At 65.4% G+C, this 57,671-nt stretch carries 43 protein-coding genes (2 of these 43 cut by a window edge); 20 read left to right on the top strand and 23 right to left on the bottom strand.

From position 1 onward, the window contains the following. The 4 genes from secD to queA all read right to left on the bottom strand — a co-directional run. Positions 1-1,825 carry the 5' portion of a protein translocase subunit SecD gene (gene secD, locus AB3X98_RS11760; RefSeq protein ID WP_069268462.1) on the bottom strand. 239 nt of this gene lie to the left of the window's left edge, so 1,825 of the gene's 2,064 nt are visible here — the first part of the coding sequence; its start codon is at positions 1,823-1,825; its stop codon lies off the left edge, out of view. Between the two features lie 167 nt (positions 1,826-1,992). Beyond that, a complete protein-coding gene (gene yajC / locus AB3X98_RS11755; protein ID WP_042262488.1) occupies positions 1,993-2,322 on the bottom strand; it encodes a preprotein translocase subunit YajC in 330 nt (109 codons plus the stop codon). 231 nt (positions 2,323-2,553) lie between these two features. Next, entirely contained in the window at positions 2,554-3,753 is a 1,200-nt protein-coding gene (gene tgt / locus AB3X98_RS11750) for a tRNA guanosine(34) transglycosylase Tgt (RefSeq protein ID WP_321930635.1), read from the bottom strand. A gap of 197 nt (positions 3,754-3,950) precedes the next feature. Beyond that, positions 3,951-5,024, bottom strand: a complete 1,074-nt coding sequence (gene queA / locus AB3X98_RS11745; protein WP_368605663.1) for a tRNA preQ1(34) S-adenosylmethionine ribosyltransferase-isomerase QueA — start codon at positions 5,022-5,024, stop codon at positions 3,951-3,953. Between the two features lie 237 nt (positions 5,025-5,261). Here queA and recG point away from each other — a divergent pair, with 237 nt between their 5' ends. From recG to ubiA, 6 genes are all read left to right on the top strand, one after another. Further along, positions 5,262-7,553, top strand: a complete 2,292-nt coding sequence (recG, locus tag AB3X98_RS11740; protein WP_368610249.1) for an ATP-dependent DNA helicase RecG — start codon at positions 5,262-5,264, stop codon at positions 7,551-7,553. Between the two features lie 175 nt (positions 7,554-7,728). After that, positions 7,729-8,688 carry a hydrogen peroxide-inducible genes activator gene (locus AB3X98_RS11735; protein WP_069268466.1) on the top strand — a complete coding sequence of 320 codons (960 nt, stop codon included), beginning with the start codon at positions 7,729-7,731 and terminating at the stop codon, positions 8,686-8,688. Positions 8,689-9,074: 386 nt separating this feature from the next. Further along, positions 9,075-10,514 (top strand): catalase, encoded by a 1,440-nt coding sequence (locus AB3X98_RS11730; RefSeq protein WP_368606758.1) that lies wholly within the window; start codon positions 9,075-9,077, stop codon positions 10,512-10,514. Positions 10,515-10,602: 88 nt separating this feature from the next. Then, positions 10,603-10,779 carry a hypothetical protein gene (locus AB3X98_RS11725; protein ID WP_368606757.1) on the top strand — a complete coding sequence of 59 codons (177 nt, stop codon included), beginning with the start codon at positions 10,603-10,605 and terminating at the stop codon, positions 10,777-10,779. Positions 10,780-10,947: 168 nt separating this feature from the next. Next, positions 10,948-11,436 carry a Dps family protein gene (locus AB3X98_RS11720; RefSeq protein ID WP_042262475.1) on the top strand — a complete coding sequence of 163 codons (489 nt, stop codon included), beginning with the start codon at positions 10,948-10,950 and terminating at the stop codon, positions 11,434-11,436. A 158-nt stretch (positions 11,437-11,594) separates the two neighbouring features. After that, on the top strand, positions 11,595-12,458 hold the full coding sequence (ubiA, locus tag AB3X98_RS11715) for a 4-hydroxybenzoate octaprenyltransferase (protein WP_069267836.1): 864 nt from the start codon (positions 11,595-11,597) through the stop codon (positions 12,456-12,458). A gap of 72 nt (positions 12,459-12,530) precedes the next feature. Here the strand turns inward: ubiA and proC are convergent, their stop codons facing one another. The 6 genes from proC to AB3X98_RS11685 form a co-directional block, all read right to left on the bottom strand. Beyond that, positions 12,531-13,346, bottom strand: a complete 816-nt coding sequence (gene proC / locus AB3X98_RS11710) for a pyrroline-5-carboxylate reductase (RefSeq protein WP_368606756.1) — start codon at positions 13,344-13,346, stop codon at positions 12,531-12,533. Positions 13,347-13,368: 22 nt separating this feature from the next. Next, on the bottom strand, positions 13,369-14,067 hold the full coding sequence (locus AB3X98_RS11705) for a YggS family pyridoxal phosphate-dependent enzyme (protein ID WP_368606755.1): 699 nt from the start codon (positions 14,065-14,067) through the stop codon (positions 13,369-13,371). A gap of 177 nt (positions 14,068-14,244) precedes the next feature. Next, a complete protein-coding gene (gene glcF, locus AB3X98_RS11700; RefSeq protein ID WP_069267817.1) occupies positions 14,245-15,474 on the bottom strand; it encodes a glycolate oxidase subunit GlcF in 1,230 nt (409 codons plus the stop codon). A gap of 18 nt (positions 15,475-15,492) precedes the next feature. Then, positions 15,493-16,581 (bottom strand): glycolate oxidase subunit GlcE, encoded by a 1,089-nt coding sequence (glcE, locus tag AB3X98_RS11695; protein ID WP_069267816.1) that lies wholly within the window; start codon positions 16,579-16,581, stop codon positions 15,493-15,495. 141 nt (positions 16,582-16,722) lie between these two features. Continuing rightward, positions 16,723-18,228, bottom strand: coding sequence for an FAD-linked oxidase C-terminal domain-containing protein (locus AB3X98_RS11690; RefSeq protein WP_069267815.1), 1,506 nt, complete (start codon positions 18,226-18,228; stop codon positions 16,723-16,725). 48 nt (positions 18,229-18,276) lie between these two features. Then, a complete protein-coding gene (locus tag AB3X98_RS11685) occupies positions 18,277-19,692 on the bottom strand; it encodes an FAD-binding oxidoreductase (protein WP_368606754.1) in 1,416 nt (471 codons plus the stop codon). Positions 19,693-19,886: 194 nt separating this feature from the next. On the opposite strand from AB3X98_RS11685, the gene AB3X98_RS11680 reads away from it, so the two are divergent. Together AB3X98_RS11680 and hmpA are read left to right on the top strand one after the other, a co-directional pair. Beyond that, positions 19,887-20,462 (top strand): cob(I)yrinic acid a,c-diamide adenosyltransferase, encoded by a 576-nt coding sequence (locus AB3X98_RS11680; protein WP_368606753.1) that lies wholly within the window; start codon positions 19,887-19,889, stop codon positions 20,460-20,462. A 261-nt stretch (positions 20,463-20,723) separates the two neighbouring features. Next, positions 20,724-21,926: an NO-inducible flavohemoprotein gene (gene hmpA / locus AB3X98_RS11675; RefSeq protein WP_069267812.1), complete on the top strand. Its 1,203-nt coding sequence runs from the start codon at positions 20,724-20,726 to the stop codon at positions 21,924-21,926. A gap of 119 nt (positions 21,927-22,045) precedes the next feature. Here the strand turns inward: hmpA and AB3X98_RS11670 are convergent, their stop codons facing one another. The 3 genes from AB3X98_RS11670 to AB3X98_RS11660 all read right to left on the bottom strand — a co-directional run bounded on the left by AB3X98_RS11670 (position 22,046) and on the right by AB3X98_RS11660 (position 25,940). Then, positions 22,046-23,050 (bottom strand): GlxA family transcriptional regulator, encoded by a 1,005-nt coding sequence (locus tag AB3X98_RS11670; protein WP_069267811.1) that lies wholly within the window; start codon positions 23,048-23,050, stop codon positions 22,046-22,048. Between the two features lie 321 nt (positions 23,051-23,371). Further along, positions 23,372-23,824 (bottom strand): GDP-mannose mannosyl hydrolase, encoded by a 453-nt coding sequence (locus AB3X98_RS11665; protein ID WP_342947678.1) that lies wholly within the window; start codon positions 23,822-23,824, stop codon positions 23,372-23,374. A gap of 190 nt (positions 23,825-24,014) precedes the next feature. Then, a complete protein-coding gene (locus AB3X98_RS11660; protein ID WP_368610248.1) occupies positions 24,015-25,940 on the bottom strand; it encodes a hypothetical protein in 1,926 nt (641 codons plus the stop codon). Between the two features lie 661 nt (positions 25,941-26,601). On the opposite strand from AB3X98_RS11660, the gene AB3X98_RS11655 reads away from it, so the two are divergent. The 7 genes from AB3X98_RS11655 to AB3X98_RS11625 all read left to right on the top strand — a co-directional run bounded on the left by AB3X98_RS11655 (position 26,602) and on the right by AB3X98_RS11625 (position 36,687). Beyond that, a complete protein-coding gene (locus AB3X98_RS11655) occupies positions 26,602-27,606 on the top strand; it encodes a GlxA family transcriptional regulator (protein ID WP_028202002.1) in 1,005 nt (334 codons plus the stop codon). Positions 27,607-27,695: 89 nt separating this feature from the next. Then, positions 27,696-29,231, top strand: coding sequence for a mannose-1-phosphate guanylyltransferase/mannose-6-phosphate isomerase (locus tag AB3X98_RS11650; protein ID WP_368606751.1), 1,536 nt, complete (start codon positions 27,696-27,698; stop codon positions 29,229-29,231). 43 nt (positions 29,232-29,274) lie between these two features. Continuing rightward, positions 29,275-30,666, top strand: coding sequence for an undecaprenyl-phosphate glucose phosphotransferase (locus AB3X98_RS11645; RefSeq protein WP_069267807.1), 1,392 nt, complete (start codon positions 29,275-29,277; stop codon positions 30,664-30,666). A 62-nt stretch (positions 30,667-30,728) separates the two neighbouring features. After that, positions 30,729-32,960 carry a polysaccharide biosynthesis tyrosine autokinase gene (locus AB3X98_RS11640; protein WP_069267806.1) on the top strand — a complete coding sequence of 744 codons (2,232 nt, stop codon included), beginning with the start codon at positions 30,729-30,731 and terminating at the stop codon, positions 32,958-32,960. Between the two features lie 98 nt (positions 32,961-33,058). Next, a complete protein-coding gene (gene gmd, locus AB3X98_RS11635) occupies positions 33,059-34,177 on the top strand; it encodes a GDP-mannose 4,6-dehydratase (RefSeq protein ID WP_342947976.1) in 1,119 nt (372 codons plus the stop codon). A gap of 4 nt (positions 34,178-34,181) precedes the next feature. Beyond that, positions 34,182-35,141, top strand: a complete 960-nt coding sequence (locus AB3X98_RS11630) for a GDP-L-fucose synthase (protein WP_342947682.1) — start codon at positions 34,182-34,184, stop codon at positions 35,139-35,141. A gap of 178 nt (positions 35,142-35,319) precedes the next feature. Continuing rightward, the gene (locus AB3X98_RS11625) at positions 35,320-36,687 is read left to right on the top strand and encodes a glycosyltransferase WbuB (protein WP_368606750.1); all 1,368 of its coding nucleotides are present in this window, start codon (positions 35,320-35,322) and stop codon (positions 36,685-36,687) included. Positions 36,688-36,749: 62 nt separating this feature from the next. Here the strand turns inward: AB3X98_RS11625 and AB3X98_RS11620 are convergent, their stop codons facing one another. Further along, the gene (locus AB3X98_RS11620; protein ID WP_368606749.1) at positions 36,750-37,406 is read right to left on the bottom strand and encodes a hypothetical protein; all 657 of its coding nucleotides are present in this window, start codon (positions 37,404-37,406) and stop codon (positions 36,750-36,752) included. A gap of 225 nt (positions 37,407-37,631) precedes the next feature. On the opposite strand from AB3X98_RS11620, the gene AB3X98_RS11615 reads away from it, so the two are divergent. Next, positions 37,632-38,333, top strand: a complete 702-nt coding sequence (locus tag AB3X98_RS11615) for a putative colanic acid biosynthesis acetyltransferase (protein WP_342947685.1) — start codon at positions 37,632-37,634, stop codon at positions 38,331-38,333. 96 nt (positions 38,334-38,429) lie between these two features. On the opposite strand, the gene AB3X98_RS11610 is transcribed toward AB3X98_RS11615, so the two are convergent. Further along, positions 38,430-39,572: a polysaccharide biosynthesis/export family protein gene (locus AB3X98_RS11610; RefSeq protein ID WP_256094969.1), complete on the bottom strand. Its 1,143-nt coding sequence runs from the start codon at positions 39,570-39,572 to the stop codon at positions 38,430-38,432. Between AB3X98_RS11610 and AB3X98_RS11605 the strand changes: the two genes are divergently transcribed. Next, a complete protein-coding gene (locus tag AB3X98_RS11605; protein ID WP_342947686.1) occupies positions 39,562-39,861 on the top strand; it encodes a hypothetical protein in 300 nt (99 codons plus the stop codon). The two genes, AB3X98_RS11610 and AB3X98_RS11605, sit on opposite strands and share 11 nt — an antisense overlap. Here the strand turns inward: AB3X98_RS11605 and AB3X98_RS11600 are convergent. After that, positions 39,858-41,087, bottom strand: a complete 1,230-nt coding sequence (locus AB3X98_RS11600) for a glycosyltransferase (RefSeq protein ID WP_368606748.1) — start codon at positions 41,085-41,087, stop codon at positions 39,858-39,860. The genes AB3X98_RS11605 and AB3X98_RS11600 overlap by 4 nt on opposite strands. Continuing rightward, positions 41,084-42,481, bottom strand: a complete 1,398-nt coding sequence (locus AB3X98_RS11595) for a hypothetical protein (RefSeq protein WP_368606747.1) — start codon at positions 42,479-42,481, stop codon at positions 41,084-41,086. Before AB3X98_RS11595 ends, AB3X98_RS11600 begins: the two co-directional genes overlap by 4 nt. A gap of 313 nt (positions 42,482-42,794) precedes the next feature. Between AB3X98_RS11595 and AB3X98_RS11590 the strand changes: the two genes are divergently transcribed. Next, positions 42,795-43,958, top strand: a complete 1,164-nt coding sequence (locus AB3X98_RS11590; protein ID WP_069267800.1) for an acyltransferase — start codon at positions 42,795-42,797, stop codon at positions 43,956-43,958. A gap of 63 nt (positions 43,959-44,021) precedes the next feature. On the opposite strand, the gene AB3X98_RS11585 is transcribed toward AB3X98_RS11590, so the two are convergent. Further along, complete coding sequence (locus AB3X98_RS11585; protein WP_368606746.1) at positions 44,022-45,326, bottom strand: glycosyltransferase; 1,305 nt, start codon at positions 45,324-45,326, stop codon at positions 44,022-44,024. A 355-nt stretch (positions 45,327-45,681) separates the two neighbouring features. Between AB3X98_RS11585 and AB3X98_RS11580 the strand changes: the two genes are divergently transcribed. After that, positions 45,682-46,929, top strand: a complete 1,248-nt coding sequence (locus AB3X98_RS11580) for an oligosaccharide flippase family protein (RefSeq protein WP_368606745.1) — start codon at positions 45,682-45,684, stop codon at positions 46,927-46,929. Positions 46,930-46,958: 29 nt separating this feature from the next. On the opposite strand, the gene AB3X98_RS11575 is transcribed toward AB3X98_RS11580, so the two are convergent. Next, entirely contained in the window at positions 46,959-48,155 is a 1,197-nt protein-coding gene (locus AB3X98_RS11575) for a glycosyltransferase (protein WP_368606744.1), read from the bottom strand. A gap of 401 nt (positions 48,156-48,556) precedes the next feature. Between AB3X98_RS11575 and AB3X98_RS11570 the strand changes: the two genes are divergently transcribed. Continuing rightward, positions 48,557-49,492, top strand: coding sequence for a glycosyltransferase family 2 protein (locus AB3X98_RS11570; RefSeq protein ID WP_368606743.1), 936 nt, complete (start codon positions 48,557-48,559; stop codon positions 49,490-49,492). Positions 49,493-49,548: 56 nt separating this feature from the next. On the opposite strand, the gene aroG is transcribed toward AB3X98_RS11570, so the two are convergent. The 4 genes from aroG to AB3X98_RS11550 form a co-directional block, all read right to left on the bottom strand. Then, positions 49,549-50,622 carry a 3-deoxy-7-phosphoheptulonate synthase AroG gene (gene aroG, locus AB3X98_RS11565; RefSeq protein ID WP_368606742.1) on the bottom strand — a complete coding sequence of 358 codons (1,074 nt, stop codon included), beginning with the start codon at positions 50,620-50,622 and terminating at the stop codon, positions 49,549-49,551. Positions 50,623-51,047: 425 nt separating this feature from the next. Continuing rightward, positions 51,048-52,514: a metalloprotease TldD gene (gene tldD, locus AB3X98_RS11560; RefSeq protein WP_069267797.1), complete on the bottom strand. Its 1,467-nt coding sequence runs from the start codon at positions 52,512-52,514 to the stop codon at positions 51,048-51,050. A gap of 149 nt (positions 52,515-52,663) precedes the next feature. Beyond that, the gene (locus tag AB3X98_RS11555; protein ID WP_368607015.1) at positions 52,664-53,491 is read right to left on the bottom strand and encodes a carbon-nitrogen hydrolase family protein; all 828 of its coding nucleotides are present in this window, start codon (positions 53,489-53,491) and stop codon (positions 52,664-52,666) included. 87 nt (positions 53,492-53,578) lie between these two features. Next, on the bottom strand, positions 53,579-57,671 hold the 3' portion of the coding sequence (locus tag AB3X98_RS11550) for a YhdP family protein (protein ID WP_368607014.1). 386 nt of this gene lie beyond the right edge of the window; the window shows 4,093 of its 4,479 coding nt (coding positions 387-4,479); its start codon lies beyond the right edge, outside the window; the stop codon is at positions 53,579-53,581.

Here is a 57,671-nt window from a genome sequence, read left to right as displayed (position 1 = left end):
TGAGCTTCTTCTTGCCGCCGTACCAGAGGTTCACGAGACCGCGCGAGAAGAACACGGCCGAGAACATCGACGTGAGAATGCCGATACAGTGCACGATCGCGAAGCCCCGCACCGGGCCCGAACCGAACGCGAGCAGCGCGAGACCGGCGATGAGCGTGGTCACGTTCGAGTCGAGAATCGTCGCCCAGGCGTGTGCGTAGCCGTTCTGGATGGCCAGTTGCGGCGGCGCGCCGTTGCGCAGTTCTTCGCGCACGCGCTCGTTGATCAGCACGTTCGCGTCGATCGCCATACCGAGCGCCAGCGCAATAGCCGCGATACCCGGCAGCGTGAGCGTGGCCTGCAGCATGGACAGCACGGCGACGAGCAGCAGCAGGTTCACCGACAGGCCGATCATCGAGATCGCGCCGAACAGCATGTAGTACGCGATCATGAACACGGCGATGGCGGCGAAGCCGTAGATCACCGAGTCGAAGCCCTTGCGGATGTTGTCCGCACCAAGGCTCGGGCCAACCGTGCGTTCCTCGATGATGTCCATCGGCGCGGCAAGCGAACCTGCGCGCAGCAGCAGTGCGAGGTCGGCGGCGGCCTGCGGCGTGGGCTGGCCCGTGATCTGGAAGCGGTCGCCCAGTTCGGACTGGATGGTCGCCACCGTCAGCACTTCGCCCTTGCCCTTTTCGAACAGCACCATCGCCATCGGCTTGCCGATGTTGTCGCGCGAGACGGCGCGCACCGCGCGGCCGCCCGCCGAATCGAGGCGGATGTTGACCGACGGACGCTGATGCTCGTCAAAGCCCGCCGAGGCGTCGATGATGCGGTCGCCGGTGAAGATCACCTGCTTGCGCAGGAGCACCGGCGCGGCATTGCCTTGCGTGAAGAGCTCGTCGCCCGGCGGCACCGGCGCGTTCACGTCCGGATGCAGGCCCATCGGGTCGGCGAGGCGCGCTTCGAGCGTCGCCGTGCGTCCGATGATGTCCTTCGCCTTGGCGGTGTCCTGCACGCCCGGCAGCTCGACCACGATACGGTCGTCGCCTTGCTGCTGGATCACGGGCTCGGCCACGCCGAGTTCGTTCACGCGGTTGTGCAGCGTCTGGATGTTCTGCTTGAGCGCGGCTTGCTGAACCGCCGTCTTCACGGCCGGCGTGAACGTGCCGACGAGCTGTACGCCGCCTTCGGGGTTGTTCTGCGAGGACCACTGCAGTTCGGTGATGCCGCCCGAGCCCGCGAGAACCTTGCGCGCCTGCTCGGCCGTATCGGCGTCGGCGAAATTGACGACCACCGACTGGTTGACGCGGTTCACGCCGCCGTCGCGGATGTTCTTGTCGCGCAGGAGCGTTCGCACGTCCGAAGCGTCGGAGTCGAGCTTCTTGTTGAGCGCGCCGTTCATGTCGACCTGGAGCAGGAAGTGCACACCGCCGCGCAGGTCGAGGCCGAGGTACATCGGCAGCGCGCGCAGCGACGTGAGCCAGCGCGGCGAGGCGCTCTGCAGGTTCAGGGCGACGATGTACTGCGGGTCGTTCAGGTCGGCGTTCAGCGCCTTGTTCAGCGCGTCTTTCAGGCGCAGCTGCGTGTCCGTGTCGGCGACGCGCACGCGGATGTTCGCGTTCATCGACGAGTTGTCGAACGTCACGTCGGTCGCGCGGATATTGTTCGCGGCGACCGCGGCTTCGACCTGGGCGAGCGTGCCCGAGTCGAGCTTGACGGTGGCTTTACCGCTCGACACCTGGACCGCGGGCGCTTCGCCGAAGAAATTGGGCAATGTGTACACGAAGCCGATGACGAGCGCCACCAGCATCACGACATATTTCCAGAGGGGATAACGGTTCATTGGTTGACCCAACGGGGGAGGGGAATGGCCTTAAGCGCTGCGTGCGCGTCCGGCGTTGCCTTCGGGGCGTACCTGCATTGACGTTTGCCGGTCAGTGGCTGCGAGGGCGGGTCGGATGCGCGAGGCCGTTCTTTCGGAGGCAACGGCCTCGGGGAAACCGTGAAGCTTTACAGCGACTTGATCGTGCCCTTCGGCAGGATGGTCGAGACCGACGACTTCTGCACGGTGATTTCCGTGCCATCGGCGATTTCGACGCCGACGTAGGCTTCGCTGACCTTGGTCACCTTGCCGACGATGCCGCCGCTCGTGATCACTTCGTCGCCCTTGGCCATGGCCGCGAGCATGTTGCGATGTTCCTTCTGACGCTTCATCTGCGGACGGATCATGATGAAGTACAGCACGGCGAACATCAGAATGAGCGGCAGGAAGCTCATGAGGCTCGATTCGGCACCACCTGCTGCACTGCCTTGCGCGAAGGCATTGGAAATGAACGACACGTTGGTCTCTCCGTTTTTTACGATCAAAAAGCGAGCCGGTTATTCTACCACCGGCATTCATCGCGACGATGACGCAAAATTGGCTTTGCGATCAAGTGCTTATCGCGGATCCCGCCCCGACGCGACATGCATGCGCGTGAAAACCGGGGCGGCGCGAGCGGACCGCATGCCTTGTCCGCACCATTATCGCGAAAGGTTATTGTAATATTGCGGGCGGCAGGTAACACCGTCTCAGTCCACGCCGCGTGCGCGCTGCTCGGCGAAGCGCTGGCGGAACGCCGCGAACGTCTTCGTCTCGATCGCCGCGCGCATCTCGCTCATCAGCTCCAGGTAGTAGTGCAGATTGTGGATCGTGTTGAGCTGCGCGCCGAGGATCTCGCCCACACGGTGCAGGTGGTGCAGGTAGCCGCGCGTGAAGTTGCGGCAGGTATAGCAGCCGCATTGTTCGTCGAGCGGGCGCAGCGAGTTGCGGTGCACGGCGTTGCGGATCTTGATGTCGCCAAAGCGCGTGAAGATCCAGCCGTTGCGCGCGTTGCGCGTGGGCATCACGCAGTCGAACATGTCGACGCCCGAGGCCACGCCCGCCACCAGGTCCTCCGGGGTGCCGACGCCCATCAGATAGTGCGGCTTGTCGGCAGGCAGCTTCGGCGCGATGTGTTCGAGCACGCGCATCATGTCTTCCTTCGGTTCGCCCACCGAAAGACCGCCGATCGCGTAGCCGTGGAACGGCATCTGCGAGAGGCCGGCGAGCGATTCGTCGCGCAGGTCCTCGAACATGCCGCCCTGCACGATGCCGAAGAGTGCATTCGGATTGCCGAGACGGTTGAACTCGTCGATCGAGCGCTGCGCCCAGCGCATCGACATGCGCATCGAATCCGCGGCTTCCTTGTGCGTCGTGGGCACGCCGTTGGTCGCGTAGGGCGTGCACTCGTCGAACTGCATGACGATGTCGGAGTTCAGCACCTTCTGGATCTGCATCGACACTTCGGGCGAGAGGAACAGCTTGTCGCCGTTCACGGGCGAGGCGAAGCGCACGCCGTCTTCCGAGATCTTGCGCAGGTCGCCGAGTGAGAACACCTGGAAGCCGCCCGAATCCGTGAGGATCGGCCGGTTCCAGCCCATGAAGCGATGCAGGCCGCCGTGCGCCTCGATCGTTTCCAGGCCCGGGCGCAGCCAGAGGTGGAAGGTGTTGCCGAGGATGATCTGCGCCTTCATCTCTTCGAGCTCGCGCGGCTGCGTGGCCTTCACCGTGCCGTAGGTGCCCACGGGCATGAAGATCGGCGTTTCGACCACGCCGTGATTGAGCGTGACGCGGCCACGGCGGGCGAGGCCGTCAGTGCCGAGCAATTCGAATTTGAGGCCGTTCTGCGGGCGTTCGCCCAGATACGTGCCGTGTTCGGCGCGTGCGTTGCTTTGATGACCGTCGGTCATGCGGTTGACTCCTGTGCCACCGAAAAATGCTTTGCATGGGACCGGAGTATGCGCTAAAGCGCCAACTCCGGATCGCGTGCTTTGCATGGGACCGGAGTAAGCGCTAAAGCGCCAACTCCGGATCGCAAGTCCGGCGCAGATAGTGAAAGGCCGCCGCGCGTTGGTTGTGTCGCGCGGAGGCTTGGGAAGCGTAAGTGTTACTTGTTGAGCGCGTCGTCGGTTCGGGTCAGCAGCATGGCGTCACCGTAACTGAAGAAGCGATAGCGTTCCGCAATCGCGTGACGGTACGCAGCGCGTATCGTCTCGATGCCCGCGAACGCCGAGACGAGCATCAGCAGCGTGGACTTCGGCAGGTGGAAGTTCGTCACGAGCCGGTCTACCACGCGGAATTTGTAGCCAGGCGTGATGAAGATATCGGTTTCCGCCTGCGTTGCCGCGAGTGCGCGGTTCTCGTTCGCGGCGGCGCGCGCGGCGGCTTCGAGCGCGCGCATCGAGGTCGTGCCCACCGCAATCACGCGGCCGCCGCGCGCACGCGTGGCCGCGATCTTGTCGACGAGCGATTGCGGCAGCTCATACCACTCGCTATGCATCTTGTGCTCGGCGATGTTCTCCACGCGCACCGGCTGGAACGTGCCCGCGCCCACGTGCAACGTGAGCGTGGCGCGCTCCACGCCTTGCGCGTCGAGTTGCGCGAGCAGGGCGTCGTCGAAGTGCAGGCCCGCCGTGGGCGCGGCCACCGCGCCCGGATTCTGCGCGAACACCGTTTGATAGCGCGTTTCGTCGCTCGCGTCGGCGTCGTGCGTGATGTAGGGCGGCAGCGGCAGACGCCCGTGCTGCTCGATCAGCGTGAGGCCGTCGTCCGGAAAGTGCAGCGTATAGAACTGATCGACGCGCTCGCCCACCGTCACGTCGAACGCATCGGCGAGGCGCAGCACCGTGCCGGGGCCCGGGCTCTTGCTCGCGCGGATCTGCGCGAGCGCCGTGCGCGCGCCGGTCAGGCGCTCCACGAGCACCTCGATCTTGCCGCCGCTCGCCTTCTGGCCGAAGAAACGCGCCTTCAGCACCTTGGTATCGTTGAAGACGAGCAGGTCGCCCGGCGCGATGCGCGCGGGCAGGTCGGAAAAGCGGCGGTCGGTCAGACGCGCAGGTTGGCCTGGCAACTGCGTCGTGTTATCGACCTCGAGCAGACGGCTCGCGCTGCGCTCGGGCAGGGCGGTCTGCGCGATCAGTTCCTCGGGGAGGTCGAAATCGAAATCGGAAAGCTTGAACATGCGGCCTGAAGTAACGGAAATGCGCCGGAGGCCCGGCGCGCGGCGGCTTCGCGGAGCCGAACCGTCAAGCGGTTGTGCCCCAAAAAGCGGCTGCAATGGCCGTTCGTGCGTGACGAAAGGCTATGATTGCGGGACGTGCGCGATAGCGATGCGCGCGGCGTGCCCGATGGCAGAGGCCGTCGCGCTGCACGCGCCGCGCCATACCGGAAAGCCGATATTGTACTTGCGAAGCTGCCCATGCCCCCATCCGTTAGCCGATTGATGTCCGAAGCCGATACCGCGAGCGAGGCGCCCGACGACGCGCGCAAGCCCGAGGACGGCGAGCGCAAGCGGCAAGCGGACGCGACGCAAGGGGCCGCAGCGCCCGCGCGCAAACGCGCCGCGAAGAAGTCCGCGGACAAGGCCGTGGAAGAAGCCGTAGAAAAAGCCGCGGCCAAAGACAAGCCCAAGCTCACCAAAACCGCCGACCGGCTCGCCAAACTCGGTCTGCGCAGCGACATCGATCTCGTGTTGCATCTGCCGATGCGCTACGAGGACGAAACCACGCTCACGCCCATCGGCGAACTGCTGCCGGGCGGCATCGCGCAAACCGAAGGCGTGGTGTTCGACAACGAGATCGCCTACCGGCCGCGCCGCCAGCTCGTCGTGAAGCTCGAGGATCACAACGGCGACCAGCTTCATTTGCGCTTCCTGAACTTCTACGGCTCGCAGGTCACGCAGATGGCGATCGGCAAGCGCCTGCGCGTGCGCGGCGACGTGCGCGGCGGCTTCTTCGGCATGGAGATGGTGCATCCGGCGGTGAAGGTCGTGGAGGGCGACGCGCCGCTGCCGCAGGCGCTTACGCCCGTGTATCCGTCCACGGCGGGCGTGAGCCAGGCGTATCTGCGCAAGGCGATCGACAACGCGCTTTCGCGTGCGCATCTGCCAGAACTGCTACCGGATGCGGTGGCGCAAGAGTTCATGGAGCCGCTGAATCTGCCGCCCTTGATGGACGCCGTGAAGACGTTGCACCACCCGCCCGTGAACGCCGACGAGCACGAGCTGATCGACGGCACGCATCCCGCGTGGACGCGCATCAAGTTCGAGGAGCTGCTCGCGCAGCAACTGTCGCTCAAGCGCGCGCACGAAGAGCGCCGCACGCGCGCCGCGCCCGCGATGGCGCGTCACGTCGCGGGGCGCAAGAGCGACGAGACACTGCTCGCGCGGCTGCGCGGCGCGTTGCCGTTCACGCTCACCGGCGCGCAGGAGCGCGTGGTGGCGGAAATCGCGCACGATCTCGAACAGCCGCACCCCATGCAGCGTCTGCTGCAAGGCGACGTGGGCAGCGGCAAGACCGTGGTCGCGGCGCTCGCGGCGGCGCAGGCCATCGACGCCGGCTACCAGGCCGCGCTCATGGCGCCCACCGAAATCCTCGCGGAACAGCACGCGCGCAAGCTGCGCGGCTGGCTCGAGCCGCTCGGCGTGCGGGTGGCGTGGCTCGCGGGCAGCCTCAAGGCCAAGGAAAAGCGCGCGGCGCTCGAAGCCGCGGCGCTCGGCACGGCGCAGCTCGTGATCGGCACGCACGCGATCATTCAGGAGGCCGTGGAATTCGCGCGTCTCGGCCTCGTGATCGTCGACGAACAGCATCGCTTCGGCGTCGAGCAGCGGCTCGCGCTGCGTGCCAAGGCGCAGAACGCGAAAGCGCCGGGCGAGACGCATCGCGAGTTCCAGCCGCATCAGCTGATGATGTCGGCTACGCCGATCCCGCGCACGCTCGCCATGACCTACTACGCGGATCTCGACGTCTCCACCATCGACGAGCTGCCGCCCGGCCGCACGCCGATCCTCACGAAGCTCATTTCCGACGCGCGCCGCGAGGAAGTGATCGCGCGCGTGCGCGCAGCGGCGCTCACGGGTCGTCAGGTGTACTGGGTATGTCCACTGATCGAGGAAAGCGAGACGCTGCAGCTGCAAACGGCCGTCGAGACTTACGAAACGCTGGTAGCCGCGCTGCCGGAGCTCACCGTCGGGCTCGTGCACGGCCGCCTCGCTTCCACGGACAAGGCCGCCGTCATGGATGCGTTCTCACGCAACGAGGTGCAGCTGCTCGTGGCGACGACGGTCATCGAAGTCGGCGTGGACGTGCCCAATGCGTCGCTGATGGTGATCGAGCACGCCGAGCGTTTCGGCCTCGCGCAATTGCACCAGTTGCGCGGGCGCGTGGGGCGGGGCAGCGCCGCTTCGGTGTGCGTGCTGCTCTATACCGGGCCGTTGTCGCTCACGGGCCGCGCGCGCCTGCAAACCATGCGCGAGACCACCGACGGCTTCGAGATCGCGCGCAAGGACCTCGAAATCCGCGGCCCCGGCGAATTTCTCGGCGCGCGTCAATCTGGCGCGGCGATGCTGCGCTTCGCGAACCTCGAGACCGACGCATGGCTCATCGAGCCTGCGCGCGGCGCGGCCGATCGGCTGCTGCACGAGTTTCCGCTCGTCGTCACGCAGCATCTGAATCGCTGGCTCGGCGCCCGCGAGCAGTATCTGAAAGCGTGAAAAGTCCAACTGCGAGCCCAAACTGCGAGTCCATTGCGCGGAACCTGCGCGCGCCTACGCCGTCTGACCCTTTTGTCATGATCACGCCCCGCATAGGGGTGTTGATTATTGGCGAATCACCGCCATAGGTGTATAACTACAAACTATTGATTCACCTTTTTTGATTGGTCCCCGAATGACGCTCACTGAATTGAAATACATTGTCGCGGTAGCTCGAGAGCGCCACTTCGGACGGGCCGCGGAAGCCTGCTTCGTGAGCCAGCCGACCCTTTCGGTCGCCATCAAGAAACTCGAAGACGAACTGAACGTGCAGATCTTCGAGCGCGGCACGAGCGAGGTGAGCGTCACGCCCATCGGCGAGCAGATCGTCACGCAAGCCCAGCGCGTGCTAGAACAGACGCTCGCGATCAAGGAAATCGCCAAGCAGGGCAAGGACCCGCTCGTGGGGCCGCTGCGCCTTGGCGTGATCTATACGATCGGGCCCTACCTGCTGCCCACGCTCGTCAAGCAGATGATCAAGCGTGTGCCGCAAATGCCGCTGATGCTGCAGGAGAACTACACGCTCAAGCTCATCGAGCTGCTCAAGCAGGGCGAAATCGACGTGGCGATCATGGCGCTGCCGTTCCCCGAAACCGGCCTCACGCTGCGCCCGCTCTACGACGAACCGTTCGTCGTGGCGTTGCCGTCGGGCCACGCGTGGGAACAGCGCCCGAAGATCGACCCGGACGACCTCAAGCAGGAAACCATGCTGCTGCTCGGCAGCGGTCATTGCTTCCGCGACCACGTGCTGGGCGTGTGCCCCGAACTGATGCGCTTCTCGCAGAACGCCGACGGCATCCAGAAGACGTTCGAAGGCTCGTCTCTGGAGACCATACGTCATATGGTCGCGAGCGGCGTGGGCATTACCGTGCTGCCGCGCATGTCGGTGACCGAGGTGAAGCCGCACGCGGGCGGCGTGGATTCCGGGCTGCTGTCCTACGTGCCGTTCGACGAACCCGTGCCGGACCGCCGCGTGGTGCTCGCGTGGCGCAAGAGCTTCACGCGCATGCCGGCGATCGAGGCGATCGTCGACGCCATTCACGCCTGCGAGCTGCCCGGCGTGAAGAAGATCGAGGCGCCTGCCGAGGCTGCCTGACGTATCTCGCGCCGTGCGCTTTCGGGCTGTGCGGCGGTTTTCCTTTCGAGCGCGGCATCCGCCCGCGCCACCATCCCCAGCCTTACGTTCCTTGCGACCCTAATAATCAATGCCTATTTGATAGATTGAATAAATCAAATTACAGATATCGATAGTCGTTGATAGAGTTTCCTCTAACCGATCTCAACCGGAAACCCCTGGAGGAAGCGATGCAAACCACCACCCCGAACACCCCCAGCACCTCGGCACGCGCCCATTCTGGCCTTCGCACCGTGTGGTTCTCGCTGCTCGTCGATCGCGCGCTGTCCGCCTGACGGCCTCGCGCCATCCCGAAGCACATTTCACCGAATTCCAGAACACACACGCAAGCAAGGAAGGAATCCAGCATGACCGACCGTACTCTCACCTCGGCAGCCGGCGCACCCGTCGTCGACAACCAGAACTCGCTCACCGCCGGTCCGCGCGGCCCGGTGATGCTCCAGGACGTGTGGCTTCTCGAAAAGCTCGCGCACTTCGACCGCGAAGTGATTCCCGAGCGCCGCGTGCACGCGAAGGGCTCGGGCGCGTTCGGCACGCTCAAGGTCACGCACGATATTTCGCGCTACACGAAGGCGAAAGTGTTCGGCGAAGTCGGCAAGGAAACGCCGCTCTTCATCCGCTTTTCGACCGTGGCGGGCGAGCGCGGCGCGGCCGACGCCGAGCGCGACGTGCGCGGCTTCTCGATCAAGTTCTACACGGAAGAGGGCAACTGGGACATCGTCGGCAACAACACGCCGGTGTTCTTCATTCGCGATCCGCTCAAGTTCCCGGACTTCATCCACACGCAAAAGCGCGATCCGCGCACCAACATGCGCAACAACGTGGCCGCGTGGGACTTCTGGTCGCGTCATCCGGAGTCGCTGCATCAGGTGACGATCCTCATGAGCGATCGCGGAATTCCGAAGAACTATCGCCAGCAGCACGGTTTCGGCTCGCACACGTTCTCGTTCATCAACGCGAACAACGAGCGCTTCTATGTGAAGTTCCACTTCAAGTCGGCGCAGGGCGTGGAGAACTACAGCGATGCCGAAGCCGCGCAGGTGATTGCTCAGGACCGCGAATCGGCGCAGCGCGATCTTTTCAACGAAATCGAAAAGGGCAATTTCCCGAAGTGGCATTTCCGCATTCAGGTGATGCCCGAGGCCGATGCCGCGAAGGTGCCGTACAACCCGTTCGACATCACGAAGATCTGGCCGCACAAGGACTATCCGCTGATCGACGTGGGCACGATCGAGCTGAACCGTAATCCGGAGAATTATTTCGCCGATGTCGAGCAGGCCGCTTTCACGCCGGCGAACGTGGTGCCGGGCATCGGCTTCTCGCCGGATCGCTTGCTGCAGGGGCGTTTGTTCTCGTATGGCGACACGCAGCGCTATCGCCTCGGTGTGAACCATCACCAGATTCCGGTGAATGCGCCGCGCTGCCCGTTCCACTCGTTCCATCGCGACGGCGCGATGCGCACCGACGGCAACCTGGGCGACAACGTGAACTATGAACCGAGTCGTTTCGGCGACTTCGCGCAGCGTCCGCAGGCGGGCGAGCCGCCGCTCGCGGCCGGTGCGGTCGATCACTACGATCACCGCGAAGACGATGACTACTACAGCCAGCCGGGCGCGTTGTTCCGCCTGTTCGATGCGGGCCAGCGCGAGCGGCTTTTCGCGAACATCGCCCGGCATATCAACGGTGTGCCGGCTCAGATCGTGGAGCGTCAGATCGAACACTTCCGCCGCGCCGATCCTGCGTATGCGCAAGGCGTGATCGACGCGATCGCGAAGCTGGCGAAGTAAGGACGCAGGCGCGGTTTGTTGTCACAACGTCAAGACAGCGAGCCGCGCCTGAAGCAGGAATTCGAGGGACGACCACAGGAGCATGATCATGACCCGAACGATGACGATGACGCTCAAGACGATGGGACCGGGAAATGCGGCCGCGATGGCGCGCACGCGTGCGCAAGGCACGCAGATCGTGCGCCGGATGGTGGGCTTTGCGATCGTGGCGAGCGGCTTCGTGGCGATCGCCACGCAAGCCTTCGCGCACCTGGCAGGGCACTGAACGAGCCGGGCGCGTTGCTGCACAGTAGGGCCGGATGAGCCGGGTTTCTGATATTTCCAGGCTACACTGACGACCGATCGAGCGCTCTCGCGCCAGTTTTTTAAGGCGCAGGCGGGCACAACAGGATCGTCAAACACGCGTAGTCTCACTGCTACACAAGGAGTCGTCATGGCCAAAAAAGCAACCGTACAGCACGTGAATATCGGCATCAGCGACAAGGATCGCAAGAAGATCGCGGAGGGTCTCTCGCGCCTGCTCGCGGACACCTACACGCTGTATCTGAAGACGCACAACTTTCACTGGAACGTCACGGGGCCGATGTTCAACACGCTCCACCTGATGTTCGAAGGGCAGTACAACGAACTCGCGCTGGCTGTCGACGCCATCGCCGAGCGTATTCGTGCGCTGGGCGTGCATGCGCCGGGTAGCTACAAGGAATTCGCGAAGCTCTCGTCGATTCCCGAAGCGGACGGGGTGCCGGCCGCGGAAGACATGATCCGCCAGCTGGTGGAGGGCCAGGAAGCCGTGGTGCGCACCGCGCGCGCGATCTTCCCGTCGACGGAAGCGGCCAACGACGAACCGACCGCCGACCTGCTCACGCAACGCATGCAGACGCACGAAAAGACCGCGTGGATGCTGCGCTCGCTGCTGGCCTGATGCCGATGCGGCGCCCGGGCGCTGCGCCTGAAGCGCGATTAGCACGATGAAAGGCCCGCCGGATGTCCGGCGGGCCTTTGTTTTTGCGCGGGCGCGGCTCGCGGCGACGGCGCGCCGCCCTGGCCTACAATAGCGGCATCGCTTTTCCCGCCCCGATCATGTTCGCCCGACTCCCGCTCTATTTGCGGCTCGTCCGCATGGACAAGCCGATCGGCAGCCTGCTGCTGCTGTGGCCGACGCTCAACGCGCTGTGGATCGCCTCGGACGGCCATCCGCCCCTCTCGCTGCTGATCATCTTCACGGTCGGCACCGTGCTGATGCGCTCGGCGGGCTGCGCGATCAACGACTACGCCGACCGCGATTTCGACCGCCACGTCAAACGGACGGCCGAACGCCCCATCACGTCGGGCCGCATTCGCGCCTGGGAAGCGGTGGCGATTGCCGCGGGACTCGCGCTCGTGTCGTTCCTGTTGATCCTGCCGCTCAATGCGCTGACGAAGCAGCTTTCGGTCGTGGCGCTGTTCGTAGCGGCGTCGTATCCGTTCACCAAGCGCTTTTTCGCGATTCCGCAGGCGTATCTGGGCATCGCGTTCGGCTTCGGCATTCCCATGGCATTTGCCGCCGTGCAGGACCACGTGCCGGCGCTCGCGTGGATCATGCTGGCCGCGAACGTGTTCTGGTCCGTGGCCTACGACACCGAATACGCGATGGTCGATCGCGACGACGACATCAAGATCGGCATTCGCACCTCGGCGCTCACTTTCGGCCGCTTCGACGTGCTCGCGATCATGCTCTGCTATGCGGCCACGCTCGGCATTTACGTGTGGGTGGGCGTGACGCTGGGCTTCGGCTGGCTCTACTGGCTCGGCTGGGCGGCCGCCGTGGGCTGCGCCATTTATCACTACACCCTCATCAAGAACCGCGAACGCATGCCGTGCTTCGCCGCGTTCCGCCACAACAACTGGCTGGGCGGCGTGCTGTTCGTCGGGATTGCTGCCCATTACGCCGTCGCGGGACTCTGAGGCGAGATCGATGAAAAAAAGCGCCGGGTGCATGACGCACCCGGCGCTTTTTCTATCTGGACTGCGGTGCGCTTACTGCTTGCCGAATTCCTCGCCCATTTCCTTCGCGCGCGCATCGGCCGCGAGCGCGCCCTTGACGATGGCGGCCTTCACGCCCGAAGCGTCGAACGATGCCAGCGCGGCGGCGGTCGTGCCGCCCTTGGAAGTCACGCGCTCGCGCAGCACGGCGGGCGGCTCGTCCGATTGCAGCGCGAGTTGCGCCGCACCCGCGAACGTGGCGATGGCGAGCGCGCGGCCTTGCTGCTCGTCCATGCCGAGTTGGCGCGCCGCTTCTTCGAGCGCTTCGATGAAGTAGAACACATAGGCCGGTCCGCTGCCCGAAATGCCCGTGACCGCGTCGATCTTCGCTTCGTCGTCGAACCAGACCGTTTGGCCGACTGCGCCGAGCACATCCGCAGCGAGCTGGCGGCCCGCGGCGTCCACGCCGCTGCTCGCGACAAGACCGGTTGCGCCCATGCCGATCAGCGCGGGCGTGTTCGGCATCGTGCGCACGACGCGCGCGTGGCCGTTCAGCCAACGCGAGAGATCGTCGATGCGAATGCCGGCCATGATGCTGATGACGACCTGATGCGCACCAAGGTACGGTGCGATGCCTTCGGCCACGGCCTTGGCGATTTGCGGCTTCACGGCGATCAGAACCGCGTCGTACGACGCGAGCGCGGCGTCCGCGGCGGCGCCGGTGCGCACGCCGAACTGCTCGGCGCTGCGCTTGCGGGCGTCCTCGTTCGGATCGATCGCGTAGAGGTTGTCGGCGGGAACGCCCTTGCGGATCAGACCTCCGATGAGTGCGGCGGCCATGTTGCCGCCGCCGATGAAGGCAATTTTCATGGTGATGGAATCGTTCAGTGAATCAGTGAGAGTAGTCGCGCGCGCCGAAAATCGCGGTGCCGACGCGCACGATCGTCGCGCCTTCGAGCACCGCGGCTTCGAGGTCGGCCGACATGCCCATGGAGAGCGTGTCGAGCGCGAGGCCATCTGCGCGTAGCGCTTCGAACAGCTCGCGTAGCTGGCGGTGCGGCGCGCGTTGCCCCTCGAGTGAGGTTTCCGGCTCGGGAATCGACATGAGCCCGCGCAGGCGCAGGTTGGGCAGGGCGGCGATCTGGCGCGCGACCTGCCGCGCTTCTTGCGGAGTGACGCCGCTCTTGCTGGCTTCGCCGCTCACGTTGACCTGCAGGCAGACGTTGAGCGGCGCCATGCCGGCGGGACGTTGCGCCGACAGGCGTTCGGCAATCTTCAGACGATCGACCGAATGGACCCAGTCGAATCGCTCGGCTACAGGGCGTGTCTTGTTCGATTGGAGCGGCCCGATGAAATGCCATTCCATGCTCGCGCGCAAGTCGGCGAGCGCCTCGATCTTGTCCACGGATTCCTGCACGTAGTTTTCGCCGAACGCGCGCTGGCCGACAGCGTGAGCGGCGCGCACGTCCTGCGCAGGAAACGTTTTCGAAACCGCGAGCAGCTCGACGCTTTGCGGGTCTCGGCCGGCGTTGCGGGCGGCGGCGGCGATGCGCTCGCGGACAGCTTCGAGATTGTGGGAGAGATCGGTCATCGGGCTGAACGCCGGCGCGTGAAATGGCGCGCGCCGCTGTTTGGATCCAAAACGAACAGAACGAGGGCCATTATACGGACTGCGCACGGCGCGAAACACTGGCCGGAAAGGCTATACCGAATGGCCGACTGTTGGCGCGCCGCGCGTCTCGTTACGCTGGTTCTGTTCCCGATGGAGTCAATTCGTCACCAGCATATGTTCGACCAGCTCAATCCAGTGCGTGACCGGAATTGCCGTGCCGCTTTGCAGGTGCGTAATGCAGCCTATGTTGGCGGAGACGATCAATTGCGGCTCCAGCGCCTGCAGCCGGTCCACTTTCTGGTTGCGCAGCGTGTAGGAAAGGCGCGGCTGCATGATCGAATAGGTGCCCGCGGAGCCGCAGCAAAGATGGCTGTCGGCCGGCAACCGCACATCGAGCCCGAGCGCGGTGAGCAGCCTTTCCACGCCGCCGCGCAACTGCTGGCCATGCTGCAGTGTGCAGGGCGGATGCCACGCTACCGTCTTGATGCTACGGCGCCTCGTGTTGGCCACGAGCTGTTCCTCGAATGCGGGCAGCAATTCCGAGAGATCGCGGGTGAGTTCGACCACGCGGCGCGCCTTCTCCACATAGGCCGGATCGTCGCGCAGCAGGTGCGCGTATTCCTTCACCGTCGCACCGCAGCCCGAGGCGTTCATCACGATCGCTTCCGCGCCTTGCTCGATGTACGGCCACCAGGCGTCGATGTTCGCGCGCACGTCGTCGAGCGCGTCATCGGCGTAGCCCATATGCAGGCGGATCGCGCCGCAGCAGCCCGATTGCGGCGCGACGATGGTTTCGATGCCGAGCGCATCCAGCACGCGCGCGGTCGCGATGTTGATGTTGGGCATCATCGAGGGCTGCACGCAGCCTTGCAGCATCAGCATCTTGCGTGCGTGCTTCGCCGTGGGCCAGGCGAGCGAGCGCTGGCGCACGGGCACCTTGTCGCGCAGGCGCTTGGGCAGAAGCGGCCGCACCTGCTGGCCGAGGCGCATCGCCGGCGTGAAGAGGGCGCGGCGCGGCAGCACGCCCGCGAGCAGGCGGCGCATGATGCGCTGGCGCAGCGGCCGCTTCACCATCTGTTCGGCATGCTTGCGGCCTACTTCCACGAGGCGTCCGTACTGCACGCCGGAAGGGCAGGTGGTCTCGCAACTGCGGCATGTGAGGCAGCGGTCGAGGTGCGTGAGCGTGCTCTTCGTGACCGGCGCGCCTTCCACCATCTGCTTCATGAGATAGATGCGCCCGCGCGGGCCGTCCAGCTCGTCGCCGAGCAACTGATAGGTCGGGCAGGTCGCGGTGCAGAAGCCGCAATGCACGCACTTGCGCAGGATCGCGTCGGCTTCGTCGCCGTCGGGGGTGTTGCGTATGAAGTCCGCGAGGTTCGTCTGCATCGCCGCGTGTGGGTGTCGTCAGAAGTCGGAATACAGCCGGCCGCGATTGAAGATGCGGGCCGGGTCGAAGGCGGCCTTCAGGCCGCGATGGATCCTCATGAGCGGCGCGGGCAAAGGCGTGAAGACGCCCGCGCTGCGATCGTAGTCGCGTCCCGTGCGGAACATCGTGGCGTGACCGCCGGCTTGCTTCGCGCTGATACGCACGGTTTGTGCGTCGGTTTCCGTGATCCACCAGCGCTGCGCGCCGCCCCATTCCATGAGTTGCGCGCCGGGCAATTGCAGGGGCTCCGCGATCGAGGGCAGCGCGAGGCGCCAGAGCGCCGCGTTGGGCGCAATCGACGCAAAGAACGGATCGGTCTGCTCGCGCAGGCCCGCCCAGAAGCGTTCGGCCTCCACGGCGTCCACCACTTCGCCGCCCAGGCTCGCGCGGGCCGTCTTCACAGCGGCTTCCGCGCCCGCGAGGCGTACCGCGAGCGTGCCGTTGCGCCAGGCGCTCGCCGTCATCGGCAGCGGGCGGCCGCCCCATTCGTTGAGCTTGCGCACGGCGTCCGTGCCGTTCATGTCGAACTTGAGCGTGGTTTCCGCTTGCGGCGTCGGCAGCACCTTCACCGAAAGCTCCAGCAGCAGCCCGAGCGTGCCGAGCGAGCCCGCCATGAGCCGCGAAACGTCGTAGCCCGCCACGTTCTTCACGACCTGGCCGCCGAAATGCAGCACCTCGCCGTGGCCGTTCATGAGCACCGCGCCCAGTACGAAGTCGCGCGGTGCGCCCGCGCTCGCCCGCCGCGGCCCGGCAATGCCTGCGGCAATGCAGCCGCCCAGGGTGGCCTGCGCGCCAAAGTGCGGCGGCTCGAACGCGAGCATCTGGCTGTGGGCCGCAAGCGCCGTTTCAATGTCCGCAAGCGGTGTGCCGGCGCGCGCCGTGATCACCAGTTCTGCCGGGTCGTACGCGATGATGCCGCGGTGTGCGCGCGTGTCGAGAATCTCGCCTTCGAGCGACTGGCCGTACCAGTCCTTCGTGCCCCCGCCGCGAATGCGCAGCGCCCGGCCATCGGCGCTCGCCGCCCGGATGCGTTCGGACCAGTCCGAGACGATGTCGTCCTCTTCCATGTCGTGATGGTCGCGCTCGTTCGTTATATGGTTCGTTCGATTGTACTGAGCGAACCCCGCCTGACAACCCGGAGCGGACCCTCATTCGGGTCACGCGATATGCATAGACTGCGCGGTGCCGGGTGCGTGTTTGCGCGTCCGTCAGAAGCGCGGCAACTCGGGGTGTGGCAGCAGATTCCCGCGCACATGCATGCGTCCGTACTCGGCGCAGCGCGCCCGGGTGGGGATCCCCTTGTCGGGGTTGAGCAGCCTGGCCGGGTCGAACGCATGTTTCACCGCATGAAACGCGTCGCGCTCCTGCGGCGAGAATTGCACGCACATCGAATTGATCTTCTCGATGCCCACCCCGTGCTCGCCCGTCACGGTGCCACCCAGTTCGACGCAGGTCTCGAGAATGTCCGAGCCGAAAGCCTCTGCGCGGTGCCATTCGTCGAGGTCGTTGCCGTTGAAGAGAATGAGCGGGTGCATGTTGCCGTCGCCGGCATGGAACACGTTGATGCAGCGCAGTCCATACTGCTTTTCCATCTCGTGGATGCGCGCGAGCAGCGGCCCGATCGCGCGGCGCGGCACGGTGCCGTCCATGCAGTAGTAGTCGGGCGAGATGCGGCCCGCGGCCGGAAACGCATTCTTGCGGCCCGACCAGAAGCGCAGGCGTTCTTCCTCGGTGCGCGAGATCTGGATGCGCGTGGCGCCATGCTCGCGCAGCACCGTGGTCGTGCGCGCGATCTCGTCGGCGACTTCCTCGGGCGTGCCGTCGGCTTCGCACAGCAGGATGGCGGCGGCGTCGAGGTCGTAGCCCGCGTTCACGAACTCCTCCACCGCGCGCGTGGCCGGCTTGTCCATCATTTCCAGGCCCGCCGGAATGATGCCGGAGGCGATGATGCCCGCGACGGCGTCGCCGCCTTTCACGACGTCGTCGAAGCTCGCCATGATGACCTGCGCGGTTTGCGGGCGCGGAATCAGTTTGACGGTCACCTCGGTCACGATCGCGAACATGCCTTCGCTGCCGATCATCACCGCGAGCAGGTCGAGGCCCGGCGCATCGGGCGCGAGCGAGCCGAATTCGACGATCTCGCCGTCCATCGTGACGGCGCGCACCCGCAGCACGTTGTGCACCGTGAGGCCGTACTTCAGGCAATGGACGCCGCCGGAATTCTCCGAAACGTTGCCGCCTATCGTGCAAGCGATCTGCGACGAAGGGTCTGGCGCGTAGTAAAGGCCGAAGGGCGCCGCCGCTTCGGAAACGGCCAGATTGCGCACGCCGGGTTGCACGGTGGCCGTGCGCGCATAGGAATCGACTTCGAGAATGCGCTTGAAGCGCGCGAGCGAAAGCACGATGCCATGCCGGATCGGCATGGCGCCGCCCGAGAGGCCGGTGCCCGCGCCGCGCGGCACGACCGGCACGTCGAGGCGCCGGCAGATCTGCACGATGCGTTGCACCTGCGACTCGGTCTCCGGCAGCGCCACGGCGAGCGGCAGCCGCCGGTAGGCGGCGAGGCCGTCGCACTCGTAGGCGACGGTGTCCTCCTCGCGATGCAGCAGGCAATGCGCCGGCAGCACGGCCATCAACGCCTGGACTACCTCGCGCTGGCGTTGCGCGAGCGCTTCCGGGCTCAGCTCGGGCAAGTTCGCCTCGGGTGCGTTCATGTCTCCTCCCGTCTGTTGCGCATGTGTGCGCTTCTCAGCGCTTGTCGGTTACACCGCCCAGCTGAAGATCTTGCCCGGATTCATCAGGTTGTGCGGATCGAGTGCGTGCTTGATCGCGCGCATCGTGTCGATGGTGTCCGCGCCGTGCTCTTCCACGAGGAAATCCATCTTGTGCAGGCCCACGCCGTGTTCGCCCGTGCAGGTGCCGTCCATCGCGATCGCACGCTGCACGATGCGGTGATTCAGGCGTTCGGCCTCCTCGATTTCCTCGGGCTTGTTCGGGTCGATCAGGATCGCCACGTGGAAATTGCCGTCGCCCACATGGCCGACGATCGGGCAGGGCAGCGGCGAGGCCTTGAGGTCGGTTTCCGTCTCGATCACGCATTCGGCGAGGCGCGAGATCGGCACGCATACGTCGGTCGTCACGGCGCGGCAGCCGGGCTTGAGCTGCAGCATCGCGAAGTAGGCGTTGTGGCGCGCGTTCCACAGGCGGCTGCGGTCCTCGGGGCGCGTGGCCCATTCGAAGCCTTCGCCACCGTGCTGCGCGGCAAGCTCTTGCACGAGCTGCGCCTGTTCCGCGACGCCCGCCTCGGTGCCGTGAAATTCGAAGAAGAGCGTGTGCTTCTCGCGCAGCGTGAGGTTCGAATGCTTGTTGATCGCGCGCACCGCGAGCGAGTCGATGAATTCCACGCGCGCGATCGGCACGCCGATCTGGATCGTCTCGATCACCGTGCGCACGGCCTCCGCCATCGAAGGGAACGCGCACACCGCCGCCGAGACTGCCTCGGGCTGCGGGTAGAGTCGCACCGTGATTTCGGTGATCACGCCGAGCGTGCCTTCCGAGCCGACGAAAAGGCGTGTGAGGTCGTAGCCCGCCGACGACTTGCGTGCGCGCGTGCCGGTTTTGACCACGCGGCCGTCGGCGAGCACGGCGGTCAGGCCGAGCACGTTCTCGCGCATCGTGCCGTAGCGCACGGCGTTGGTGCCCGAGGCGCGCGTGGCCGTCATGCCGCCGATGCTCGCATCGGCGCCCGGATCGATCGGGAAGAACAGACCCGTGTCGCGCAGCGCTTCGTTGAGTTGCTTGCGCGAGATGCCGGGCTCGACGGTCACGGTGAGATCTTCGGCGTTGATCGAGAGCACGCGGTTCATCTGCGAGAGGTCGATCGACACGCCGCCCTGCACGGCCAGCAAGTGACCCTCGAGCGACGAGCCGTTGCCATAGGGAATGATCGGCACGCCGTGACCGGCGCACAGCTTGACGATGGTCTGGATATCTTCGGTGCTCTGCGCGAACACCACGGCGTCGGGCAGTTGCGGATCGAAGGGCGATTCGTCGCGGCCGTGATGGGCGCGTACGGCTTCGGAGGTGGAGACGCGTTCGCCGAACGCGCTGCGCAGCTGATCGAGGAGTTCGGCGGGGAACGGGCGGCGTGCGAGGGCCGGCGGCGCGGGGTGATTCACGCGGGTGTCTCCTTCGTATGGGTATGACTTCTGGCTCAGACCATTTTACGCTGAACATCCGCGCCGCAAAGCCGCGCTCCGTATGCTGCAGTGCACGAAACCTATAATGGGGCCGGCAGGTGTGGACGCCGTACCCGGCGCCGGGTGCGCGTGATGCGCGACCTGCGCGAATTTACAGCTTTGGAGAGCACCAGATGGGCAATCGCCTGAGCAAGATTGCAACGCGCACCGGCGACGACGGTTCGACCGGCCTCGGCGACGGCAGCCGCGTACGCAAGGACGACGCGCGCATCGTCGCGATCGGCGACGTCGATGAGCTGAACTCGCAGATCGGCGTGTTGCTGTGCGAAACGCTCCCCGATGATGTGCGCGGGGCGCTCGTCGCAATCCAGCACGACCTGTTCGATCTCGGCGGGGAGCTGTGCATGCCGGGCCACACGCTCGTGACCGACGAACACCTCGCGCGGCTCGATGGCTGGCTCGAGCACTACAACGCCACGCTGTCGCCGCTCAAGGAATTCATTCTCCCCGGCGGCTCGCGGGCGGCGGCGCTCGCGCACGTGTGCCGCACCGTGTGCCGGCGCGCCGAGCGCGCGGTGGTCGCAGTGGGCGCGTCGGCGAACTCGGGTCCGCTGCTCGCCGATACGCCTCGCCGCTACGTCAACCGGCTCTCCGACCTGCTCTTCGTGCTCGCGCGCGTGCTCAACCGGGCCGCGGGCGGCAGCGACGTGCTCTGGCGGCACGACCGGGGCGCGGGCAAGCGCGAGTAAGGCATAAAAGGGCGCGAGCGCGCGGCGCCGTCCGGCCGACGTGCGCTCCGAGGTGGCGTCTAGCGTCCAACCGCACCGCCATCGTCCGAAAAAGACTGTTTCCCGCACCGCAAAAACCCCGCCGAAGCGGGCTCCACGGCCATGCGCCGCGCGTCCCGGGCGACCGCAGTCGGGAAATTGCTGGGTGCGACAAAATGCCTGGGTCGGGCTGTCGCATTAAAGATGTATCGTGTGTGCATCTTTACCACGGAGAAGCCGTAAATGACTGCGCTCACCGCCGACCAGATGGCCCGCGTGAAGGCCACTGCGCCTGTTTTCGCCGAGCACGGCGCCACGATCACCAAGCATTTCTACAAGCGGATGTTCGCCGCGCACCCCGAGCTCAAGAACATCTTCAACCAGACGCATCAGCAAAGCGGCAGCCAGCCCGAAACGCTCGCCCGCGCGGTGTACGCGTACGCGGCGAACATTGACAATCTGGGCGCGCTCGGCGGCGCGGTCACGCACATCGCGCACAAGCATGCGAGCCTGAACATCCGTCCGGAGCACTATCCGATCGTCGGCCGCCATCTGCTCGGCGCAGTCGTGGACGTGCTCGGCGACGCCGTGGACCAGCCCACACTCGACGCCTGGGCCGTGGCCTACGAGCAGCTCGCGAACATCATGATCGGCACCGAGGCGAAGCTGTACGAAGGGGCTTCGTGGAGCGGCTTCCGTCCGTTCAAGGTGATGCGCAAGCAAGTCGAAAGCGACGAGATCACCTCGTTCTATCTCGCGCCGGCCGACGGTGCATCGGCAGGCGGCTTCGAGCCGGGCCAGTATGTGAGCGTCACGCGCTTCGTCGACAAGCTCGGCGTGGACCAGCCGCGTCAGTACAGCCTCTCGGACGCGCCGCACGGCAAATGGCTGCGCATCTCGGTGAAGCGGGAGGCTGGCCGCGGCGAAGCGCAGCCGGGCCACGTATCGAACCTCATGCATGACGGCGTGGAAGAAGGCGCGGTGGTGCACGTGAGCGCGCCGATGGGCGAGTTCACGCTCGATCGCAAGAAGACGTCGCCGGTCGTGCTGATGAGCGGCGGTGTGGGCATTACGCCGATGAAGTCGATGCTCTCCACGCTGATCGCCGAGCGTAGCGAGCGCAAGGTGACCTTCGTGCACGCATGCCGTAACGCGAAGGTGCACGCATTCCGCGACTTTCTGCGTCACGCGGTCTGCGAGTACCCGAACGTCAAGCGTGCCGTGTTCTACGAAGAAGTCGGTACAAACGACCGCCAGGGCGTTGACTACGACTTCGAAGGGCGCATCGATATCGGCCGCATCGAAGCGGATGCGTTGCTGCCCGACGCCGATTACTACCTGTGCGGCCCCGTGGCATTCATGCGCGAACAGCGCGAGGCGCTGATTGCCCGCGGCGTCGATGCTTCGCGTATCCACACGGAGATTTTCGGCTCCGGCATGCTGTAACGTTGCACACGAGGCGTGCCGAAATTACACGCTGAGTACGCCGAATGAAAAAGACGCCGCGCGTAAGCGCGGCGTTTTGCGTATGCAGCGGTAAAACATGTATCGAATTGCGACCGGGATCACTCACCCGAAGCCCGCCGGTTCACGGCGCGATACCCCGATGGCGAAATCGAGAGCCTGCGTCGGAAGATCCGCGCAAGACGCTCGCCGCGCGGCACGCCGCAGCGTTGCGCGATCTCGTCGATGGGAAGATTGGTTTGCGCGAGCAGGAGGCAACTGGCATCGAGCCGGGTACGCAGCAAATATTCGGACGGCGTGAGTCCCGTTTGCGTCTTGAAGTGGCGCAGGAAGTTTCGCATGCTCATCTGCGCGACGCGCGCCGCATCGGCCACCGAAATCGGCTGATGGTAGTTCTCGCGCAGCCAGTGCGCAGCCGAACTGATCTTGCCGTTCGCGCTGTCCGCTTCGCCATCGTCGAGCATGGGGCCGAGCCGCTCCCACGAGCCCGGCATCGAGTCCTCGGAGACGCGCTGCGCGAGCGCCACGCCGTGATTGCGCTTGACCACCTTGAGCGCGGCGACGAGCGCCTCGGAAGGCGTCACGACAGAAGCGCCGGCGTTGCGCGCTTCCAGCGCCCGGCGTAGCCGCTGCGCCGAGCTTGCCGTATTGCCGCCCGTGCGCAGGAAGGGCACATCGGCGGCGGCGAGTACGGCGCGTCCCTCGCCGAGTGCGCGGATGATGCGCACTTTCGGTGCGAGCATCTGCAGCCGCGTGATGAGCCGCGCGTTGTCGCGCGCTTGCATCGCACCAGGGCCGCCGGCGATAAACAGTGTGTCGAAGCCGCTGCGCAGCGGGCCATGCAGGCTCTCGGACCATATCCGCAGGCCGCAGCCGCTGGCCACGTTGCCGCCAGGCTCGGAAAGCATGACGATCGAATAAGCAGGAAGCGTGTCGGCGCAGGCATCGTTCGCGAGACGAAACACATCGGCGAGCAAGGTCACATCCCCGAGCGGGAAGCCCTCGAAAACCAGGATGCCGATGCGTTTGGCCACGGGTCCGAACTTCAAGTGAGCGCCGCGCGGCTGGAAAGCGGCTTGCCGGCAGACCACCCTGTCGATGTACATGGCCGGTTCCTCGCGCAGAAAGGATTCGCAGGAGTACGTTGCGCTTTTGCGCCGCGTGCCCTGTTCCGGCTGAGTGGGGCTGTTACATGCGGTCACATCACGCTCTCGGGATTCATGATAGGCCCGTGGGGTGCTGACGCACGTCGCAGTCTGAAAATGCCGAGAACTTGGCAGAATGGCTCGATATGGTGGGCAAGGCGGAGCGGTCCTGGCGCGGCGTTGCACCGGGCTCCGCGGGCACATGCAAGCGTGCGGCGTGAGCTTGATGAAAGCCGCGTGGACCATGCATGAGACGCGCGTGTGCCTGCCAGTTGGCCGTTTTCAACAGAAATATTGTTTCGTATTGTTGTGCACGTCGGCGCGCGTGAGTAGCTCTTCGGGCCAGAGCCAAGCGTACTGGCTATGCTGGTCGAAGCGCCCAACGGGTACCGTGCTATCCAGCATGAACGCATAGGCAAGCACCACATAGTGCGTGCCGATGCCGTTCTCCGCCGCGAAGTTGTCGGGATAGTGGTGTTCGTATACGCCGACGAAGCGAGCTGCGGAGCGTTGCATGCTCGCAATGCCGAGTTCCGTTTCGACGATGCGGGTGAATGCAGCGTCCAGCCGTTCGTCCTTGCGGATGCGTCCGCCCGGAACGAACCAGGTGCCGCGTGCGGGGCGGTTGCGACGCTGGCCCACAAGCACGCGGCCGTCGGCGTCGGCGACGATCAGGTCCATCGCGATGAGCGGTGCGAGCCGCACCACCTCCAGGAATTCTGTAGGCGACAGCATGGACGAGCGTATCCGCGGGGTGTCGGTCGTTTCGATTAGATGGTCCGAAGCGCAGTCGCTGCGCACACGGCGCGTGTGAAGCACGCGGCACGTTCATGAGCAGTCTAGGCGGCTCAAAAACGCGTTGCACTGTCCAGAGCCGCCTAAGTCTCGCTATCGTGGGCCAAGATGCGAGCCCTGGCCCTCGCCCTCAAGGCTTCGGCGCGACATAGCCCGCGGGCGTGACGGCATTCGATCTGGCGATCTCGGCGTTGTCCGACACTACGTATACAGGCGATTCGGTCAGGCGCAGCGGGAGCATGCCGTCGTTGTAAGTCATGGTGGTCGGGTTCCCCATCATGTCGAACACGCTTACCTTGCCCGAGCGCCCGCGCGCGTCCACCTGAAGCGTGTAGTTCGTCGCGCGCGTCGCGTCGTACCCGGCCTTCGCGCTCCAGCGCGCGTTGTCGTGGCTCCACAGCGCCGTGATTACCTTGCCGCCGCCCGGACGCGCGAACGCGTAGGCGTAAACGCCTGCGGGCGTGCCCCGCAACGGCCCGAGTGTATACGTACCGTCGATCAGCCGCGTCATGGTCGCGACCGCGAGCGCGGCCGGCTTCGGGCTGATGTTCGAGGCGCCGTACATGCCCTTCGGATGCTCGAGTTCGAAAAACACGCCGTAGCCGGGTGTCGTCTCTGGCATGTCCGCGCCATAGAAGATGAACGTCGTGTCCGCGCCTTCGCCCAGGAGGATCAGATGCGAGCGCGCGACGACTGCGCCCTGCGCGTAGAGCGTTTGTGCGTCGGGATAGTTCGCTGCGTAATTCGTACCGATGTCGTAACTAATACCCGTTTCGGTCACGACGAGCGGGGCGCCCGGCTTGAGCAGGTCGCGCATCGTCGTGCGCAGTTCGCGCATGGCTTCGGGTAGCGAAAGCGTGCCTTTTTCGGGGGCGCCATACAGACGCTCCGGCGGATGCGAAGGGCTAGTGCCGAAATCGTAGTAGCCGTGGATCGTCACGCCATCGAGATATTTAGCAATCCCAAGCGGTGCGAACTTCTTGAGCCACTCGGTGTTGCCCTGCACGCCTGCATAGGTCGGGCCCATCACGATCGCCGCCGGGTCGGTGGCGTGTATGCCCTCATAGACGGTCTTGTAGAGATCGACGAAATGCGCGTCCGTATCTTTCCATGGCAGTCCGCCGTCCTTGTCGGGCTCCCACGTGACCTGATAGTAGTCGTGCGTCTGGCGCGGGAAGACGCGTGCCCGGATGCGCGCGGACTCCGCGCCTACGCGCGACATGTATTCGCGCAACTGGGGTAAGGACGAAGGCACGTAGCTGTGGGTCTCTTCGCCGTTCGGACTCGCCCACCCGGGAAAGCCGTCGAGCGTGATCAACCGCATGATGTCGCCGGGCTTGAACTGTAGATCGAGCTGGGGGGAGGCCGCGTCGAACGTATTCGGACCTTTGGGCTCCATGACGTACCAGCCCCGCTTGTCGTTGGCCCACGCCAAACCGAGGTCGGTGTAGAGCGGCCGCAGGCCATCACCGCCGCAGCAGTGCTGTCCGGGCGCGATATATGCTGAGCCTTGGCCACCGAAGCGGTGCAGGTCCTGGCGCGCGAAGGTGGGTGCGGGAAGTGCTGCACTCACGTCGGGCAGCAGGCCGAACGTGGTGATTCCGGCCGGCCGGGTGCCGCGCTGGGGCAAACCCGTAGAGGGCTGCGAAGCCAGCGACGCCGAAAACGCGAAGTAGCCCGCCTGCGGCAGCGTGCAGGTGAGCGACGTGACGCGTGGGCCGGCTGCCACCGTGAAGTTGCCGCTTGCTTGCGGGCGGCTCCAGGTATCCGTGATCTGCCATTGCACCTTGTCGTCGCCCGTCGCGCGTGTGGTCACATCGATACGCACGCTCTTGCCGCGGGGAAAGAGGCGTGTGCCGTCGCTGCCGGGTGTATCGGCGGAGATGGGATCGTCGCCTGTGTCTGTTGCGATGCGGCTGGCCGCGCTCCTGCAAACGGGCGCGTCGGCGGCGCGACAACTCAGCACCGGGAGCAGCACGCCGAGGACGCTAAGCACGAGCGTGGCGGCCGGCACCCATGAAAAAGCGCGCGATCCGCGCGCCGGAGGAGGGTTCACAAGTGCAGATGCAAGGGCTGGTCGCAATGTCATTGGCAGGTTCCTCACAGCATGAAAGTGTAAGACTAGTTGTTCGAGCCAGTCATTTGACGCCAGCCTCCAGGCATTGTGCGCAATTTCTCCGGGAAGCGGCGCGACGGAGTTGTGCAGTGCTCGCGGAGCCCGATCATATAAAGCGGCTTTTTGTGAATTTTTTTATTGTGCGGCGCAAACAGGATTTAACGGGTTTAAAATGCGCCTGGCATGCTCGAAATCGGAACTCAAAGCTTCTTAAACATCATTTAATCAGACGAATAGACGCGCGGTCGTTAATTGCCCGTTTCGCTTCCATCCCATGCGTACGCATCGATCGGAAGGCGTCAAACGATTTTGTAGTAACAAAGGCGAATATACCTGCCTGTAACGGTTATCAGGCACTTTTGGCCAATTCGATGTAATCGAACCAATTGCCTTTCACGCAGTTTGCTTTTTGTCATTTGATTTGGCGCCCAACCATCTAATCGGTCCTCGACCGGACTAAATGCGCCAATGTCTCGCCAGTTTCGGTCAGTCATCGTTGCGGGAATTTTTCTCTGCCTATGATGCACTGCACATGGAATGCTATCGAAATGCTATTACCGGGACTTTTCGCTTGGTACGGGGGATTGTTTAGGGGAAAAGCATGGCGTACGCAAGTCTGGATTTGCCGTCGTTCAGTCGCCCGCATCTAGTCACCGCGGGCATCAGTCGAGAGGTGCGTCATATCGCAATTCTGCTGTTCGATGGTTGTTCGCTCCTCGGCGCCGGTATCGTGGCTGAAGTGTTTCATGTAGCGAACGAGCTCTCGACAGACACCGCTCGTAGTTCGCCTTACGATGTAAGCATCCTTTCGGCCGATGGCGGCAACGTGACGTGCTCGTCGTCGGTACGGGTCTGGACAGATGGACTCGATGCGCGCCACTACGTCGGTTTCGACGCGCTGTTCGTGGCGGGTGGAAAGGGTGCCTTCGCGGCCGCCAACGACGAACGTCTCGTCGCATGGTTGCGTCGCGTGCATGCGAATACCGGCACTATTCGTCCGATTGGTGAAGGCCGTTCACTGCTCGAAGCAGCGAGTCTGTGCGGCCAGCGCACGCAGCACGAGTTCGGCTCGTATGCGATGCAAACGGGACGCGAGGAAGCGGGCGGTGACGCCGGCGACCGGCTCGAGTCGATGAAGAGCGCGCTCACGCTGGTCAAGCGAGACCTGGGCGTGGATGTTGCGCGCGCGGTGACTGAGCGGCTCATGCCCGATTCGGGCGGCAACCTGTTGCCATTCCTCGGCGATGCGCTGGGTAGTGCGCCAGCTGACAAAGTGCGTGCAGCTGCGCGCTGGCTGCAGGAAAACTGTCAGCGGGCCATTTCGATAGCGGACGCTGCGCAGGTTGCCGCGATGAGCGAGCGTAACTTTCTGCGCCGCTTCAAGCTCGAGATGGGCATCACGCCATCTGATTACTTACTGCATGCGCGGCTTGCGATTACCTGCAGCCTGCTCACCGATTCGGAATTGCCGGTCGACAAGATCGCGCGCCGCACCGGCATGGGCAATGGCGATCGCCTCGCCAAGATCTTTCGCAAACGCATGATGATTTCGCCCACCGAATACCGCGAGCAAAGCCGCCGCGAGGCCGGCGTCGCTGTATCGTAACGCCGCGGTAACAACGGTCGCACTTCGTTACAAACGGGGTCGCTGTTCGCGAGCCGAGGTGATCCTGCCCGATATGAAGGAGTCCGAAGATGAATGAAAGGTCATCGATTCACGAAGGACAAAGTCAGGCCCGTGCGCAAAGCGAGCCGCATCCAGCGCGCGAAGACGCCACGCCTTGCACGCGCATCGTGCCCGTGGTACTGGCGGGCGGTTCCGGTACGCGTTTGTGGCCGATGTCGCGCGAACAATTCCCTAAGCAGCTAATTGGTGTGGTGGGCAGCGACACGCTGCTCCAGGCAACTGTGCATCGCCTCGACGGCTTTTCGTCAGAGTGGGAGGTCTCGAGTTCGCCAATCGTCGTATGTGGTGAAGAACATCGCTTCGTGATCATCGATCAGTTGCGTGCATGTGGCATGGACGCGCGGCTCGTGGTCGAGCCGGCGCGGCGCGACACGGCGCCGGCGCTCACGCTCGGTGCGGCGCTTGCATGCGCAAACGGTGACGACGCGATTCTCATCGTGATGCCGTCGGACCATGCGATTGCCGACGTGGACGCCCTGCAGCGCGCGCTCGAATGCGCAGCGCGCAACGCGCAGCGCGGCGCGATCGTCACGCTGGGCGTGCCGCCGCGTTCGCCTGAAACGGGGTTTGGTTACATCCGCGTTGGCGAGGCGCTCGCCGACGGCGCGCATCGTATCGACGGTTTCGTCGAAAAGCCCGCGCCGGAACTCGCTACGCAGTACATCGCGCAGGGCGGCTACTGGTGGAACAGCGGCATCTTTGTGATGCGTGCGAGCGTGTGGCTCGATTCGCTGCGCGCGCTGCAGCCCGATATGCATGCGGCGTGCCTTGCCGCGTTCGTCGATGGCCAGCAAGACGGCCCTGCGTTCCGACCGGCCGCCGATGCCTTCAAGCGTGCCCCGTCCGACTCGATCGACTACGCGGTCATGGAGCGGCTGTCGGCCAGCAACGGCTGGACGCCCGAGGGCGTCGTGGTCGCGCTCGACGCGGGCTGGTCCGACCTCGGCTCGTGGGACGCCGTATGGGCGGCAATGGAAAAGGACGAAGACGGCAACGTCGGACGCGGGCGCGTGGTATTCGAAGGAGCGGTCGCGACTTACGCGCACTCCGACGGCAGGCTCGTGGCTTGCGTGGGCACGTCCAACCTCGTGGTGGTCGAAACGGCAGATGCGGTGCTCGTCGCCGACCGCTCGAAGGTGCAGGACGTGAAGGGGCTCGTTGCACGAATCAAGGCGGAACACGCGCCCGAGGCGGCGTCGCATCGCAAGGTGCAACGTCCGTGGGGCTTTTACGATTCGATCGATTCGGGGGAGCGCTTCCAGGTCAAGCGCATCGTCGTCACGCCGGGCGCACGGCTCTCGCTGCAACTGCATCACCATCGCGCCGAGCACTGGACGGTCGTGCGTGGCACCGCGCTCGTCACTCGTGGTGAGGAATCCTTTCTTATGACGGAAAACGAGTCCACTTACATTCCGCTCGGTGTGCGTCACCGGCTGGAAAACCCGGGCAAGGTGCCGCTCGAAATCATCGAGGTGCAGTCGGGAGCGTATCTGGGAGAGGACGACATCGTTCGTCTCGACGATACGTACGGCCGCTGCGGTTGAGGCTGGCGGCACGGCTTGCAGGGAGAGAAAAAAGGGAGAAAGCATGCGCGAGCTACAAAACTTGATGGCGAGAGTGCTCGACGTATCTGCCGTAATGATCGGCGCGAGCGTGGCTTCGGAGATCCGCTTCGAAGATATCGTGCCGCGTGGCGTGAACGAAGCTTTCGTGCTGCTTTCCGCAGCCTTCGCGCTCGTGATCTTTCCGGCGTTCGAGCTTTACCAGTCGTGGCGCGGCCGCTCCAAAGCGTTGCTCGCGGGTCAGGTGTCGCTTGCCTGGCTCGTGGTGCAGGGTTGCGCACTGATCTCGATGTACTCGACGATGCACCATGTCGATGTCGTTTCGCGTCTGTGGTTCGCTTACTGGACTGCGCTTGCAGGCGGCTTGCTCATTACGTGGCGAGTTTTCGCGCACGGTGTGCTTGCGCACATGCGGCGCGCGGGCATGAACCTTCATCAGGTCGCCATTGCAGGTTCCGCGTCGCAGTGCGACGAGATTGTGCGGCGCATCGATGCGGAGCCGGGCTCCGGTTTTCGCGCGAGCGCGCTCTACAACACGATGCCGCAATCGGCGCGACCCGCGAGCGAGAAATACGCGCAGGTGTGCGAGACGATCGAGGCGTTTGCGCAGCACATCCGTGAGCATGACGTGCACGAATTGTGGCTCGCCCTTTCGCTTGCGGAGGAGCGCACGGTGGTGCGGCTCGTCAGCGAGTTTCGCAACGACCTCGTGAACATCCGCTTCATTCCGGATGTGCGCTCGCTGGCGCTGTTCGATACCAGTACGGTGATCGAGTTGCTCGGCGTGCCGGCGATCAACCTCGTTGCCTCGCCGCTGCCCGCGAGCGCGCAGTTCAAGAAGGCGTTGTTCGACCGCGTGTTCGCGGCGCTTGCGCTCGTGAGCCTCATGCCGCTTCTCATCGGCATTGCCATTGCGGTGAAGTGTTCCTCGCCGGGGCCGGTGCTGTTCAGGCAGCGACGCAAGGGCGCCGATGGCCGCGTGTTCACGATCTACAAGTTCCGTACGATGCGCGAGCACAAGGAGGCGCCCGGGACGGTGAGTCAGGCGACGCGCCACGACCCGCGCGTGACACGTCTCGGAGCGCTCCTGCGCCGCACGAGCCTCGATGAATTGCCGCAGTTCTACAACGTGTTGCGCGGCGACATGTCGGTGGTCGGACCCCGCCCGCATGCGCTCGAGCACGACGATCTCTATCAGAGCGTGGTGAAGGGTTACATCCATCGCTATCGCATCAAGCCCGGCATTACCGGCTGGGCACAGGTCAACGGATTTCGCGGCGAGACCGATCGCCTCGAAAAGATGGAAATGCGCGTAGCGCACGATCTTTATTACCTTGGCCATTGGTCGTTCTGGCTCGACATGCGCATCATCGCGGCCACGATCATTCACGGTCTGGTTGGCCGCAACGCGTATTGAGCGCAGCGGCGCATTCGAGCAAGCATCACCAGCAAGCAACACCAGGTTTCGGGAGAAGCAAGATGGCGATGAATTATGACGGCGCTTACTATGGCGCAGCAGGCGCCGACGAGCGATACCTAGGCGATTACCTGCAAACGATGGTGGCGAACTGGCGCGCCATCGCGATCGTGACGCTTGCCGTCACGCTGCTCGGCGCAGCCTATGCGTTTCTCGCCACGCCGACCTATCGGGCCGACGTGCTGTTCCACCTCGTCGACAAGGGCGACGCCAGCAAGAAGGAAAGCAGCCTGCCGCCGCTCACGGGCATGTTCGACGAGAAGTCGACCGCGAACGGCGTGATCGAAATGCTGAAGTCGCGCAACGTGACCGAGGAAACGGTGCGCAAACTGCACCTCGATATTTCGGCGCGGCCGCGCGAAATGCCCGTGATCGGCGGCATGCTCTCGGGCATCATGAGTGCGCCCTGGGCGCAGCACTTGCCCGGGTTCCTTCGGCCATCCGGCTATGCCTGGGGCGGCGGCGACATCAAGGTGTCGCGCTTCGATACGCCCGAGGCGATGTATGAGCGCGACTTCACGATCGTCGCCGGCGAAGAGCCCGGCACCTTCACGCTGCGCGACCCCGACGGCATTCCGCTCCTGCAGGGCCGCGTGGGCGAGGACGTGAGCGCGAACACGTCGGTCGGGCCGATCGCGCTGCACGTCGACAGTTTGAGCGGGCCGCCCGGAACGCCTTTCCTGCTCACGCGCGCCTCGACGCTCACCACTGTCGACCGGCTGGAGAATTCGCTGCAGATCCAGGAGGTCGGGCTGCAGTCCGGTGTGATCCGCGCGAGTCTCGAAGGCCACAACAGCAAGACGACGGCTGCGATCCTCAACAACGTGGCGCACGAGTTCATCAAGCAGGACATCGCGAGCCGTTCAGCGGAAGCGGAACACATGCTCGCGTTCCTCGACGATCAGCTGCCGCAATTGCGCTCGCAGGTCGATGCCGCCGAGCAGAAGTACAACAAGTTCCGTAACGAGCACGGCACCGTCGATCTCGGCGAAGAAAGCCGGCTGCTGCTCCAGCAGGTGAGCGACAACAAGATCCGTCTCGAAGACTTGCGGCAGCAACGCGCGGAACTCGCGCAGCGTTTCACCGAGCATCACCCGGCCGTTCAGGCGCTCGATGCGCAGATCGGCACGCTGCAAGCCGCACAGTCGCAACTCACGCGTAATGTGGCGCAACTGCCGGATACGGAACAGTCCGCCGTGCGGCTCTTGCGCGACGTGCATGTGAGTACGGAGCTTTACACGAGCCTCCTGAACAGCGCCCAGCAACTGCGTGTGGCGCGCGCGGGCCAGGTGGGCGACGTGCGCGTGGTCGATTTCGCCGAACCACCGGATGATCCCGTGCGTCCGAAGAAGCTGCTCGTGATCGCGATCGCGATCGGTGCGGGGCTCGTGCTGGGCGTGCTCGTCGCGTTCGTGCGCAAGTCGCTGTACGGCGGTGTGGAGCGTCCGGACGAGCTCGAAGCCGCGCTTGGCGTGCCGGTCTTCGCCGTGGTGCCGCGCAGTCCGCAGCAGTTGCGGTTGCAGCATCACGTGTCGTCGCGCCGGCGCGGACTGCACGTGCTCGCGCAGCAGAATCCGCAAGACGTCGCGGTGGAAGGCGTGCGCAGCCTGCGGACTTCGCTGCAGCTCACGCTCAACGACGCGCGCAACAACATCGTGATGCTTACGGGCTCACGGCCCGACATCGGCAAATCATTCCTCTCGGTCAATCTCTCCGCGCTGGTCGCCTCAGTGAACAAGCGCGTGCTGATCGTCGACGGCGACATGCGGCGTGGCGACGTGCACTCGCACTTCGGCATCGTGCACCAGCCGGGTCTCTCCGACGTGTTGCTCGGCGCCGATCTGGACCAGGCGATCCAGCACGAGGTGCTGCCCGGGCTCGACGTGCTCGCCAAGGGCTCGCTGCATTCGCATCCGTCCGAACTGTTGATGAGCCCACGCTTCGAGTCGCTGCTCGAAGAACTGGGGGCGCGGTATGACCTCGTGATCGTCGACACGCCGCCGGTGCTCGCGGTGACCGACTCGACGGTCATCGGGCGCTACGCGGGTACGACACTTCTCGCAATCCGCCATGGCCGCCACCCGATTTCGGAGCTCGAGGAAACGGTCAAGCGCCTGCGCATCGGCGGCGTGAATCTGCGTGGCGTGCTGCTCACCGACGTGCCGAAGACGGGCGCGTTCATCGGCGGCGGGTATCGCGGCGGTTACTACGGTTACGAAAGCATTGCAGGGTAGCAGCAGGTTGGCAGGAGATCCGCGGCCGGCCGGGGGGCCGCCGCGGATAGTGGAACCACCGAATCCCATTTCGCTCACGCGAGGAGAGAACGATGGCGATGGCTCGCAAGGTTGCGTTGATCACCGGTATCACCGGTCAGGACGGTTCGTATCTGGCAGAACTGCTATTGAACAAAGGCTACGAAGTGCACGGCATCAAGCGGCGCTCGTCGCTCTTCAACACGGACCGCATCGATCACCTGTATCGCGACGTGCACGACCCGGAACCCGGCATTCAGCTGCATCACGGCGAGCTGACCGATTCCACGGCCTTGCTGCGCGTGATCCAGCGCGTTGCACCCGATGAAATCTACAACCTCGCTGCGCAAAGCCATGTGGCGGTGTCGTTCGAGGAACCCGAGTACACCGCGAACGCGGATGGCCTCGGCACGCTGCGCATTCTGGAGGCCATCCGCATTCTCGGCCTCACGCAGAAAACGCGCTTTTATCAGGCATCGACCTCCGAGCTGTACGGGCTCGTGCAGGAAGTGCCCCAGCGCGAGACCACGCCGTTCTATCCGCGCAGTCCCTATGCGGTGGCGAAGCTGTTCGCGTACTGGACCACGGTCAATTATCGCGAGGCGCACGGCATCTACGCGTGTAACGGCATCCTCTTCAATCACGAGTCGCCGCAGCGTGGCGAGACGTTCGTGACGCGCAAGATCACGCGCGCCATCGCGCGCATCGCGGTCGGCCTGCAGAAGATGCTGTATCTCGGCAACCTCTCCGCCATGCGCGACTGGGGCCACGCACGCGACTACGTCGACATGCAGTGGCGCATGCTCCAGCAGGAGCAGCCCGAGGACTTCGTGATTGCAACGGGTGTGCAGTACAGCGTGCGCGACTTCGTGCGCGCGGCGGCTGAGGAGCTGGGCATCACCGTGCGTTTCGAGGGCAGCGGCGTGGACGAGGTCGGCATTGTCGACCATGTGGAATCGCGCGACATCCGCCTCGAACCGGGCGACGTAATTGTGCGCGTGGATCCTCGCTATTTCCGCCCGACCGAGGTCGAGACGCTGCTCGGCGACGCCTCGAAAGCCCAGGAGAAGCTGGGCTGGAAGCCGGTTACCACGTTCCAGGCGCTCGTCAAGGAAATGGTGCGCGCCGACTATCAGGCTGCCCGGCGCGACGCACTCGTCACGCTGGCCGGTTTCAGGGCCCTCGAACATCACGAGTGAACGCATGGACAAGAACTCCCGAATCTTCGTGGCTGGCCACCGGGGCATGGTGGGCTCGGCACTCGTGCGCGCGCTGCAGGCGAACGGCTACTGGAACCTCGTCACGCGCACACATGCCGAACTGGACCTCACGGACCAGGCCGCGGTCAACAGCTTCTTTGAAGGCGAGCACATCGACGCGGTGCTGCTCGCGGCCGCGCGCGTGGGCGGCATCCTCGCGAATTCGACGCAGCCCGCACAGTTCGCCTGGGACAATCTGGCGATCGAGACCAACGTGATCCGGGCCTCGTACAACGCGGGCGTGCAGCGCCTCGTGTTCTTCGGCTCGTCGTGCATTTATCCGCGCGAATGCCCGCAGCCGATCCGCGAAGACTATCTGCTCACTTCGCCGCTCGAGCCGACCAACGAGGCCTACGCGATCGCGAAGATCGCGGGCCTGAAGCTCTGCGAAGCGTACAACCGCCAGTACGGCACGCATTTCGTCTCGCTCATGCCGACCAACCTGTACGGCCCCAATGACAACTACGACCTCGGCAGCAGCCATGTGCTGCCCGCGCTGATCCGCAAGGCGCACGAGGCGCGCGGCAACGGCCAGCGCACGCTGACCGTCTGGGGTTCGGGCAGGCCGCGCCGCGAGTTCCTGCACGTCGACGATCTCGCCGATGCGACGATCTTCGTGCTCGAGCACGAGACCGGCGACGGGGTGTACAACGTCGGCGTCGGCGAGGACCTGTCGATCCGCGACCTCGCGCAGCGCGTGTGCGACGTGGTGGGCTTCGAAGGCGAACTGGTATTCGATTCGACCAAGCCCGACGGCACGCCGCGCAAGCTGCTCGACGTGTCGCGCCTGGGCGACCTGGGCTGGCACGCGCACATTGGCCTCCAGGAGGGGCTCGCCCGCACCTACGACGATTTTCTGCAAACTCATGCCGCGCCGGCGTACGAGGCGGGCATGCGGGCTTGATGTGACCTGACGGGACCGATGGCTTTTAAACAATCGGCTCGACAGGACGAAAGGGAATAGGCGTCTGGTTGGTGGTGGGCGTCGTGCGCGGACCGGATGCACGACGCCCGCTTTTTTTCGCTCGGCGCGCGAGACGATTAAAAGCGGCACACAGCAGTTCAGGGACGGAAGCAACGCAATGAGAATCCTGATCTACGGACTTAATTACGCGCCCGAAGTCACAGGCGTCGGCAAATACACAGCCGAAATGGCGGAGCTGCTCGCGGCGCACGGCCACGAGGTGCGCGTGATCTGCGCGCCGCCTTATTACCCGCAATGGCGCGTGCATGAAGGCTATCGCGCGGGGCGTTATCAACGCGAAACGTTGCGCGGCGTGGGCGTCTCGCGAGCGCCGCTGTGGGTGCCGACCCGGCAGGGCGGCTTCAAACGCATCGTGCATCTGGCGAGCTTCGCGCTCTCGTCGCTGCCGCTTCTCGCGCGCCTCGCGGCGTGGCGGCCCGAGGCGGTCATGCTGATCGTGCCGACGCTCTTCTGCGCGCCCGGCGCCCTCATGCTCGCACGTGCCGTCGGCGCGCGCAGCTGGCTGCATATTCAGGACTTCGAAGTCGATGCGGCATTCGACCTCGGGCTGCTGCGCGGCGGCCAGGGGTCGCGTCTCGGGCGCGCGGCCCTTGCCGGCGAACGCTGGCTGCTGCGGCGCTTCGACGTCGTCTCGTCGATTTCGGCGCGCATGGTCGAGCGCGCCATCGACAAGGGTGTGGACGCCGCGCGCGCCGTGTGCCTGCCGAACTGGGTCGACACCCAGACGATCTTCCCGCTGCCGTATCCGAGCGCGTTCCGGCGTCGCCTCGGTATCCCGCAGGACAACACCGTCGTCCTCTACTCGGGGAACATGGGGGCGAAGCAGGGCATCGAAATTCTCGCGGACGTCGCAACCGCGCTCGCCGCGCGGCCCGACATCAGCTTCGTGTTCTGCGGCGACGGCGCGGCCAAGCGCGAGCTGATGGCGCGTTGCGAGCCGCTCTCGAACTGTCATATGCTGCCGCTGCAGCCGTCTTCGATGCTCAACGAGCTGCTGAACGTGGCCGATATCCACGTGCTGCCGCAGCGCGCCGACGCTGCCGACCTCGTGATGCCCTCGAAACTCACCGGCATGCTCGCGAGCGGCCGTGCGGTGGTCGCCATGGCGCGGCCCGGCACGAGTCTCTTCGACGTGGTCTCGGACCACGGGATTGTGGTGCCGCCCGAGGATAGCGGGGCGCTCGCTGCGGCGATCGTCGATCTGGCCGGCGACCCCGCGCGCCGCGCCGAGCTTGGCCATGCCGCGCGTCGCTACGCGAAGCGCATGCTGTCACCGCAAGCGATCTTCGACGTGCTCGAAGCGAGGCTTGCCGGGCTGGCAGGTGAAGTCGCCGAGCCGCCGGCGGCCCAGACACAGGTCGAAGCGCAGACCGCGGCAAGTGGCGCTGCATCGGTGCAGCAACCTGCGCGTCAGGCAGGCAAAGGCGGATCGACGTTGCCGGAGGTCGAGCAGTCCGATGTATGAGCGACTGCGTCCAAGGCCGCGATGATGGTGGCCTTGGGCTGTCCCGGACCGCTAGCGGAGGCTTACCAGGGCGACTTGTAGAGTTCGGAGTTGGACTGGTCCGGCGACCCGTACGGGCTGCCATACGGATTGCCATAGACCTGCGCAGTTGGCGAGGTCTGGCTGGCGCCGTAGTCATAGCCAGCCGTCGAGCGGCCTTTCCCCGCAGGACCCCCCGCACCGGCCCCACCGGTGCTCCTCGCCACCGCATTGCCGGCGCGCGACATGCCGTTCGCGCCGATCCTGCTGTGGTTCGCGGCGCCCCTGCCGCCTGCGCTCGAAGTGCTGCTTCTGTCGCCCCTGCCACCGTTGGCGCTCACCGCGCTCGCCGCGTAATCGCCAGGCGTCACGACGTGCATGTGCTTTTCGTTCGTGAGCGCGTCTCGCGCGTCGTCTGGCGAAGCGCCATTGCTGCTGTAGGGGGTCACGCTGTACGGGTTGTCGGAAGTGCCCGGACCGCCGAGCAGGCGCTGTTCGTCTTGTTGCTGGCGCTGCACGGCGCCCGTGCGGGTGTCGCCCTGGCTGCCCTGGCGACTCTGGTCACTCGCGGTAGCGGGCGAGCCCCCGGCGCCGTACGGGGCGTTCTGCGCAAATGCCGCGTACGGCCACGCGGCGCACGCAGCTTGCAGCGCGGCGGCGAGTACATAAGGCGCAAATCGATGATGAGAAAAACTGGACATGGCATTGATCCCGCGCGCCGCGAACGATGCGGCGTCAAGCCTTCATGTTGCCTAGCGCGCGTCGCACCGCTGCGCCAAAACCCCTGCCGTGTCGGCCACGCGTATGAGGCGATGCGGTGGCCGCCCGATAATGAAATCGTGTCCTGATGCGTCCCGTTATGCGGGCCGCCAGGCGCAATCCGCAGGAAGCCAACAGGAACCGACCCGGATGGGCAAGGAGCGTTCATGACGGAAGCGGTCGAAGGTCTAGGGGCCCGCAAAGGGAACGTCGGCGCGGCCGGCCGTAGGGATGGAGCGGGCGAAGCGCCGCCCGCAGGCGTCGTACCGCCACAAGCCGCAAACGACGCGCGAGCCGCGGAAATCCGCGTGATCGATTTGAGTCGTGCGGGCAAGGGCAACTTCGTCGCGCGCCGGGGCAAGCTCGTGCAGGCCGCGTGGTATCTGGTCGAGGCCTGCGTGCTCGACAACCGTCTGCTGCCGCTCTCCGCGCTGCGCGTAGGCCTGCTGCGCCTGTTCGGCGCGAAGGTCGGCCAGGGCTGCCGCCTCGTCCATCCCATGCGCGTGAAGGCGCCGTGGAATCTGGAAATGGGCGACAACTGCTGGATCGGCGTGGACGTCTGGATCTACAACCAGGCGCCCATCCGCATCGGCTCGAACGTCTGCCTTTCGCAGGGCGCGTTTCTCAGCGCCGGCTCGCACGACATGCGCACGAACATGGACCTGCACGTCGCGCCGATCGTGATCGAGGACGGTGCGTGGGTCTCGTCGAAATGCGTGGTGCAGATGGGCGTGACGATCGGGCGCTCGGCGGTCGTGACGCCGCTCTCGGTCGTGCATCGTTCGCTGGAAGCCGGCGGCGTGTATGGCGGCAATCCGTGCCGCTTTATCCGCTGGCGTTTCGAGGAGGGCAAGCCGCCCAAGGCATAAGGGCCGCGCGAAGCTGGCTCGTTTCAAGCAGATTCATGCAACGCACGAGCAGGCCCGAAGGCCTGCTCATGCTCATACTCATACGAACCCCGCCGGCTAGTATCCGCCGTAACCCACCGCCCGGCCCGCTGCGGCCGCCTGCGTACTCGGCAGGATCAGGTTGATGACGCGGCTCCACTTCACGAGCGCCGACGCGTCGACGAACACGACATCGTTCGGCTGCAACTCGAACTCGTCGGCCGTGGCCATGGCTTCCGGCGACGACGCGTCGAGGTGGAAGACCTGACGGTGTCCCTCCTTCTGCCCGCGCACGACGTACACCTGCGAGGCGTCGCCCGAACCCTGGCTGACGCCGCCTGCGTTGCCTAGCGCGTCGTTCAGCGAGAGGTGGCCGTTATCGAACGGCAAGGGCCCCGGGTGTCCGACTTCGCCGAGCACGAACACGCGGCTTTCGTTCGCCGAATACACGCGCACGAGGTCGCCGTTCTGCAGCAGGATCTTGTCCGGGTTCACGCCCTTCTTGATCATGTCGGGAATGTTCACCATGGTCGTCTTGTCGCCGCGCGTGACGCTAACCCGCGAGCGGTCGCCGTTCGCCGTGAAGCCGCCCGCGCGGTTGATCGCCTCGGGCAGCGACATCGTCATGTCGTTGAGCACCATGAGACCGGGCGTGCGCACTTCGCCGTCCACGTATACGCGCCGGCTGCGGTACGACTCGATGCGCAGCGTCACCTGGGGTTTGTTCAGGTAGTAGGCGAGCTTCTTCGACACGAGGTCGCGGGCTTGCATCTCGGTGAGCCCCGCCACGTGGATCGGACCCACGTACGCCACCTGGATCGCACCCGACGAGTCGACGGTATAGCCCGACTGCACCTGACTCGCGCTCTGGTCCTGCTGCCCGCTGCCACCGCCGCCGCCGCCGTTCGTCGGCAGATTCATCTCGGGGTGATCCCACACGACGATGCTCAGCACGTCGCCGGGCCCGAGCGTGTAGGGCTTGGGCGTGCCGAACAGCGTCTCGACGTTTGCCGGGACATTCGACGGTCTCGCTGCGGCTTCCTTCGCGACCAGTTCGTTGTTGATCTCGATGAGCGCGCCTGGCGGCGGTTGATCACCCTTTCCGCCTGAACGGGCGGCGTCGGTCGCGGCCTTCGCCTGCGTGACGCTCGACGGCGCCTGCATGCCAGGCGAGAGCGCGCAGCCCGCCAGCAGGGCCGCAGCCGTCACCATGGTCGCCATCGCCGCCAGGGCCGCCCGTGCGCGGCCCGCCGATAATCTGCGCAAACTGCGCGCGGGCTGCTTCACAGGCTGCGCCGCGGTTACGTCGACGGTCTCGCCGCCCGAACAATCAGGTCTGCTGTTTAACATAGTGTTGCCCCCTTACTCACAGGATTCGCACATCGCCACGAAAGTGCAACGCGGGTTCATCGTTCGACTCGTTATGACGCTTCAGCTGCGTTGCTTCGTCACCCCTGCCAATCCCTACCATTTCCGCTATCTGAATTTGATGCCGCTTTTTTCAATTTAATCAGCCTGTTCCGCGGGCTCGCCCTGCGCCATGGCGCTCATCGGGCGCCCTGGGCGAAATCGCGCGCCAGCGTGTAAAGGATGTTCCTGCAACAAGCCCAGCAGCGAGCGCACCATGCCATCCATCGCGAAGCGTGCGTCGAACGTGCGCCGGGCCTGAGCGCGCATCGCGTCGCGCGCGCGCTCGTCGAGCGCCCGCCATGAGGCAAAGTTGCGCTGCGTGCCGGCGACCGTGTCGGGCGCAACGAACCCGGCGCCGTCCTCGTCGATCTCGCGCCAGACGCCTACCTTGTCCGAAACCAGTGCGGGCAGTCCGCACGCCAGCGCCTCCGCCACGGAAACGCCGAAGTTCTCCTGGTGCGACGGCAGCACGAACACGTCGCTAGCAAAAAACGCGCCCCACTTCAGGTTGCCCTGCAGCATGCCCGGCCAGCTGATGCGATGTGCGATGCCGTGCGACTGCGCGATCGCCTGCAGCGCGGGTTGCCAGTTACCCTTGTCGGGCCCCGCGATCAGCAGATGCGCATCCGGCGTTTCGCGCGCATGTTCGGCGAACGCGTGAACCAGCACGTCGCAACCCTTCTTCGGGTGCAGACGCCCGAGAAACAGGACGATGCGCTTGTTGCGCAAATGCGGCGACTCCTGCAGGAAGGCTTCGCGCAACGTGTCCGGGTTCTCGCTGGGCGCATTGGTGCCGAACGGCACGACGCGCTCATTGGCGCGGTACAGCCAGAACGATTCGCGCGCAAGCAGGCGTTCTTCGTCGGTCGTGAAGATCACGGCGCAGGCGTCGCGCAGCACGCGGAAATCGGCCCATGGCCAGTACGCCCACTTCTTCAGATGCTTGACCGGATAGGTGGCCTTGAACCACGGATCGAGCATGCCGTGTGTGTACACGTAATACGGCACCTGCGCGTGGCGCAGCGCGCGCCACGCGCCGAAGCCGTGGTATTGCCAGAGTCCGTGCACGATCGCCGCGTCGAAGCGCGTCGCGTTCGCGCGCAGCCACGACACGTAGCCGGGGCAGTATCCGTAGTGCCCGCGGCCCGGCCCCAGCGCGTGCAGCGGGAGCGGAAATTCGCGCACATAGGGCGCGTCGATCGGATCGAGCGACGCCACTTCGATCTGGTGATCGAGCGCCGTCATCGCGAGACCGCTCTGGCGAACGCCCTCAATCGGGCCGCCCGAGCGGGGGTCGACCGTGGAAACGAGGTGCAGGATTTTCATCGGGGCTCCGGAGTCGCATACGTGTTGAGCGGCACCGGCGCCGCCGCGGGCGCCGTGGGTTGGAAGGCAGGTTCGCGCCCGTAGGACGGATGCAGGCGCTGGCGCTTGCGTTGAAGGTCAATGCGGTAATGAAGCTGCGAATACAGCGCGACGATGAGCCCGAGCGCGAGGCCGTAGACGAGGCCCGAGAAACGCGTGCCGAGCGGATTGCCGCCGATCGACGCGCCCGGCAGCGCGGCGAGCACGAGCAGCGCCATGCTGAGCGGCATGAGCATCGGGTGACGCGGCGCGATGCGGCGCCAGCGTCTGAACGCGCGGCCCGCGACGATGAGCGCGACGATCACCGCAAGCGGCATGCAGCCTCCGAACACGATACCTTCGGCGTAGAGCTGGTAGACCCAGAAGTTGTGGCCCGCCACCCAGTCGCTGGTGTTGAAGTAATCGTCCTTGCTGAAGGTCTGGTTCACGTACTGGTAGTAAATCGGCGAATAGCGGTAGAGGTGCCCATAACCCTTGCCGAACAGGACCGAATCCACCGACTCGGTGACCTGGTCGTACTGGTCGCGCATCTCCGCAATACGCGTGACCGTGGTCGGATCGCGGTCGGACTCCGCGTTCTGCGCGGCCGTCACGCGCTGAGTCCAGTGTTCGGTGATGGACGGGAAGAGCCACGCCGTTCCCACGCCCAGCGCGACAACGAACGAAAGCGCGATGCCCGTGCGGAAAAACGATTTGATCAGATGACTGAGCGACGGCGAGGCGAGCCACGCCGCAAACATGGCGAGCAGGATGGTCGCGATCAGCAAACTACGCGTGACGCTCAACAATTCGACCACGAGCGTGGCGAGGAACACGAGTATCATCGTCATGTTGAAGCGCCGGGCGACGATGAACTGGTGCAGCAGCATGGCCTGCAGCGCGAGCATGGTCGGCGAGACGATGCGAAACCGAATGTCGGCCAGCGGCCCGCCGACTGCCAGCAAGCCGAAGAAGAAGGTAAACACGAGGCCCATCACCATCGCGTAATAAAGCGCACGCTGCATCTGCATGACGCGCATGATGTGCCACGGGCGGCACATGGCCCAGTACCCGAGCGCGAACAGCAGGAACGGCAGCATCACGCGCAGGTACTGCCCGACAGGATTGTGCTGCAGCATTTGCGCAATGAGACTGCCGACGAGGCTGGCGACGAGCGCGCCCGTCACGAACGAGCGCAGCCGCGTCGGACGCGCGAAGCGCGGGCCGATCAACGCGAGAATGAGCGCGCCAGCCAGGGCCGGAACGACGGCCAGCCATTGCGCGCTGTGGCCGAACTGGGAGTCCGGTGCCTTATAGTCGAAAGCAAGAGGCACGAGGCACACCCAGAGCCAGAGTGCAGCATGTTTGTTTCGCATCGGCGTTTCTCCCGGTGCGGTGCATAGGGTCGCATACGTTGCGCAAAATACATGCGCGCCGCACGCGTTGGCTCGACTCAATATAAAACGCCGCAAGTGGCTTGCGCATGCGCGTGGCGGGAACCGGCAGGGTTGTGGCGGCAGGAAAAAAATTCTGATTTCACGTGTGGTTTCGCCCACACACCTGGCCGACAAGGAAGGGAACTTGGCGCACGCTGCACGGCGCCTGTGTCCATGATGGGGCCGGCAGGAGTAAATCTTTCATCGTCTGCCTTGCGTAAGAATCCGGCATGGACGTAGCGAGGGAAAGGTCATGAAGCTGCTACACGGAGTGCGACTGTCGACGAAAGGACGTTCCGTCGAGCTCGACTTCGTGCGTGGCGTCGCGATCTTCGTCGTGATGGGCTATCACTTCCACACGGTGCACACGGGCCATCCCTGGGTGAAAGTGCTCGAGTACCCGCTGAAGAGTTTCGGCCACGAAGGCGTCAATCTATTCTTCACACTAAGCGGCTTCCTGGTGGGCGGGCTGTTGTTGCGCCAATATTCGCAAACGGGCCGCATAGGCGCGCGCCGCTTCATCGTGCGACGGATCTTCAAGATCTGGCCCGCGTATTACGCGCTGATTTTCTTTCACCTGCTTGCCGGCCGCCATCGGTCCGATACGTTCCTCTGGCAGAACCTCACCCACATGCAGAATTACTTCGGCACCTCCATCGCGCAAACGTGGAGCCTCGCTGTCGAAGAGCACTTCTATTTGTTCCTGCCCGCGCTCCTGATCCTGCTCGCGCACTTCCGGCTGCGCGCGAATGCGCTGATCGCCGTGATGGCCAGCCTCTGCGTAGTCGTCCTCAGCGCGCGTTGCATTGCGGTATCCCATGGCGACCTCGTTGGGGCGTTCAACTACACGCAGTACCGCATGGACAGCCTGCTCGTCGGCGTCATTCTCGCGACCGTCTACTGGATGAAGCCCGATCTCTGGCGCCTGCTCGTCGCGAAGAAGCGCTGGCTGTTCGGCGTGGTGGGGCTGCTGCTCGCCTGGCTCATCTTCGCGACGCCCGACGTCGCGCTGGACGAGAGCGTGGGCTACACGATACAGGCCGTGGGCTTTTGCGCGCTCATCATGCTCGTGCTCGAACATTCGGGCGGATTGCGCACGACGTGGGTGTATCGCGGGCTCGCGTGGCTCGGCGTGTACTCCTATGGCATCTACCTCTGGCACTCGCTCGCGCTCGCGCCCGGCGACTATCTGATCCACAAGGCCAGCGCGCTCGGTGTGCCGCCGCTCGCCGCCTGGCCCGTCGTGATCGTCGCGCAGTTCTTCATCGCCTCGGTGCTGGGCTATCTCACCACGCGAGCCGTCGAGTTCCCGTTCCTGCGTCTGCGCGACGCGATGTTCCCCGACATGCGCGGAGCCGTCCCCGCCGAGCGGCCCGACACGAGCGCGGCCGACAACAAGGTCGAAGGCATTGCGTGATCCTTCGTGACTGGATCGGACTGGTTCGGGTTGCTCAATATTTAACGGCGTTCCTGCGAGCGTTCACGCTATCGCGGCCTGCAGCGTGCGCTTGAACTGCTCGAGCGTATTGCACGAAAGGAGGTGTTCGCCGGTGGGCTGCACGGCGTGCGCACCTGCGCGCCAACGCTCGGCGAGTACATCGAGCGCGCGTGCGATCGTGGCCGGCTCGAGGTTGTCGAGCAATGGGCCGAGCGCGCCGTCGCGGCAATACCAGCCGATCAGGCCGTCAGCGCTCGCCACCACGGGCTTGCGGAAGCGGTACGCCTGCACCAGCACGCCGCTCATGCCGTAGTGCTGCTTGTAGCCGAGCCACACGGCGTCGCAGGCGGAAAAGAGTTCGCGCTCCATCTCGTCGGAGATGAACTGGTTGTAGATCACCGGCGCGCTCGCGAGCCGCGGTGCGTGAGCGTCGATGAACGCGCGCGTTTCGTCGTCCTGCTGGCCCGCGATCACGAGGCACGGCGCGTCGGGCTTGTGCTCGAGCGCGAGCATCAGTTCGCGAATGCCCTTGCGTTCGCCGATCGCGCCGTACACGAGCAGGTAGCGCGTATGCGCGCCGAGCTTCAGCTGCTCGCGCGCGAACACGGGGTCCATCGCTTCGATTTCGGGAAACGGGTCGGCCAGGTAGCTGAGCGGCGCCGCGCGCTGCGGCTTCGTGGTCGCGAACCAGTCGGGCAGCGTCGGGTCGATCGTGAAGAGTTCGCGCAGCCCGCGCGAGCGCATGGCACGGCGAAACAGCGCCGACTTGGCCAGGTCGACGAAGCGTCGGCGCGGCGTGCGCAAGCCGATGCGCGCCTGATGAAACGTCATGCCCATGACGATCGCGATCCACGGCGTCTCGCCGAATGGCGAGTCGAACCCCGCGAGCGTGTAGAAGAAGTAGTCGGCGTAGGGCGCGATGACGAGCCGCACGTGCATCGTTTTGCCCACCTCACGCAACGCGCGCGCATAGAAGTTGCGAAAGCGCATGTACACGCTCGCGGCGAAATGCGGGCCAGGCGGAACCGTATGCAGGTCGAGCAGCACGAGGCGCAGATCGGGCCGCGCTTCGCGCACGATGCGCTGCGCGAGCGGATGGTCCGCGTACTCGTTATCAGTGACGACGAGGCAGCGGTGCCCGGCTTCCACGCACGCCTGCGCGATCCACTCGACGTAGCGCCAGCGGTGCCCCGTGAAGTTCGGCTCGATGACGGCGATCCAGTCGCCGCCAACCGACGCACGGGTGTCCGCAGGCGCGGACGTCACGAGTGTATCGGCCTCGACGTCGCACAGTGCGGCGGAGTCCGGGCTGTTAGGGGCGGCATTGCGATATCTGGCGATCGACACGTTTTCCATGCGGGCGGCCCGATGAGCATTATTACGAACAAAATAGCAGCGGTGCGCAAGCGGCATGCGCCAGATTGCGGGGCAGAGTGGCCGAAAAAACCTGGGGATATGCCGATTGCCTGAAAATTCGTGAATTGCTGCCGCGCGCATTGGCTTTCCATGAGAGGCCGCCCCGCGGATAGCCGTCCCACGGATGGCCGCCCCGTCTGATTCCACCTGGTAGATGGCGCGTCCTGTACGCCGCCGCGCGGTAAGGTCCAGAACGGGTGGCAAAAACGCGTTCCCAAACATGTTTAAAGGAACTGGGAAAAGGGGCGAAAGCTCCGACTCAGAGATCGACAACAGGAGAGGCATTTTGCGCGTAATGCGGCTGCCAGCCATACCGATCAAGGCCGGCTTCGGACCCGGCGCAGCAACCTGGGTGTTGCTGCAGCAGGTCGTCGTGCGCGGCCTCGTGGCCGTCAAGTTCCTCGTGATCGGGCGCATTCTTGGGCCGTCCGCAATCGGTCTCGCGAGCGTCGCGTTGCTCGCGGTCGCGATTGCCGAAGCGCTCTCCGATACCGGCCTCGCGCAGGCCGTCATACAGGGCCAGTCGCCGCCCACGCGCGCGGAGGCCGGCGCCGTCTGGACCACGCTTGCCACGCGGGGCCTGCTGATCGGTTTGCTGCTCGTCGCGAGCGCGCCGCTCATGGACGCGCAGTTCCACCTGGGCGGCGCGATCGGCCTCGTGCAACTCGCCGCGTTGCTCCCGCTCCTGCGCGGGCTCGCCTCGCCCGCGTATTTCATCACGCAGCGCGAGCGCCACTTCCAGCACATTGCGGCGATCGAAATCTCGTCCTCGTGTCTCGACTGCGCTTTCGGCATCGGGCTCGCACTCGCGGGGGCGGGTCCGTACTCGCTCTTGCTCGGCATGATGATCGGCGAGGCCTTCAAGAGTGTCGTCACGTGGATCGCGCTCTCGCCGCGTCCGCCGATCCGGCTGCGCTGGTCGGGCATCGGCCATTACGTGGGCTTCAGCCGCTGGATCTGGGCGAGCAGCGTGATCATTCTCATCACCAACCAGTTCGACAAGGTGGTGGTGGGCAAGCTGCTCGGGCCGACGCAGTTGGGCGCCTGGCAGATGTCCTCGAAGCTCGCGCAAATGCTGCTCGCCGACGCCGCGCTCGCTCTGTCGCAGTATCTTTTCCCCACGTTCGCCGCGCATCATCGCGGCGGTCCGCAATCGGCCGCACGGCTTTTTCGTCTCTATCTCATGATCGCCGTGGCGGGGCTGGCGTGCGTGGTGATCGTACTGCGCTTCGCCGCCGAGCCGCTCTTTTCGCTCGTGCTCGGCGCCGCGTGGCTGTCGGCCGTGCCGCTCTTTCGCATCTTCGTCATCAACATGGCGATCAGCGCGCTCAACTCGGTGCTCGCTTCGTATCTGCGCGCGGTTGGCGACGCGCGCGCCGTCACGGTGGCGTCGCTGCTTCAGGTCGTGGCGCTCGTCCTGTCCGTGCCGCCTTCGTTGCACCTGTGGGGTGTGACGGGCGTTGCGTGGTCGATGACCGTCGGGCTGACCTCGTGCGCGGCATGGATGCTGTATCGCGTCTCGCGGCAGAAATAAGCCTGAGCGCAGAGGGACTCAAGCGGGATTCAGGCGCGCAGCGCCGCTTCGACGATCTCCGCGAGCTGATGTCCGAGCGTAGGCGAGTTGAGCTGGCAGTACACCGCGTGCGCGGCGGTCGCGGCTGCGCGCATTTCGTCGGGCGGCATGGACCAGATGCGCCGCAGCGTGGCGGCAAGCGCTCCTTTGCCGCCGTCGCGCGCGAAGAAAAAGCCGCTGCGGCCGTCCTCGACATAACCCGGCTCCGGGCCCATGTGCAGCGGCAGCCGGTCGTGCACGATGGGCGGCAGGCTCAACGCGAACATGTGCACGACGCTCAAGCCCGCCGAGCCGGGATAGCAGCCCACGCGGCAGCGCCGGCTGATGGTCGCGATGGCGTCGTCGTCGAACACCGCGCCATACCAGACCACGTAGTTGCGATCGCTGTACTTGCGTTTCAGGCGCTCGCCGTGCTCGCCGTCGCCGATCACGTGGAGCGTGATGTCGTTGCCATCGGCATGAAGCTGCCCGACCACGTCGATGAGCGGTTCGATCTCCGACCCTTCGCGCAGCCTGCCGATGAACAGCACGCCGCTCTCGGCGCCCGTCTTGGTGGCAGGCTCCACGCCGCACGAGACCGTGAGGGCATTGTTCGCGACAACGAGCTTCGCGAGCGGGCAGCCGATGGCAACGAGCGAGCGCCGTGAAGCCTCGGTATAGCAGACGTAGCGCACGGCGAGCGCGACCGCGAGGCGGTAGCAGACCGTGCGCACGAGCCCCGCGCTCTCGTGCCGGTAGAGCCCCTGGCCGTGAATGAGCACAGGCACGCGCATGACGCGTCCGGCGAGGAGCGCGAGCCACAGCGACAGATAGCGAACGTCTGCAAAGATCAGGACTGCATCGGGACGTTCGAAAACGATGCGGCTCAGCACGCGGCTTTGCAGGCGAATCCGCCGCGAGGGCAGGCCCGCGAAACTCGCGATATGCGTTTCGACGAATTCGTCGCACTCGGGCTTCTCACGCGAAAAGCCGTTGGCCTCCACGCCCTCGGAGCATGCGAACACCTTGACGGAGAAAAGACGGTTGAGCGACTCGATGACTTCGATGCGATAGCGCGCGATCAACGGCTGCACGTAGAAGACCACGGGGCGTTTGAGCCGCGCGCCGGATTCGGTTTCGCAAACCGTTGTCCCGGAAGAGATGATCTCGTGTTCCACTGGCTGGCTCTGACGTGTCGACGCAGTCATGTTGAGAGGATCTTTCCGGTGGGGCGGGCTAGTCGGTCATATTTGCGCGAATCTCTTTTAGCAGTTGTAGGCGAGTCTTATCAAAAGAGGAATCCGAAAATTGCTATTGGACGAATTTACCGTGGGGTGCCGCGCTATGGGTGATGCGTAATCGATAAATGCGCAGAAAAAGTGCAATAAATGCGGATTTTATTGACGGAAAAAAGAAGCGGTAAAAGATTCGCCCGTACGCGGCCATGCAGACACGGCGCACTACGCCGTGCGTGTTTGTTCACAAACAGTTGGAATCGGTCGTTGAATAGATCGTTTCGGACAACTTGAATCCGGGCCGACTGGCGGCGCGAGGGCCTCGTGCTAACCTCGGTTCGAGTCGAAACGACCACCGGAATGCGGAGAAACCGATGACAACGCTCGCTACCGATGATCTCGCGTCTTCCGTGGCCGCGAACGGCGCGAAGGCGCGCATGCGCGTCGCGGTGGTGATCGCGACCAAGGGCCGTCCAACCGCCACCGCATGGGTTGTGCGCCTGCTCGCGCGGCAAACCGTGCGGCCGGATCAGATCATCCTTTCGGGCAGCAGCGCAGACGACATCGGACCTTACGATGCCAACGGTCTGCGCGTGGACGAAATCATCGGCACGGCGGGTTCGAGCGTGCAGCGCAATCGCGCGCTCGACGCGCTTGCACCGGACATCGACATCGTGATTTTCCTCGACGACGACTTCGCGCCCGAGTGTCACTGGATCGAGTTGTGCGTGGAGCTGTTCGAGAGCGACGCGAATCTCGTGGGCGTCTCGGGCCGCACGCTGCGCGACGGTGCGAACACGCAACCGATCGCATGGGAAGAAGCCATCGCGCTCGTGGATGGCGCGCAAGCCGAAGTGATGCGGCGTCCGCCGCTGCGGCCCTGCGTGGAACTGTATGGCTGCAACATGGCGTGCCGCGCGCAGGCCATCGCCGATCTGCGCTTCGACGAGCGTCTCGTGCTGTACGGCTGGCTGGAAGACAAGGACTTCTCGCGGCGCCTCGCGCGCCGTGGCGGGCTCGTGTACTGCGACTATCTGCTCGGCGTGCACCTCGGGCTGCGAGGCGGGCGCGTTTCGGGCCGCCGCTTCGGCTATTCGCAGGTGGTCAACGCGATGTACCTGTGCAACAAGGGCGTGATGTCGCGCAAGGAAGCGACCAGCAACATCCTGCGTGCGCTCAGCATGAACTGCGTGAAGTCGGTGCGCCCGGAGGCGCATCTCGACCGGCGCGGCAGGCTCATCGGCAACGTGATCGGGATTGCCGATCTGTGCATCGGCGCGGTGCGGCCCGAGCGCGCAGAGCGGCTTTGATTCACGCGCAGCGCGGCATTAAATGACCGCACCGCGCGCTCCGATGCGTGCGGCGCTCAGTTGCCCGAACCGCGCGCAATGCGACGCTGCTTCACCGCTTGCGCGAGCCCTTCGAGCACGCCCACGCTTTCGTCCCAGCCGATGCACGCATCGGTGATGCTCTGGCCATAGGTCAGCTCGCAGCCTTCCTTCAGGTCCTGGCGGCCCGCCACGAGGTGCGACTCCACCATCACGCCGACGATGCGCTCGTCACCCCCCGCCACCTGGCGGCCGATGTTGGCGCACACCGGAATCTGGTTCTCGTGCTTCTTCGAGCTGTTTGCGTGGCTCGCGTCGATCATCAGGCGAGCGGCGAGACCCGCCTTGCCGATATCGCTGCACGCGGCGTTTACGCTATCCGCGTCGTAGTTCGGCGTCTTGCCGCCGCGCAGAATCACATGGCAGTCCTCATTGCCCGCGGTCGAGACGATGGCCGAGTGGCCGCCCTTCGTCACCGAGAGGAAATGGTGCGGCTGCGAGGCGGCCTTGATCGCGTCCACGGCGATCTTCACGTTGCCGTCCGTGCCGTTCTTGAAGCCGACCGGGCACGACAGACCGGAAGCCAGCTCGCGATGCACCTGCGATTCCGTTGTACGCGCACCGATCGCGCCCCACGAGATGAGGTCGGCGATGTACTGCGGGCTGATCATATCGAGATATTCGGTGCCGGCGGGCAGGCCCAGCTCGTTGATCGAGACGAGCAATTCGCGCGCGGTGCGCAGACCGTCGTTGATCTTGAAGCTGTTGTCGAGGAACGGGTCGTTGATGAGGCCCTTCCAGCCCACCGTCGTGCGCGGCTTCTCGAAGTACACGCGCATCACGATTTCGAGTTCGTTCTTGAAGCGCTTGCGCTCTTCGACGAGCTTCTTCGCGTAGTCGACCGCGGCCTTCGTGTCGTGAATCGAGCACGGCCCGATGATGACGATCAGGCGGTCGTCCATGCCGTGCAGGATGCGGTGCATGGCGCGGCGCGATTCGAAGATCAGCGTGGAGGCCGCTTCCGAGCAGGGGAATTCGCGGATCAGGTGAGCGGGCGGCGTGAGTTCCTTGAGTTCGCGAATGCGGACATCGTCGGTGTTGTGCGGGGGCATGGTCGTTTTCTCCTGATCCTGTGCGTAGCGTGCGTCGTTCGGACGGTGCTTCAAATTCGGTTAGATGAAGGTGCGGCTCGCAACTGTTGTCGAAACTGCGGGGCGAAAAAAAACCGCCAGACTTGGCTGGCGGTTTCTCGTGTGTTCGGGGTCCTGCGCGTACTATCAACCCTCTCGATCCGCCAGCGGTCTGAGATACCAAAAGAAGTAAAAATAAAACTTCGTGGCGAACATGGCGGTCTTGTCTGAACGTTCGTTACGTCGAAAGGGTGATTGCCTTTATAACCCGGCCGTCTCGTGGCTGGCAAGCAGGGTGCGGTAAAAAAGCGGACTATCTGCGCAAATAACGACTCGTGTGCAGAAAATCCGCATAGCGATGCGGAATTCCCGCATCGCTATGCATGGAATGCGCGCAGGCCAACCGCTTAAACCGTGCCGCCGACCGTCATGCGGTCGATGCGCAGCGTCGGCTGACCCACGCCCACCGGCACGCTCTGCCCCTCCTTGCCGCACACGCCCACGCCCGAATCGAGGCGCATGTCGTTGCCGATCATGCTCACGTACTTGAGCGATTCCGGGCCGCTGCCAATGAGCGTCGCGCCCTTCACGGGGTAGGTGATCTTGCCGTTCTCGATCATGTAGGCTTCGGAGGCCGAGAACACGAACTTGCCGTTCGTGATGTCCACCTGACCGCCGCCGAAGTTCACGGCATACAGACCGTTCTTCACCGAGCCGATGATTTCCTGCGGGTCCTTGTCGCCGTTGAGCATGTACGTGTTGGTCATGCGCGGCATGGGCAGCGCGGCGTACGACTCGCGGCGCGCGTTGCCCGTCACGGGCATCTTCATGAGGCGCGCGTTCAGCGAGTCCTGAATGTAGCCCTTGAGAATGCCGTCCTCGATCAGCGTCGTGCACTGCGTGGGGTTGCCTTCGTCGTCGATATTGAGCGAGCCGCGGCGGTTGGGCAGCGTGCCGTCGTCGACCACGGTCACGCCCTTCGCGGCTACCCGCTCGCCAATGCGCCCGGCGAACGCCGACGAGCCCTTGCGGTTGAAGTCGCCTTCGAGGCCGTGGCCGATCGCCTCGTGCAGCAGCACGCCGGGCCAGCCCGGGCCGAGCACGACGGTCATCGCGCCGGCGGGTGCCGGGCGCGCTTCGAGGTTCACGAGCGCAGCATGCACGGCGTCGTCCACGTACTTCGACAGGAGGTCGTCGGTGAAATAGCCATAGTCGTAGCGGCCGCCGCCGCCGCCGTTGCCGATCTCGCGGCGGCCGTTCTGCTCGGCGATCACCGTGACCGAGACGCGCACGAGCGGGCGGATGTCGGCGGCGAGCGCACCGTCACTGCGGGCCACGAGCACCACGTCGTACTCGCCCGCGAGCGCCGCCATGACTTGCGTGATGCGCGGATCGCGCCCGCGCGCCATCTCTTCGATGCGCTCGAGCAGCTTCACTTTTTCGGTGGCGTCGAGCGAGCTCAACGGATCGGAGGGCAGGTACAGATCGCGGCCCGTAATGCCCGTGAGCGACTTCGCCACCTGGATCTTCTGCTTGCCGCCGCCCGCCTTGGCGATCGAGCGCGTGGCGATGGCGGCCTGGCGGATCGCTTCGGGCGAGAGGTCGTCGGAGTAGGCGAAAGCGGTGCGCTCGCCGGACACGGCGCGCACGCCGACGCCCTGGTCGATGCTGAAGCTGCCCGACTTGACGATGCCTTCCTCGAGGCTCCAGGCCTCGCTGCGCGTGGTCTGGAAGTAGAGATCGGCGTAGTCGATGCGATGCGTGAAGATCTCGCCGAGCGTGCGCGTGAGCACTGCCTCGTCGAGGCCGTAGGGCGTGAGGAGCAGGTCCTTCGCGGTCGCCAGATTGCGGATGCCGGGTTCGATGATGTTCATGCGCTCTGTGGGATCAACGATAAAGTCTGTCAATGGAGATTCGGGCGCGGTGCTGCGAAATCAAGCGCCTTAAACGGAGAACTCGCGTGGAATTCGATGGGGTTCATTCGCGGGGCCAGTCGTCGCGTGCGTTGCATGCGTTACGCGCGTCATGCGCAGTCGAGCACGCGGTGACGCCACGCCGGAAGGCTCGCGCGCACGCTGGCGATGCGCTCGAGGTCGATGTCGCCGGCCACCACGCCCGGGCCTTCGTCGTGCACGTCGACGATCTCGCCCCACGGGTCGACCAGCATGCTGTGGCCCCATGTGCGGCGGCCGTTCTCGTGCGTGCCGCCTTGCGCCGCGGCGAGCACGTAGCACTGGTTCTCGATCGCGCGGGCGCGCAGCAGGAGCTGCCAGTGGGCGCGGCCGGTGGTGTAAGTGAACGCTGAAGGCACGACCATCAGTGCGCAGTCTCCCATGCGCCGGTACAGCTCGGGAAAGCGCAGATCGTAGCAGACCGACAGGCCGACACGGCCAAACGGCGCCTCGAACGTGCGCACCTCGGCGCCGGGCCGGATCGTGCGCGCTTCGTCGAACGATTCGGCGCCTTTTTCGAAATTGAAGAGGTGGATCTTGTCGTAACGCGCGCGCTCCTCGCCGCTCGGGTCGAACACGAGCGTGGTATTGAGCACACGGGTTTCCTCGGGCGCATTCAGCGGCAACGTGCCGCCGATCACCCACACGTCATGGCGCCTTGCGGCATCGGCGAGAAAACGCTGAATGGGGCCGTCGCCGTGGGGCTCGCGAATCGCCAGTTTGTCGCTGTCCTTGTGACCCATGAAGCAGAAATATTCGGGCAGCAACACGAGGCGCGCGCCCGCGGCGGCGGCTTCGGCGATCAACTGGTCCGCTTCGGCGAGATTGCGATCGCGCTCGGGCGTGCTGACCATCTGCAGCGCGGCGACGCGAAACGGGTCGAGGGGGGGAGCGCTCATCGGCAGATCTTGATAGGGTTCGGGATGCATGGCACGCATACCGCGTGCCCACGACGCGGCGCACCTGGCGGCAACTCAGTGCGCAATTCAGTGCACTGCGGCCGGCGCCTGCGCGTCCATCTTACCCTGATCGCCATGCAGCCGCTCGATGTGCGGTTTGGCCCACGGGCCCGTAATCGCGAAGTCCATCGCGAAGGCGTGCTCGAGCGTTTGCGAGAGCACGACGTCGCCGATCAGCGCGCCGAGGCCGAAGAGCGGATTGATGATGGCCGCCGCGACTACGCCCGCGCCCGCGCTGACCGTCGGCACCACGTGCACGTGCAGGTCCTGGGTTTCGTGCGCGAGGTCGACGCTGCCCGCCATCGTCGCGCGCCCGGGGGCGGTGACGAGCTTGAAATCGTTGGTGCTGCCAATGCCGTTCTGGATCTGCGCGGTGGCCGTCGCGCTCGTGAAGGGCAGGCCTTCGCCGATGACGTCGCGGAAGTCCGTCGTGAGGAAGCGCGCGAGGCTTTGCAGGCTCAGCACGCCGAGCAGCCTTGCCACGCCCGGATCGACCTTGAGGATCTGGCCGTGTCGCAGGTCAAGGGTGAGGTTGCCGTTGAGCGACGGGAAGTCGATGCGCGTGGGGCCGCCTTGCCATTCCAGGTTGCCCGCGAGCGTGCCCGAGCCGTTCTTGAGCACATGCGGCCGGCCGGCGCGTTGGAGCAGGGCGCCGGCGTCCTTGATGTCGAGATGGAAATCGAGCGCCGTGCGGCGCGCCGTGTACATGCCGGCTGCGGCCGAATCCTCGCTGGCTGCCGTGTCGCCCACCGCGCGCCAGTTTTCCGTGGCGGTGAGGTGCGCGTCCGGGTTGCTGATGTCGAGCTGATCGAGCTGCCAGACCGGCACGCCGTTGTCGTCGAAGTTGTGCGCGTTGACCTGGAGACGGCCGAGGTCGCGATCGCGCACGATGAGCTGGTTCACGACGAGGTCGATCGACGGCATGTTCTGCGCGGGCTGCGACATCGCCTGGCCGAGCAGGTCGTTTTCGGTGGCGGCGGGCACGGTGAGGCGCGCGAGCCGCGCTTCGAGCGTGCCCGGTGCGCCCGGCACGGCGCCCGGCTTCCACGAGACGTGGCCCGAGACCTGGTTGGAGGCGACGTTGGCCTGCCATTCGTTGCCGCGCTCGCCGGTGCGCGATGCGCCGAGCACGACGTTCTCCCAGTGGCGCTTGAGCAGCGTGAGCGTGCCGACGTGGACCGCGAAGCGCGAAGGCAGGAACTGGCCGACCGCGCCGTTGGGGGCGAGCGGTGACGAGGCGGCGGTTGGCGCGGCCGCCGTGGTGGCCGTAGTGGCCGATGCCGGGATTTGCGGCGCGGCAGCCGCGGCGCTGGGCAGCGCAGATTCGGAGGTTGCGTCCGGGGCCGCGTCTTGATTTTGAGCCATCCGCTCGGCCGCTCGTTCTGCGGCGGTTCGCGGCGGGGGAACCGCCGCCCGCGCGCCGCTTGCCGCCGCGCTCGCAGGCGTCGCGCCCTGGGCCTGGGCCGCCGCGGTCCCGCGCAACTGCTGCACCACGGCGCGCCAGGCGTCGGCGTCGAAGGCGGGCAGGTCGACGGCGGCGGCCACGCCTTCCGACGGTAGATCGGCCGGGCGGTTCATGCCGATCGCGCCGCGCACGACTTCCGGTACGTGACCCGGATGGCGGCGCATCACGTAACGCGCGGCGAGCGGCCCGAGCGTGAGTTCTGCATGTTCGAACGCGGCGTCGTCGGCCCTGGCATCGGCGCCGACGGCGGATTCGGCGGGCGTGCCCGTGCCCGGCTGCAATTCGAAGTTCAGCGGCATCGGCGTGCCGGCGGCCTTGCCGAACGGCGCGGGCAGGTCGAGCGCGAGGCCGGTGAGATCGGCGTTCGCCTTCACGTCGGGCAGGCGCCCGCGCTGGCCGGCTACCGAAAGCGAGTAGGGCGCCGCGCCCGACAGGCGCCCGAGCGCCGCCGCCGCCATGCCATGCAGGTCCAGCCCGCGCGCCGCATCGACCGCGACGTCGCCGGCCACGTCCACCTTATAGTGCCCGTCGTCGCGCATGCCGCCGCTCGCGCGCAGATCGCCGCCGAGAAAGCGCGCCGTAAGCCGGTCGACATTGGCGCTGTGGTTCGTGAAGCGCACCTGCCCGGTGAGTTTCGAGACCGGCGGCACGTTCTTCGCGGTGAGCGTGTTGTTCTCGAAGCCGATGGCGCCCGCGAGCAGCACCTTCGGCATCGGATGGCGCGGGATCGTGAGTTTGAGTGCGAGCGTGGACTGCCCTTGCGCGCGCACCTTCGCGGTGGCGTGCTTCGACATATAGCCGATCGAGCTGTTGTCCGCGTAGTCGAGCAGGTCCGCGAGCGGCCCGCGCCCGCTGCCCTCGATCACGATATCGGAGCCCTTGATGCCCAGTTCCTCGATGCGCCCGCTCACGTTGCGCAGCACGAAGTTGCGGTAGTGGCCGCGATCGACGTCGAAGCGCAGCTTGTTCTCATGCAGCTTGAACACGCCGTCGATGCCGTCGAACGCCGGCCAGACGTTCGGTGCGCCGTTGCGCATCGTGCGCGGCGGGAACGGCGACGGGTCGAAGCGGCCGCCCGTGAACGGCGCGACGATGCGGAACTGGCCCGCGTCGGGGTCGCGCGAGTAGGGGAATTTGGTGAGGTCGCCGTGGATCTCGATCGTCGCACCCTTCGACAGGCCCGCCTGCAGGCCGTGGCCGAGATAGATGCGCGTCTTCTCGCTGATGGCGGTGGGCAGGTAACGCGGGATGGCCTTGACCTTGGCCTCATCGAAATGCGCGACGAGGTCGAGCGAGCCGCGTCCCTTGCCGGGGTTCGTGTAGTGCGCGGTCATCTTCGCGCGCGCGTCGGCGTTCTCGATGCCCAGGTTCGCGACATCGACGGTGAATGCCTTGAGCCGGTTGCCGGGCTCGCGCTCAGCGGCCACGGTCCATCTGGCCGCGCCCGAGAGCCGGTCGAACGTGAGGCGGGGATTATCGAACACGCCAGGCAGCGTGATGGCGACGCTGTTCGTGTCGAGGTCGATGGTGCCGTGCGACTCGTCGGCATCGATGTGCCCCCAGAGATTCTCGACCCCCGGCAGGCCCGCGCGCGGGTGGCCGCGCGGGGTGAGGCCCGGCCCCGGCTCCTGCGCATTCATGCTGATGCCCTGCAGGTCGCCCTTGAAGCGATAGTGGGTGACCGGCTCGACGCTGGTGGAGCGCTGCTCGGCAGCCGCTTCGCCCGACTCGGGCTTCGCGCGCTCGAGGGAGAGGTCGTAGTTCGCCACCAGCCCGCGCGGGTCGAAGCGCACGAGCGCGCCCTGCACGCGACCGGGCAGCGGCAGCGCGCGCATGAACTCGGCGAGGATGCCGAGATCGATGCGGTCGCCGCGCACGCTCATGAGTTGGCCGTGCTGGAGCGTTTGCTGGCGAAAGCGCGCGTCGAGCGTCGTGAGCGCGAGCGAGCGCGTGAGCGGCGTGCCGTCGTCGAGCGGCGGCTGGCCCAGTTCCGCGTGCAAGTCGCGCAGCTTGAGCGCGTAGTCGTCGGGCTGGATGCCGAGGCTCCAGTGGAAGCTCGCGACCGGCATGTCGAGCAGCGGCTGCGTGGGCCGCGTGCGCAGCGCGATGTTTGCGCCTTCCAGCGCGCCGCTCGCTTCGAGGATGCGTCCGTTCGAGAAGTGCGCCCAGATCGAGTTGTCGATGCGCCCCGCGTAGGTGGCGATCGGGAAGTTGATGTAGCGCGCGAGCGTGGGCAGATCGACGGGGCCGGTCGAGAGATAGGTGTCGCCCGTCCAGCTGATCGGCTTGCCGGCCTGTGCGTAGCGCGCGTGCGTGAAGTGCGCGCGGAAGTCGAGCGGGCCGTGCAGCACGGTGCCCTCGGCCGGCGCCTGGAGCGCGACGCGGTGATCGTACCCGTCGTTGAGGATCGCGAGGCGGATGTGCGAGAACGCGAGGTCGGGCACGTCGCGCGTGGCGTCGTGCCAGCGCAGCGTGCCGCCGCGCAGCACGACGGCCTGCTGGCGCATGAGCCACGTCGTGAAGGTGGCGTTGCCCGTGTGTGCGGTGGGCACCGGCACGCCCGCCACGGTGAGCGTGCCGTCGTCCTCGCGCGCGATGTGCACGTCGGGCTGCTCGACCACAATGCTCGAGAGCAGCGGTTCGAGCAGCACGACC

Source organism: Paraburkholderia sp. BR14312 (assembly GCF_040948675.1).
Classification (GTDB): Bacteria; Pseudomonadota; Gammaproteobacteria; order Burkholderiales; family Burkholderiaceae; genus Paraburkholderia; species Paraburkholderia nodosa_A.
The sequence above is the reverse complement of the archived record's forward strand: the minus strand, read 5'-3'. Positions and strand labels throughout refer to the sequence as shown.

What these genes read in the sequence shown, in the direction of transcription:
- tgt (WP_321930635.1), bottom strand. Translation starts at nt 3,753, where the DNA reads ATGACCGACGGTCATCAAAGCAACGCACGCGCCGAACACGGCACGTAT.
- AB3X98_RS11595 (WP_368606747.1), bottom strand. Translation starts at nt 42,481, where the DNA reads ATGCGAAACAAACATGCTGCACTCTGGCTCTGGGTGTGCCTCGTGCCT.
- AB3X98_RS11650 (WP_368606751.1), top strand. Translation starts at nt 27,696, where the DNA reads ATGAATGAAAGGTCATCGATTCACGAAGGACAAAGTCAGGCCCGTGCG.
- AB3X98_RS11705 (WP_368606755.1), bottom strand. Translation starts at nt 14,067, where the DNA reads ATGACCGATCTCTCCCACAATCTCGAAGCTGTCCGCGAGCGCATCGCC.
- tldD (WP_069267797.1), bottom strand. Translation starts at nt 52,514, where the DNA reads ATGAACATCATCGAACCCGGCATCCGCAATCTGGCGACCGCGAAGGAC.
- AB3X98_RS11670 (WP_069267811.1), bottom strand. Translation starts at nt 23,050, where the DNA reads ATGTACATCGACAGGGTGGTCTGCCGGCAAGCCGCTTTCCAGCCGCGC.
- AB3X98_RS11610 (WP_256094969.1), bottom strand. Translation starts at nt 39,572, where the DNA reads ATGGCGACCATGGTGACGGCTGCGGCCCTGCTGGCGGGCTGCGCGCTC.
- AB3X98_RS11590 (WP_069267800.1), top strand. Translation starts at nt 42,795, where the DNA reads ATGAAGCTGCTACACGGAGTGCGACTGTCGACGAAAGGACGTTCCGTC.
- AB3X98_RS11735 (WP_069268466.1), top strand. Translation starts at nt 7,729, where the DNA reads ATGACGCTCACTGAATTGAAATACATTGTCGCGGTAGCTCGAGAGCGC.
- AB3X98_RS11680 (WP_368606753.1), top strand. Translation starts at nt 19,887, where the DNA reads ATGGGCAATCGCCTGAGCAAGATTGCAACGCGCACCGGCGACGACGGT.
- AB3X98_RS11625 (WP_368606750.1), top strand. Translation starts at nt 35,320, where the DNA reads ATGAGAATCCTGATCTACGGACTTAATTACGCGCCCGAAGTCACAGGC.
- hmpA (WP_069267812.1), top strand. Translation starts at nt 20,724, where the DNA reads ATGACTGCGCTCACCGCCGACCAGATGGCCCGCGTGAAGGCCACTGCG.
- aroG (WP_368606742.1), bottom strand. Translation starts at nt 50,622, where the DNA reads ATGCCCCCGCACAACACCGACGATGTCCGCATTCGCGAACTCAAGGAA.
- recG (WP_368610249.1), top strand. Translation starts at nt 5,262, where the DNA reads ATGCCCCCATCCGTTAGCCGATTGATGTCCGAAGCCGATACCGCGAGC.
- AB3X98_RS11600 (WP_368606748.1), bottom strand. Translation starts at nt 41,087, where the DNA reads ATGAAAATCCTGCACCTCGTTTCCACGGTCGACCCCCGCTCGGGCGGC.
- AB3X98_RS11615 (WP_342947685.1), top strand. Translation starts at nt 37,632, where the DNA reads ATGACGGAAGCGGTCGAAGGTCTAGGGGCCCGCAAAGGGAACGTCGGC.
- AB3X98_RS11555 (WP_368607015.1), bottom strand. Translation starts at nt 53,491, where the DNA reads ATGAGCGCTCCCCCCCTCGACCCGTTTCGCGTCGCCGCGCTGCAGATG.
- AB3X98_RS11570 (WP_368606743.1), top strand. Translation starts at nt 48,557, where the DNA reads ATGACAACGCTCGCTACCGATGATCTCGCGTCTTCCGTGGCCGCGAAC.
- AB3X98_RS11575 (WP_368606744.1), bottom strand. Translation starts at nt 48,155, where the DNA reads ATGACTGCGTCGACACGTCAGAGCCAGCCAGTGGAACACGAGATCATC.
- AB3X98_RS11665 (WP_342947678.1), bottom strand. Translation starts at nt 23,824, where the DNA reads ATGCTGTCGCCTACAGAATTCCTGGAGGTGGTGCGGCTCGCACCGCTC.
- AB3X98_RS11640 (WP_069267806.1), top strand. Translation starts at nt 30,729, where the DNA reads ATGGCGATGAATTATGACGGCGCTTACTATGGCGCAGCAGGCGCCGAC.
- AB3X98_RS11655 (WP_028202002.1), top strand. Translation starts at nt 26,602, where the DNA reads ATGGCGTACGCAAGTCTGGATTTGCCGTCGTTCAGTCGCCCGCATCTA.
- AB3X98_RS11690 (WP_069267815.1), bottom strand. Translation starts at nt 18,228, where the DNA reads ATGAACGCACCCGAGGCGAACTTGCCCGAGCTGAGCCCGGAAGCGCTC.
- gmd (WP_342947976.1), top strand. Translation starts at nt 33,059, where the DNA reads ATGGCTCGCAAGGTTGCGTTGATCACCGGTATCACCGGTCAGGACGGT.
- AB3X98_RS11730 (WP_368606758.1), top strand. Translation starts at nt 9,075, where the DNA reads ATGACCGACCGTACTCTCACCTCGGCAGCCGGCGCACCCGTCGTCGAC.
- glcE (WP_069267816.1), bottom strand. Translation starts at nt 16,581, where the DNA reads ATGGAAGAGGACGACATCGTCTCGGACTGGTCCGAACGCATCCGGGCG.
- AB3X98_RS11630 (WP_342947682.1), top strand. Translation starts at nt 34,182, where the DNA reads ATGGACAAGAACTCCCGAATCTTCGTGGCTGGCCACCGGGGCATGGTG.
- AB3X98_RS11720 (WP_042262475.1), top strand. Translation starts at nt 10,948, where the DNA reads ATGGCCAAAAAAGCAACCGTACAGCACGTGAATATCGGCATCAGCGAC.
- AB3X98_RS11620 (WP_368606749.1), bottom strand. Translation starts at nt 37,406, where the DNA reads ATGTCCAGTTTTTCTCATCATCGATTTGCGCCTTATGTACTCGCCGCC.
- ubiA (WP_069267836.1), top strand. Translation starts at nt 11,595, where the DNA reads ATGTTCGCCCGACTCCCGCTCTATTTGCGGCTCGTCCGCATGGACAAG.
- queA (WP_368605663.1), bottom strand. Translation starts at nt 5,024, where the DNA reads ATGTTCAAGCTTTCCGATTTCGATTTCGACCTCCCCGAGGAACTGATC.
- AB3X98_RS11605 (WP_342947686.1), top strand. Translation starts at nt 39,562, where the DNA reads ATGGTCGCCATCGCCGCCAGGGCCGCCCGTGCGCGGCCCGCCGATAAT.
- AB3X98_RS11725 (WP_368606757.1), top strand. Translation starts at nt 10,603, where the DNA reads ATGACCCGAACGATGACGATGACGCTCAAGACGATGGGACCGGGAAAT.
- AB3X98_RS11645 (WP_069267807.1), top strand. Translation starts at nt 29,275, where the DNA reads ATGCGCGAGCTACAAAACTTGATGGCGAGAGTGCTCGACGTATCTGCC.
- proC (WP_368606756.1), bottom strand. Translation starts at nt 13,346, where the DNA reads ATGAAAATTGCCTTCATCGGCGGCGGCAACATGGCCGCCGCACTCATC.
- glcF (WP_069267817.1), bottom strand. Translation starts at nt 15,474, where the DNA reads ATGCAGACGAACCTCGCGGACTTCATACGCAACACCCCCGACGGCGAC.